The organism is Thaumasiovibrio clandestinus (assembly GCF_047250365.1).
GTDB lineage: Bacteria > Pseudomonadota > Gammaproteobacteria > Enterobacterales > Vibrionaceae > Thaumasiovibrio.
This window is the reverse complement of sequence record NZ_JBLBVL010000010.1, coordinates 57,672-115,342: the sequence shown is the minus strand read 5'-3', so window position 1 is coordinate 115,342 and position 57,671 is coordinate 57,672. Positions and strand designations below refer to the sequence as shown.

Sequence of the window (57,671 nt, the reverse complement as noted above, 5' to 3'; positions counted from 1 at the left end):
AGGGTCGTCATTTAGACACCAGTCTTGATTTGAGTCGAGCGGGAGGTGGATATTCGCCACACTATCTTGACTGACAGTAAATTCTTGTCTGCCTGATCTCCAATAACGTCCATTAAAACGATTATAAGCATAGATATAGTAATTAATGCTCTCAACGACGGACTCTAACGTTGAAAGCCCTGAATCATCTGCAGAACCATAATGGTATTGACTGTAACCTGTGTCATATAACCAAAACCAGCTGCTTGCGGCAGGGCGTGATTTTAATACTTGTTGCTGATCGTCTAAACATACGAGTGAGAATTCAGCGGTTTGACTTACTGTGGGGCAGTTAGCTAAATTATGCAGTTGTAATTCTGTTAATTCGTCAGTCGCGATAAATTCCTTTGACGCTCGAATTGAATTGCCATAATAAAATAACGTATAAGTTCCACCTTCTATTAGGTTACTAAAAGTTAGACTATTAGATGACAGCTCTCCTCTGGAAACCCATGAATACCCCTCTCGTAAATAGTACCGCCCTCCGCTTACGTCAGATGTTAGCGTATCATCAATAGGACATACAGCAGAAAGTGACAGATTGAGATCAATGCGCGGTGGGTTATTTATACTTAATGTCGCTTTAATTGACTTGGTTTGATTGCTTGTGACACCAAAACAAAAATCTTCGAGAGTGACCCCTCCGTCAGTATTGGCATTATAAACTTGTCCATCTGCCTCAATGGAAGCGAGTATGCTATTACCACTACTATCAAGGAAGTCTACTGTACCTCCAAACGCAGGAACACGAGCAATATTTAGGTTGTTTAATGGCTCCCCCCAACCAGATGCGGTATAAGCCCAACCGCCACCGGTTTTAGAGAAGGCTAATCGTAGGCTTTGATTATTAGCTGTTCCCTGCGCATCTACGACATCGACATCAAGCCAGCAACGATCTTGTCCATACCAGTCGAGGTTATAGCGTGATAAATGACTGAGTTCGGTAGTGACGGTTAGGGTATTATCACTGCTTCCCGAGATTAGTGCTTCTCCTTCATATCGCCATCCCTGTTCATACTCGCTGTAGCCCCATAAAGGAATACTGATATCAGATTCTGATAAGGGTAAGCCAGTATTAGGGTTAGTTGTACTCTTCGGTACATTCATTGTTAATTCAGCGACACCTCCTTTAAAACCAGTTGCTTGATTACCCGCAGTATCACGAATCTCAATTACGACAAGGCCAGCACTAATAAAATAAAAGCCGTTACTTAAATCGGCGCCGTCAGGACCATCGCCAAGCAAAGAATCAATGTTCATCCCTCCAGGAAAGTTTAATAAAGGGCTATTGGCAGGAGCCGTTTCTCCTTTTGGGTCAGCAGATAGCAACATGGCTGAGATAGTGACCTCACCATCTGCCTCAAAAGGAAGACCATCAGGCCCCAATAGTTCAGTGCCAGAAGGTATATTCAAGGAAAATGATGCGCCATCTAATATCAATGCGGCTGGTGAACCGTCCATAAGCGGTGGGCTTGTTAATATGACATCACTACTTAGGGTATTGTTGCTTAGACTGATGCTCTGCTCCACGTAAAGGTGGGGGGTGTCTTGAGCGTTAGTTCTGGCCAGTAGTTGAATGGAATGCTGTTGTGTCGTTTCACTAGAGAGTAAGTCAATGGTAAGAGTTTGAAAGAAGTATGCGTTTGATTCTAAAGCGATGTTGAGTTCAGCCTTATGCGTAATACTTCGAATCATTTCATCTGCTGTGACAATTAAATGTAAAACTCCGACCGCAGGGACTTTAATATCACCTATTTGAACACTTTCATTTTCAGACCATTTAGCAACGCTTAGTTGGTTGATATCTTTTACTAAAATCTGAGTGTCGTCGTCTTGGCCTACTAAATTGAGATCTGCTGCGATATCAATTTCACTGAGATCACTACCATTAATAATATCTTCAACATAAATAATTAGTTCGATGTCTCTTGCTGGAATGGTTGTCTGTGACTCTTCTGAGTTACTGTTGCCAAAGCATCCAGATAAAACTACAACGAGAAAAATAGATATAAACTTGCTTATTGTTCTTAGAAGTAGGTGTTTGCGAAGTAGCATAATTAGCCCCCTTAATCGTAATGCTGTAAGCATAGACTCGAGCATGCAACGGGTTGCTTATTTTTTTGATGTAAATGGCAAAAGGTGAGCTTGATAACAAAATTATCCAAAATGGTAATAAGAATGAAGAGAAAAGTAGTGATAATCATCTAGATGTAACATAGGGTAGCTATTGCTTTTCGCTACGAGTTGTTGCTCAACATTGGTCTAAACTACTTTTAGATGCCCGTTGCTTATTGTGCGGCTGGTCATTAAAAGGCTAGGGTAAGGCAGAGTTGGTTAAGAATAGGAGCATAGAGATGGGGCTGTTAGTGGATGGAGAGTGGCACACTGACTGGTATGACACCAAATCGAGTGAAGGGCGATTTGAGCGTAAAGCATCAAGCTTTCGTCACTGGGTTACAAAAGATGGCAGCGCAGGGGCGTCTGGGAATGGGGGCTTTAAAGCAGAGCCTAATCGCTATCACCTCTATGTTTCACTAGCTTGTCCTTGGGCGCACCGTACGATCATTTATCGCAAGCTCAAGGGGCTAGAGAGCATGATATCGATGTCTGTTGTCAATGCAATTATGGGCGCCCAAGGTTGGAGTTTTGAGCCTGACGATGATGTAGTAGAAGACCCTATCTATTACGCATCGTTTTTACATCAAATCTATACGCATGCCGATCCTGATTACACAGGAAGAGTGACAGTCCCAGTGCTTTGGGATAAAAAAACGCAAACGATTGTGAATAATGAATCTGCTGAGATTATTCGCATGTTTAACTCGGCATTTGATGATGTTGGTGCCACTGCTGTGGATTTTTATCCGCATCACTTACAGCAAAAGATTGATGAGTTGAATGAGGTGATTTATTCCTCTATTAATAATGGTGTGTATCGTGCGGGTTTTGCAACAACACAAGCCGCTTATGATGAAGCAGTTATCGACTTGTTTGAGGCACTCAATTCACTTGAAATGCATTTGTCGCAGCGGCGCTTTTTGACTGGGAAGCATATTACAGAAGCGGATTGGCGTCTGTTTACCACATTAGTCCGCTTTGATGCGGTATATGTTGGCCACTTCAAATGTAATTTGAAACGGATTGTCGATTATCCTCATTTGTGGGGTTATCTACGCGATCTCTATCAACAGCCGGGTGTCGCCTCCACAGTCAATATGGCTAACATCAAGGCGCACTATTACGGCAGCCATGAAATGATTAACCCCACACGGGTGATACCGAAGGGCCCTGAGATTGATTTTTTAACATCTCATCACCGCGATAGGATGTAAACAGGTATCGTAGGGCAAAGTCAGTGACCAAGTGAAATATTAACTATATGCACGTCGACTTATTGTCCTTTGTTTCTCGTTTACGGATGATTTGTGTTTCCAAATTAGAAGCATGCCAATCTTTTTATGTTTGCCACAGTTGTTGTAACTGCACTTGTTGCAGCGTTAATGTGCTCAGAAGTAAAAAAGCCGCTTTATGAAATGACCTCGTAAAATTGGACACTTCATTAAGCGGCTTTTCAAGTTTATGCGCAGCACTTCTTATATTTTTTACCACTGCCGCAAGAGCATGGGTCGTTGCGGTTTGGGGTTTTCTCGAAGGTTACGGTTGATGGCTTGTTAAGTAACGTATCAAGCTCGACGGTGTACTCTTCTTTGTCTGCATCGATCTCGATGTTTGCAACAATAGCGTGCTGTGCCACCAATGCCTCAATGTCTGCTTTACGCGTTTCGCTGTTAACGACAACAGAAATTGGCGCTTCTTCGGTCCCCGCTTTTACTTCGCGGTTGACGTTATAGCCAGCAACCGCGTGACTTTGCATGACTTCTTTACGACCTTTGAAAAAAAATTTAGACATTGGAAACTCATTTAAACTGGAATGACAATTAGGAGGGCGATTATACGCATATCTTGGGATTGATAAAGCCGTGATATAAAATCAGCGAAATGACGGCGGGCCTACCATGTGTGGATTCACCCGCATTATATTGAAATCTGCCGTGGCTACGGCGTATTAAGCTGTTTTAACTGTACACTATCGCCACTCTCGAGCCCTTGGCGTACACGATATTCATCGCCAAGTTGAACCAGTCGGCGTTGTAAGCGGTTATCTTCAATGACATCCACATAATGTAATTGACCGATCATATGCACCGCCTGCTCCGGTACTCTTAGAACATACTCCTCACCTGTTTTTACTGTTGCCACACCATAGCTTCCGGGGTACACCGTTGCTGAACCTATCGTCAGTTTGACCACAAAGCTGCGAGAGGTTTTATCTGCCGATGGTTGGATTTGCTCTACTGTTGCATTTTCGTGATATCCAAATGTCGGTATAGAAATCTCTAAGGTATCGTTGAGTGAAATGCTCGATATGACGGATTCTGGGATATCGACTTGTAGCTGTAATGAGTTAGGGTTATACATGCTCAATAGTTGCGTGCCAATTGATGCGGTATCACCAACATTGACAGTTTTTGCCGTAATGAGACCATCAAATGGTGCTGTTATCACGCTGTACCCAAAGGTTGTTTGCGCTTCAGTAACAGAAGCTTGAGCTTGGCGAAAGTTGGAGTTAGCGGTTTTGAGTTGGCTTTCTGCTTTATCTAATTGTGATTGAGACAATAGTTTTTTCTCAACCAAAGTTTGCACACGTACGTGCTCTTTACGTGCTGCGTTTAATTGTGCTTGTGCCGCAGATACCGCTTGTTCGTTTTGAATAACGCGAGCATCAAGATCGGCACTTTCCAAACGTATAAGTACATCGCCGCGTAGAACTTTATCGCCGGGTTCAACCAATATTTCGGCAACACGTGCGATTATACGGGAAGAGAGTACCGCGCTTTGTTCCGCAACAACCGTCCCAGTATAGGTCGAGAGCACAGCTTCAAGCTGGCTTTCTAGTTTCACTTGCTGGTTTGAAGGCGAGAGCGCTGTTTTATTGTCGTATTGTTCAGGTAATTTGTCTGTAAAAATACCGGCCATGAACAAGAATAAAATCCCTAAGATGATAAATAGAAGGGGGCCTAGTAGTTTGTTTGATATGTTCATTCCTCTTCCTCTTGGTTAGGTAAACCATGGCCTGTCGTATTGGCGTAGGCTAAGTGGTAGACCACGGGAACAACGAGCAACGTAAATACCGTGGATGCAGTTATTCCGAAGATAATCGACCATGCTAAGCCATTAAATATCGGGTCGAGTGTAATAACGATATTACCCAGTAGGGTTGTTCCTGCTGTGAGCAATATAGGTCGCATGCGAACGGCGCCAGATTCTATTAACGCATCTTGTAGTGGTTTGCCATCACGCAGTGATTGATGAATGAACTCAATAAGCACCAGTGAGTTTCGAACAACAATGCCTGCCAGAGCAATCATTCCAATCATGGCGGTGGCAGTAAATAGGGCTGGATTGGGGTAGCCGTTGATGGGACTCGAAAATACGTTAAGCAGCCAAAACCCGGGCATTATGCCAATGACGGTGAGTGGTATGGCTAGCATAATGATCCCAGAAACAGCAGGTAATCCGGTTTGTATTAGCATGACAATAAACACGCCAAGTAGGGCTGCAGCATAGGCCAAGCCAAGGTCTCTAAACACATCGACGGTAATTTTCCACTCGCCTTCACCACTCCAAACGACGGAAATATCGTCATCTAATGTCCAACCATTGCCAGCGCCGTTGTTGAAGTAGGTGCGGTTTTTAACGGCAACATAAGGGCCTGTCTCGGCGTTGAGATCGGCGACAACATCGGCAATGACTTCACCAGGTACGCGCCCAACCGGCTCGGCGAAGACATAAACAACGGGTTTTAGGTTTTTGTGGTAGATCGGTTGATTAATAGGCTCTTCAACAAAGTGGCCGAGCTCAGACAGTTGAACTAGGGGTTGAGGAGCATCTTCGACAGCAGTATTGGTAACATATTTACTGATACCAGCCTGACCTCGAACGTATAAATTTTCCAGTTGGCTTAAGCTATCTCGATCCTCTTTTCGTAATCGAAGTTGTACATTGAGTGGGTTAATTTCATTTTCCGCATGCAGAACTGCTAAGTGACCGCCCATATTGGCTGCACGGATGGTCTTATTTATGTCATAGACAGAAACGCCGGATGTTGCGGCTTTTTCTTGGTCGATAATAAACCGCCAACGCGTCAATGGCCCTTGAATAGTAGTATCAACTTCAGTAACGCCAATTTCTTGTGTTAGACGCTGGGCAACAAGTGCAGCTTGCTGCTGTAAGCGCGAATAATCTGTGGTGTCTTTACCATACACTTCAGCCGTAATGGTGGCGATAACAGGTGGTCCCGGCGGAGTTTCAACCAGTTGTATCTCAGCGGAGTGCCGGCGAGCAATGTTTTCTAGGTCATCGCGAAGGCGAATAACGAGTTCGTGAGATTGTTGTTGCCGTTGGTGTTTGTCAGCAAGAACAACCCGTAACTCTCCTTGATAAGGCTCATTTCGCATAAAGTAGTGGCGAACCATGCCATTAAAGTCCATCGGCGATGCCACCCCCGCAAAACCAGAAACAGAGACAACATCTGGAACGCGTACCAAATAGGTAGACAGTTCTCTTAATACATTGGATGTGTCTGTGAACCCTGACTGCTCTGGCATGTTTAAAACAAGCTGAAACTCATTTTTATTGTCGAATGGCAACAGCTTCAACGGCACTAAGCGCAAGGCTGGAAGCAGTGCTGCAGCAACAAAAAGCGCAGCAACAACCACAAGAAACAGCCGACTGTTTTTTCTGCTGGTTAATAACGGAAGCAGTAAGCGTCGATAGCCTCGGTATAGCAGGGTTGATTTAATATCATAAACAGACGCGCTGTGCGCTTGGACAAGAATTTTCTTTGCCAGCCAAGGCGTAATGAAAAAGGCCACGAAAGTACTAAAAATAACACTGATGGGCACGTTGAATGCCAGCGGCGCCATATAGGGGCCCATCATGCCAGTAATAAAAAACATGGGCGTAAAAACAATCACAATAGCAACAGTAGACATCAAAAGTGCACTACGTATCTCTGCCATTGCTAATACAATCGCCTTGCCTCGCGCTAGGCCCTTTTGTTTTAAATAGCGCTCAATATTATCGATACTGGCAATAGGGTCATCGACGATTAAGCCTAATGCGAGTATCAATGCAAATAGTGTAACGCGGTTAATGGAGTAACCAAATAGAAAGTCCATTCCTAATGCCGCACCGTAACTGATAGGTATGGCGATACCAACCACCAGTGCGCTACGCCAATTAAGAAACAGGCCAACAAAAACAACCACAGTGAGAATAGAGATACCAAGACTGGCAACAAGGTTAGTGACTTTGTCGTCTGCAGTATGACCATAATCACGAATAATAGAGAGTTCTACACTGCTTGGCATTTGCTCAGCTTTAATTCGCTCGAGTTCTTGGACAACAGCGCGTGACACAGTGACGGCGTTAGCGCCTTTTTGCTTAGCGACAGAGATAAAAACCGCTGGACGTACCTCGCTAGGCTCACCATCTTCTCCCCCGGCTTGGAACCAGGTATCGGTAGTCGCTTCTTGTGGGCCATCAAGTATGTCGGCAATATCCCCCAGAAAGACAGGCTTACCATTAATAACGTTGACCACTACGCGTTCTAGCTCCTCTGCAGAATGAAAGAAGTGCCCACTTTCTAATACGAAGCGTGTATTATTGATATGCGCTGTGCCAGCTGACACTTTGTTATGCGAGAGGTTGAACGCATTGCGCAAGTCTTCAAATGTTGTCTTACGGCTTGCCATTGCGGCACTGTCCAAGGCAACTTCAACTAATCGATTTTGTCCGCCAATAACCGAGACGGCATTCGTGTGGTGTAGCGCGTTTAGGTTTTGGGTTGCTTGTTCGGCAATGCGTCGCAGACCGAAGTGATCGATGCTGTCTGGATCGGTTGAATACAGCGCGGCAACAACAATGGGCACATCATCAATCTCAATCGGTTTAACGGCCCAAGTGGTCACTGAGCTTGGAATGCGATCTTGGTTAGAATAAAGCTTATTGTAGAGCTTTACCAACGCAGCTTCGCGTTCTTCTCCAACATAAAAGCGAACAATGACATGTGCTTGATTCTCCATTGAGGATGAATATACATACTCAACACCATCAATTTGGCTTAACAGTTTTTCTAAGGGTTCGGTGACTTGTTTTTCAATCTGTTTGGCGGATAGCCCCGGTGCGTCAACAAATACATCGGCCATAGGCACGACAATTTGCGGATCTTCCTCTTTGGGAGTAAGCCATAGTGCAGCGCCTCCAAGTATCAACGTGATAATGATAATGATTGGAGGAAAAAAGCTGTTCATCACTGTTTGGACGATGCCTCCGTGCTGATTGTGTTTCATGTTATCCTCCAATAAGTACTGTTTAGCCATATTATTGCGTGTTGTAAAAAGGTGTTAGTGATAACCCGCACAGTTTTTAATGCATTAAAGTGAAGAAGGTGGCATATCGCAAAATACACGATGTAATGTATTTAACAGCAGCTTAATTCGCTCATCTGACAGTGAGTAGAACACTTGCTGTGACTCCTTTCTCACTGACACTAGCTGATGTTGCCGCAGCACTTTGAGCTGTTGGGAAAAAGCTGACTGACTCAGTTGCGAAGCTTGCCATAGCTCGGTAAATCCCCGCTCATTTTCAATGAGTTGGCAAAGGACCATCAATCTTTCTGGATGAGCCATTGATTTTAAGAACTCAGCTGCTTGCGTTGAATTGCTTCTCATCGCATCGATGTTCATTGAATCTATGTCTATTGGATCTATGTTCATCACAACCTCACGTCTCTGACAATAAGATGACTTAAAGTATCATTAGTTTTTGCTAATTTAGCAAGTAAAAAATTAGTAATTGCTAAATTCTTTGCTATAGTAGATGTAACAAACAAAGAGGGAGATAAAAGATGACGATTGATAATGGTGTTCGAGCTTTAGCGGGAACAATGGTGCTGTTGTCACTACTATTGAGCCATTTCTTGCACCCGAATTTTGTATGGCTAACCGTATTCGTTGGCGCTAATTTACTTCAAAGTGCATTTACAGGGATCTGTCCTGCGGTATATTTTTTGAAAAAACTGGGTTTAAAATAACGCTATGCGTTGTATTAAGACGACATTAATATCAAAAAGTCGGTGTTATTGAAGTTAGGGCGCTTTAAACGGTTGTTCAGTTAGGCGACCCAGTAACGTAGCCTAACTGAGCGATGTTAAATTAGCTGTCCGGTGCGTATTGTGCTTTTAGTTCACGTCGCAACACTTTGCCGACATTACTCTTAGGCAAACTATCGCAAAATGTGACGGCTTTCGGTACTTTATACCCCGTCAGGTGTTGTCGACAATGTTGCCTAATTTCTTCTTGCGTTAAGTCTTCCAAGCCAACGACAAATAGTGCCACTCTTTCACCCGCGACCTCATCATGAATACCAATTGCAGCGGCTTCGAGAATGCTGGGATGTAATAGAGCAACCGCTTCGATTTCAGAGGGATAAACATTAAAACCCGAAACGAGAATCATGTCTTTCTTACGGTCGCGAATGGTGAAGTATCCCTTCTCATCCATGCTACCAATATCCCCCGAGCTTAACCAGCCATCAGGGCTAAGGCATTCACGTGTTTCAAGCTCATTTTTCCAATAACCTTGCATGACTTGCGGGCCGCGAATTTGTATTTCACCTGTTTCTCCCGTTGCGACGGGATTACCCTTCTCGTCGACGATGCGCATTTGTGTGCTCGGTAAAGGAACGCCGATATTATCAACAAATGCCTGTTGTGTATTTAATCCGCCAGCAACAACTGGCGAGCACTCGGTCAGGCCATACCCTTCTATTACCGGCATATTGGTTACAGCCTGCCATTCGTCAGCGACACTTTTTTGTGTGGCCATGCCACCAGCAATGGTAAAGCGGCAATGCGAAAAGTCGGCATGCCTAAACCCTTCGTGTTTAAGTAGCCCAACAAAGAGCGTGTTTAGGCCAAACATCATGGTAAATGGGTAGCCTTTTAGATCTTTAGCGAAAGCATCTAGGTCACGAGGGTTAGTGATAAGCATGTTACACCCGCCCATGTACATAAATAGCATCATGCTGACGGTATTAGCAAAGATGTGATAGAGCGGCAGGGGGGTAACGGCACGCTCTTTTTCTTTTAGTGTGCGAGGCCCAAAGTGTGCAAACACCTGCAATACATTGGCGACAATGTTTCGATGGGATAACACTGCCCCTTTCGCGGTGCCAGTTGTGCCGCCAGTGTACTGCAAGAAAGCACTATCTTCAGCGCGAAGCTGTGGTCGTTGATAGTTAAGCTGTTTTCCTTCTGTCAGCACACGACGCATGGATATTGCGTTGGGCAGATGATAATTAGGCACCATCTTTTTAATGTGCTTGACCACAAAATTGACCACGGTTCGTTTATGAGGAGCCAGCTGGTCGCCAATATTGGTAAGAATAACATGTTGGACTTTTGTGTCGTTGATCACTTTTTGCAGTGTATTGCCAAAGTTGGTCACTGCGACAATGGCAGTTGCGCCGCTATCATGTAATTGATGTTGTAGTTCTCGAGCTGTGTAGAGAGGGTTTACATTGACAACGACCAGCCCTGCTTTTAAAGCACCGAAGAGGGCGATGGGATATTGGAGCAGATTTGGCATCATTAATGCGATGCGATCGCCTTTTTTCATTTTAAGTGTCTGCTGTAAGTAAGCAGCAAAGGCCGTCGCGTGGGTGTCTAGCTCGTTATAACTGAGTTTTTTACCCATATTGATGAAAGCAGTATAATTTGCGTATTTGGCACAGCTTTGCTCTAACAGGGCTAAAATTGAATCAAATTCATCAGCATTAATTTCAGCTGAAACATTACTTGGATAACTTTGTAGCCAAGGCATTGTATTCGTCATGATGATACATATTCCATTATTTCGTAATCACTGAAAAGCGTTGCAAGTGAGAAGGTTACTTTGTTTTTAATCTGTATAGCAATCACCGTATTAAATTATTGAGAGATAACTACATGGTAGTTTAAAGCAACTAGCATCATGATATTTAGTCATGACATGACTGAAGCTGGTTATTTCACATGCAATATGAATAACGATGGTATTATCAATTATCAATGTTATGTTTTTGTTTTTAATTTTGATTATGCGCATGCTTGGGTTGTTTCTTATTTGCAGTTGTTATCAATGCGGGATCACCAGTAATTGACTGTAATCAAATTTGCTGAAGAAGGGATAAAAAGTACCATTTTAGGGACGTTTCATACCTTTTGACCATTTTAACATTAAGTACGATGGTATTAACTAGAAGAAGATAGGTAACACAATGATCGATGGAAAATGGCTTGAGCTATATCAATACCTTCAACAGCAGACTGGTGGTTTTGAATACGATGGTGATGTCGAAGATAGTCTAGGAAGCAAATATAACTTTATTAAAAGTCAATTTAGTACTATCAACGACGAAGGCGATAACAATAAGAATGATTGGCTAGAGCATGAAGCCTTTACTGCTTTTTTTGCAGACGTTATTCGTAATGGCAGTTTGACTCTGACACAGATGGAGACGGTATTTAATATTCTGATGTCAGCGAAGTTGTGTCAGCTGGCATTGGCATTGATTAATTATTTTAAACCTGAACTTGCAGAAGACGAATACTACCTAAAAACGGGGTTAATCTATCAGCAGATAGGCGAGCATGATTACGCTAAGTCTATGTTTGAACAAGGAGTAGAGTCGAACTCCAGCAACGCCTTGTGTTTGAGTCACCTAGGCTTTAGTTATATCTATACAGGTAATAATTCTGCTGCGATCGATAAATTTAAACAGTTAGTTGAGCTTACGCCCGATGCTGCAGGCGCATATCAGAATCTTGCTGGTTGTTATTATCAAGAAAGTGAATTTGAATTAGCGGCAGAGAACTGTGAACAGGCATTTGCATTAGACAATTCGATTGTATCGACATACATAACTGCGATCAGTTCGTATTTGGCGCTAAAGAACACAGAAAAAGCAGAAGAATGGATTCAGTTGTCAATTGATAATGAAATGGAGTCAATGGAGCTGGTCCGTTTATGCGGTATTTCAGCGTTGCAGTGCCAGCGTTATGAAGAAGCGATTGAAGCATTTACCCACTATACCAGTGTCATACAAGATGCCTACGATGTGATTAATTTAAAGGTTAAGGCATGCGTTGCTGCTGAGCAGTGGGACGGATTAGAAAGTGATATTAACAGTTTGCTCGCGTTAGACCCTCATGAAAGCGAACTTTTAGAGGCGCTATTCTTAACATACTTTAATACTAAAAAGTGGAAAGAAGCGGAAGGCGTTATAACGGCGCTAAATAAAGTTTCACCTAAATATGGAACGGTTTATCGTCAGCAGATCAATGAAATTAGGCAGCACCATAGTATTGCAGTAAATGTAATAGACTAGTAGTTGGAGTTAAATGTGAAAAAAGAAAGTATAAACGAGGACGCCGTAAATCCGTCTCGTCGTAATTTTTTAAAGATGGGAGGTGTCGCTGCTGCGGCAGCGACTGTTGGTGCATCGGCTGGTGCAGGATTTGTATTGGGTAGAGATCCAGATGCGAATGTCGGTTGGGGTCGTACGGAAGCAGGTAAAGATATGTTCTTTAACCGCGAACCATTCCGTGTTGAAACCGCGCCAACATTAGAAGTGGCAGGAAAGCTGGAACGCCCAGAGTGGAATGACTTCTTGTTCCACCGCACTCGGGCCTTATCTGCATTGATGAAAAAAGGCTGGGTACCAACAACAGACTGGAGAGATATCCCAGATGAGCGTATTCGTGAGTACTACTCTCGCTACCCAGAGCGTTGGGATGACATGTTGCAGTCGTTTAGTGAAAAAGCTAAGCACGAGCAAAATATTGAGCGTCATCGCGATCAATTTGCATTAGGTTGGGCGCATTCAGCTGCGTTTATGCGTGGGTCTTCAAGTAACTTTCCACCAAAACCAAAAGGTCACCCGGATGAGGTCGATTTTCAATGGGTAAAAAGGGATAGACAAGCGTTTAAATCGCCAGCGCACGCCTCAGATTTGATCAAAAAAATGGCGTTTAAGTTTGGGATGAGTATTGTAGGCATTACCAAACTCGATCCAAATTTTGTCTTCAAAAATACCATGCGCGGCATGCCAGAATGGGATGACTCAATCCCTAAACACTGGAAGAACGTTATTATCTTCGGTACGCCGATGAACTGGGACCCAATGTATGCTGCGATTGGTTATTCCACCTCGTATGATGGCTATTTTAGAGCTAAAAACGCATCGGGTCTGATGGCGGCATATTTGGGAGAGTTAGGTTATGCCGCTCGTCCACAGTGGCCAGGTTCGGATTACGAAATTATCGTCCCACCATTGGCAATTCAAGCTGGTATGGGTGAAGCATCTCGAAATGGTATTTTATTAACGCCGGAGCTAGGACCAAATATTCGCTTGGCGGCAGTGATCACGGATTTGGATCTAGAAGCGGATAAGCCAATCGATATTAAAGTTCAGCACTTCTGTGAAGAGTGTAAAATTTGTGCTGATTCTTGCCCGAGTGGATCAATTAGCTATGCAGATAAGCCAGACGACGTAGTGCGTGGTTACCGCAAGTTTGCCTTCAACCAAGACAGCTGTTGGACACTATGGCGTCAAGGGCCAACCGAAACAGCCATGGGTTGTCGTGTCTGTATAGCGGTGTGTCCTTATACGCGGAAAAATAACTGGATTCATGCTCTAGTGAAGGAAGCCGATCCACGCGACCCAACGGGTCTTACGCGTAAAACACTGCTCGCGATGCAGCATAACTTTTTCTATTACCCTGATGCAGACGCCTACCATGGTGACTGGAATGGTGGACGTTTTGCCGGTTATCACCAGCCACCAGAGTGGTTACGTAGTGAGAACTACTTGAAGGTGACACAGACTTGGGAATATGACGGAAACTGGGAGGGCTTTTAATGTTTCCACAATCAACAATACTTGATCCTCTTTTTTGGATGGCGCTAGGTGCGCTGCAGGTTCTGGTTTTCGCCGGTGCAAACCAATGGGCTAAAGAGTACCGTCTAGGTATGAATGCTTGGAAATGGTGCTTAGTTGGTGGCTGGTGGTTTTCTCTAATGTTAACCATTGCTGGTGCATTCACATTATTGGGTGAGAATGAAGGTATGGCAGGGTGGTATTTCCTTGGCTTTGTTGGCACTCTGTTGATTATCGCTGGTGCGATATTATTACGGGTACTGATTGCGATTAAACCCAAGGACTTAGGTGTACAGTAAATAAGGAAATCCCCCGTATAGTGAACGTGCGGGGGAGTGATACAACATGAAAAAATCAACTTCAAAGTCAAAACAACTAGAGAAAATACTCAGTATTTTCTCTATCTTGTTATTCGTTGTAGCATGGTATTTGGGTGGAGAGCGCAACCAGCATAATCAATTGGCACAACTCACCCATTTAATGCTTCAAGCCGAGCAATTAACACCAACTGGCTCGAATAGCTATCGTGGTGTATCTGTTGCTCAAGATGGGTCAGAGACGGTTGAGTGGATCAGTGTTGGGCACGGCATCGGTTATGGCGGTGAAATGACTGCTGGGATCAATGTTTCACCCAGTGGTAAGGTTCAATCGTTTGCTGTTATTGCATCAAAAGAGACATCAAGCTATCTACATAAAGTCATGCAGAGTGGCATTGCAGATCGTATTTTAGGCCAGTCGATTGAAAGTACTGTACTCGTTGATAGTGTAACGGGTGCGACATTGACAACCAATGCGCTGAATGATGCGATTGATCGTGCGGCCGAGCCAGTTCGAGAGCAACTATTTAATTTCCGTTTATCTGAGCCGAAAAGTGTATTCGCTACTTTGCAATGGCTAGATGCTGCTGCCTTGTTAGTATTTGCCATTGCGGTGTGGGCGAGCAGAACTCGACATAAAAATAAGGTGCAGATTAACTGGGTTGTGTTGACTATATCGATGGGCCTGTTTGGCTTCTACTCTGCCAGTTTGTATACGAGTGCCACTATGGGGATGCTGATGTCAGGCGTTTGGTGGCAAGGCTTAGCGAGTTTCACACCGTTAATTTTGTTGCTGTTAAGTGTCGGATACATTTTATATTACAACAGAAATATCTATTGCCAGAACTTGTGCCCATTTGGTGCAGTACAACAGTGTTTGGCAAAAGTTGGTAATGCAAAAGCGTCAACATTGAAACACAGTGCCTTTTTGTGGTTTCCACGATTTTTATTGTTAGCAACATTATGCTTGGGTGCATATTTCCGTAATCCAGTAGCGTTTTCCTATGAACCATTTGGCATTATGTTTGGCATGATAGGTACGATGTATCTTTTTGTCCTTACTATTTTGATCATACTCACGTCATTACTTGTTAGGCGTCCATGGTGTCAGACATTGTGCCCGATCAAAGCCATGACCGACTTTTTAACGTTTAATAAGACGTGGTACAAGCAAGCTCAGAAACAACGAGAAAAGCAACGTCGCCAGCTCAAAAAAGAAGCTCAAGGCGAAAAAGCCAAAGGAGTGCGTTAATCATGAGAAAGACGATGACGTATGTTTTTTACTGTTTCGCGACGGGATTGATCTTGGCACATCTTTGGGGGAATTTTGTCGCTCAAAGCACTTTGGCACAACAAGATGCACCGTTATACCTGTTTAGTGTTGGCGTTGAAAGGACTGTAGAGTTAGACGTTGAGATTGACTATAAAAAAATTGGTGAACAGTTATCTAGCCAAAAATACTGATTGGATAATGATATAAAGAAAGGAAGCAAAAAGGGCGTTTTCGCCTTTTTTGTCGTTTAGGGACAATGTGATAAATAAAGATATTCCAGCGGTAAGTTTAGACTTTTCAAGCCATAGTCTTGAATTAAAAGTGAATAAAATTTCCCGCTTTTACAAGCAACGTGAAGCGTTATATATTGGTAAAGCTCATCGCTTGCGATTTAATGCGCTGGTGTATATCACTGCGGGTGAGGGTTATCACTTTATTGATTACAAAAGGTATTCAATAAAAGCGGGCACTTTGTTGACCTTGGGTCGACATCAAGTACACCATTTTGCAGAGCATTCCTCAGTTGAAGGATATGTTATCTCGTTTAATAATGCGTTTTTACAGTCTAGAGGGGGAGATCCTTTTGAGGACTTAATTGCCTCTGCGCTGCAAGAAGTAAATTGTATCAGTGATACGGATGACATATTGCGATCGCTTTTTGAGCAAGTTAGCCAGGAATATAAAAACAAACAGAACCGTTACCGAGAAGAGATAATCCGTCACTTAATGCGTGTCATTATGTTAAAGCAAGTGGTGCCTTATTACGAAGCATTGCGGCATGATGATAGTAGCCAAAGTTATAATAGTGGTTATTATGCGCTTAAAAGCCAAATTGAGCAGGTATTTACTGAGCGACCACCTGTCAGTGCGGTTGCAAATATGATGGGAAAAAGCGCGAAACAGTTAGATAAAATTGCCAAGGATTATTCAGGCAAAAGTGTGAAAGAACTTTTAGATGATCGGGTACTGTTAGAGGCTAAGCGTTTGTTGGCGTTTAGTCAGCATTCAATCGCTGAGATTTCGTTACAACTTGGTTTTAAAGAGGCGACGAACATGACCAAGTTTTTCAAACGCCACACAGATTTAACCCCCAAAGATTTTCGTGAGCTTTGTCGCTCAAATGTTTCAAAGAGGGCAATATAGTTTAAGCAGAACGGCAATAATACAGTGACATTGGGCCGGTTTATCTCGTTGCTTGGGACGATGTTGTTTTTAAGTGGCGGGGAAGGTTTCTATGCCCTTGTCCTCCCATGAAGGAAATATGTGCCTCAATTAACGACGTAGGATCGCTGTTGGTTTGTGGGCATACTTCTAGTAAGGCAATAATTAAGCGATCTAAACGTAGTAAACACCATTTTCTCACCTCTGCATCGTAGTCGGTGTTAATGGCCATTTTCTGTAAGTAAGCGTAAGCCAATTGTAGCCACTGTTGCTTTTCTTGTGCGTTATTAGAAAAGGTAGCGCTGATTTCGACACAAACCAGATACCACTCACTGATAGCACGTTGTTTAATGTCGGTGAGCGGAGGTGTGAAAATCTCATTAGGGGCAGCAATAAGCCAGTGAGGAAATTGTGTCGAAAGTGTTGGTTTATTGCTTAGCCACGCCTCTATATTCGGGATAGATGCGTTGATAGGGTTGTACATACACGACTCCACACCAAAGAATATATCAATAAGTGTAGCCCATGTTTATAGAAGAAAAGACTTTTATAATAAATAGATAGATCAAAAAACAGGAGCCTTTAGCTCCTGTTTTTGTATCAAAGAAGTTGATGCTGACTGCTGCTTTAGCTCAGCAATCCTTTAATGAATCGAATAATTATGTCTTTAATGCGGGTGAAAAAGCCACCACGATTAACATCTTCTAATGCAATCAGCGGCACTTCTGCAACAACATCATCGCCAAGTTGATAAATCAGCTTACCTACCGCTTGGCCTTTCATGATAGGCGCTTCCAGTTCGCCGTCTAGCTCTGCATTCGCTGCAAGTGATGAGCGCTGGCTGCGCATGATGGTGACGAATGTATCTTCGCTTACACCCAACGCAACTTCTTTTTCTTCACCCATCCAGACACGCTCGGTAACAATGCTTTGCTCAGCTTTATGTGGTGAAACCGTTTCAAAGAAGCGGAAACCGTAGTTTAGTAGTTTCTTGGACTCGGCTTCACGGCTACGTGCACTGTTTGCACCCATAACCACGCTGATAAGGCGCATTTGCCCTTGTGTAGCAGAAGTCACTAAGTTATAGCCAGCGCCTTTGGTGTAACCCGTTTTCATGCCATCGACGTTAAGGCTTCTGTCCCATAGTAGCCCGTTACGGTTATTTTGTGTGATGCCGTTGTAAGTAAAAGATTTTTCGCTGTAGTATTTATGCTGATTAGGTACGTCGCGGATAATCGCACGCGCGAGCGTCGCTATATCTCTTGGGGTAGTGTACTGGTTATCAGCATCAAGACCATGCGCATTTTGAAATTGTGAACTTGCCAAGCCAAGAGATGATGCCCAAGAGTTCATTAGGCTAACAAACGCATCCTCTGAACCAGCGACGTGCTCTGCCATTGCAACACAGGCATCATTACCTGATTGAACAATAATGCCGCGGTTAAGGTCTTCTGCAAGCACGGATTTTCCGACTTCAATAAACATTTTTGACGAGTCTGGGAAGTTACGGGCCCATGCATTTTGACTAATTACGACATTGTCTTCGAGTGAAATATTGCCCCGTTTAACTTCTTGACCAATGACATAGCTGGTCATTAGTTTGGTTAAGCTTGCAGGGTTTAAAGAATCATCAGGGTTTTCCTGTGCAAGGATTCGACCTGAATGGTAGTCCATTAAGATGTAACCTTTCGCTGCCACTGCCGGAGCATCGGGAACCACGCTTGGTGCGGCAATCACAGAAGCGGACAGAAGTGTAGTAAAAGAAGCGAGTCGCATTATCGCGGCAGCGTTATTCATGAAAAAACCTTTGAAAAGCAAAAAATTTAACTGTCATTAACCGTAACTCAGATTTGAAATGTCACAAAAGAAAAATTGCAAGCATTCATTACAATGACGCAAAAAATGCGAGTCATTTTGTTTCTGAGTATAGGCAGTGAATTACAATAGCATAGTCAACCATATAACAGACCTAAAAGTGTCAGAAAAGTGCCAGAAAAATGCGATTTTTTAACTAATTCCATCTGATCTTGTGATGATAAACAAGAATAGACACTTAGCGCAGCGAATTATGGATGACGTTAGCAGCAGGATAAATGAAATGGGCTACAGTAAATGTTGACTGTTTCTACTCACCACAGTGGGTGAACAATCTAGAAGGAGATAAAAGATGACGGTCTATTTTGTTCACGCATTCATCTATTTGTGTGCAGCGGTGATTGCTGTACCACTCGCCAAGCGGTGTGGCCTTGGCTCGGTACTGGGCTACTTGTTGGCGGGGGTAGTAATAGGACCCGTTATTGGGTTAGTCGGGGAGGAGACACTGACAATTCAACACTTCGCTGAATTTGGTGTGGTGATGATGTTGTTTTTGGTTGGCTTAGAGTTAGAGCCTCGCATGTTATGGGAAATGCGTCATCGTTTGATGGGGTTAGGCGGTTTGCAAGTTGGCCTTACAACAGGGTTGATCTTCCTATTGGCAGCGTGGTTTGGTTTACCATGGCAATATGCGTTAGCGATCGGGCTTATATTTTCTCTCTCTTCTACAGCGATTGTATTGCAGACGTTCAGTGAAAAAGGCTTGGCTAAAACAGAGGGTGGCAGGGGGGCATTTTCGGTTTTGTTATTTCAAGACATTGCTGTGATCCCAATGTTAGCCTTGATCCCATTACTGGCAGTACCCGATCTTATCGTATTATCGCAAGCATTGGCTAATGCTGCTGCACATCACGAGTCTGTCAGTTTTGTGGCTGACTTACCGGGTTGGTTACATGCATTGATTATCGTTATCTCTATTGGCGCAGTCGTAATAGGAGGGCACTACTTAAGTCGGCCTCTATTCCGGTTTGTTGCCCAGTCAGGCTTAAGGGAAATATTCACCGCCGCTGCATTGATGTTAGTCATCGGTATTGCTGCGTTAATGAGCATTGTTGAATTATCGCCAGCACTAGGCACCTTTTTAGCGGGTGTAGTGTTAGCAAACAGTGAATTTAGACATGAATTAGAAAGTAATATAGAGCCATTTAAAGGGCTGTTGCTTGGTTTGTTCTTTATTACTGTTGGCGCAGGTATCGACTTTACGATGCTGGTCAACAATGTGGGCACTGTTCTTATGCTGACAGCTGGGGTTATTGCATTAAAAGCCCTTGTTTTACTGTGTTTAGCTTTCTTGTTTAAATTGAGCGGTAGCGCAAAGTGGTTGTTAGCGCTAAGCCTTGCTCAAGCCGGTGAGTTTGGCTTCGTACTTCTTAGTTTTTCGGCTCAAAACCATGTATTGCCGTTGGAGTTGACGCAGATCCTGTCGTTGGTTGTTGCCCTGTCGATGTTTTTAACGCCTGGGCTGTTTATTATCTATGAGAAAGTGATATTGCCTCGCTATGAGCAAACGACCAATGAACAAGAGGCTGATACGATTGACGACCACGGGACGGTATTGATTGCTGGAATGGGACGTTTTGGGCAGATAGTAAACCGCTTCTTGGTGGCTAATGGCGTAAAAACAGTCGTACTCGATCATGATGCCCCTTTGATTGAGCGGCTTAGGAAGATAAAAAATATAGGGTATTTTGGCGACGCAACTCGGCCTGATTTGTTGCATACAGCAGGTATTGCTGACGCAGAGCTACTTATTGTCGCACTAGATGATCAAGCGCGCACGACTGCGCTCGTGCAGTACACTAAACACACTTATCCAAACGTCAAAGTGATGGCGCGTGCTTACGATCGTGGCCACGGGTATGAACTGCACTTCGCTGGCGCGGATTTTGTGATATCAGAGACTTATTACTCGGCACTCAATATGGGCGGGCAGGCGTTGGCAGCTTTGGGTGAAAGGTCTGAGCACGTTGAGCAGTTGAAGTCCGCGTTTTTAGGGGTTGAGATGCAAAGCAAAGACAAGATGTATCAAGCATGGAAAGAGAGCACGGAAGACAATAAGTATAATGCTAACTTTTTGGAGTTATTTGTCAAATTAGAAGAAGCTCTGGGTGAAACTATGCGTAATAATCGTCATCCTGATAGCGGTGCAGTGGCTAAAAAAAGTGACAAACGTGCTGCTGCAGAGTAAACATGAGTAGTTAGTTCTGTCTTGTATGCTGATTGGGCTCGAGTTATATACAGGGAGATGTTATGACTTTGAATGAATTATTTACCTTGCGGGAAATGGTTGAAACCCGGGTTAATAGGTATTGGGCATTTTGGTCTGTATCAATTTTTGCTGTGTGTGGGTGGTTGTTTTCAAATTCCGCTACACGTTTGGATGTTTTTTCCTCAATTTTAATCGCGATAGGGTTGTTGGTATTTTTTATTGCTAATATGAGTGTCATATTTTTTTCAACTCGTCTCTCCTTGTCCATAGAAAAAGAAATCATTGTAAAAGCCAATGATAGTAATGCATTGTCACCTGAATTTAAGCAGGCGTTAACAGGTAACGCTATACGTACTCGATTATTACTGACGTTGGTGATGCATGCGATTATCGATGTTGCGCTATTGATCGCGCTAGTGGTAAAAGGCGTGTCTGCAATGAAAACACCACCAGTTAAAGATGTTGCAATGGCATGGTTAGAGGTGAAGGGATTTGCACTACTCAGTGAGTTAGCAGTGGCATTTACCTAACGAATACTTCCAACAATAAGATGCCTTTAGCAAGATTATTAAAATAAATTAGAAAATTGGAACATCAATAGTGAATTATTTACGTTATCGCGACTAATATGCACATTCTCCTTTTTAGCTCTGTACCAGATGGTTATCTGTTTGTTAAGCTCTGCTTTTATAAGCTAAACATAATTGATGAACTGCGAGGTCTTTACTCCTTCAGCGGTTCTATCAATTTATAATTATGATAATTTAAGGGTTTGTTATGCAATATACAGTCTATTTGTCGGGCGAAATCCATTCCAATTGGCGTGAACAAATTATAGAAGGATGTAAGAGTAAAGGACTGGCGATTGATTTTAGTTCTGCCATCACTGATCATGATTCAAGTGATGCGTCAGGGGATTGTTTGGGACAAGAAGAGGTGCCTTTTTGGCGCGACCATAAATCCGCTAAGGTGAATGCGATTCGGATTCAGAACGCCATTAAATCTTGTGATATTGCGGTGATTCGTTTTGGTGATAAATACAGACAGTGGAACGCAGCCTTTGACGCAGGTTATTGTGCCGCAATGAATAAACCTTACATTACCCTGCATGATGAAAGTCTTGTGCACGCCTTGAAAGAGGTGGATGCATCAGCCCATGCATGGGCGACCACGCCGGCACAAATTGTTGAGTTACTGACGTATTTAACGTCATCGTAAGTCATTGCGCTAACGTCACTGTTTTCGGACGTTAGCGCTACTTTAGTCAATGTTAATAGCTTGGGGATATTTTCCCATCGACGAGCATAACAGCTTGGATTTACTCATTGTTACTTAATCAATCACCTCAATCCAGCGTGCCATTTCTCTTTGTAGCTCCTTTTGCAGTGTGGTTTCGGTATCAGCACTGCGCCGTAGACATGTCCAAGACCAAGACACAGAATCTGCCACAAAGTTCACATCAAGCTTGTGTATACGGCCTTGGTTGACGTAAGGCTCGGCTGAGGAGAGGGGTAACACTATGTAACTATTGTTGTCCGATGTCTCTAATATGTCGATCGCAAAATCCACGGTGCTGATTGTCTGGGTTATGGGACTAATTATTGCCATGTCGCCAAGCCCGGCTTCAAGATAACTCTCTAGAATAATTTGCGGGTGAGCTTGAAGCAAAGTAAGAGAGCATGACCTATGCTTTAGGTAATCTGATTTAGGTGAGCAATAAACACCAAATTTAATTGCGCCAAGATAGTATCCGAATAAACCTTTTATAGGTCTTGAACGACCTGACACCAGTTGTATTGATAGATTAACCTCACCTCGACTGATTGTTTGAATTGCTGCATTTTTGCTTTGTGCCAACCAGTTTACAGCAACCATTGGATTGTTTTTATGCAGGAAATTTGCCAAGCCTTTCAATAGTTGTTTTGGTGTAATGGGGTCATAACCTATTGTAATCTCACGTTCGCATTGGTTATCTTTTAAGCTTCTAACTAAATGCACAACTTCCTGTTTTTGAATGATAAAAGATTTAGCATGGATGAAAAGTTGCTCAACATCTTTTCGCATAACGGGCAATTTTTTTGTGCGATCGAATAGTTCAATATCCCAGTCTATTTCAAGATAACTGACGAGGTTGTGTATTGTCGATCTATCCTTGCCCAGAGCTCGAGCTGCAGCACTAAACGAGCCTTGTTCAACGACAGTAATAAATGCTTCCAATTGATCGAAAGTAAATGAGTTCATGATTGTGGCCATGGCGTTTGTTGGTATTTCTGCAACATAACAGAGGTGATTGGCTTAGTCTAGTTGTGTAAATTGTCATAAACAATACAGATGGATTACCTCCGTCAGTTTGCTTAGATCAATAAAGGAAGAAGAATGCATTTTAAATTAGCCGGCTCCGCCGCGTTATGTCTCGCTTTGGTAGGTTGTGGTTCTGTAGATACAGTTGACGCAGTGAATTATGATTTGGTCATCAATCAAGGCCGCGTGATTGACCCAGAAACCAAGACTGATCAAATTTTAAATATTGGCATTAAAGATGGCACAATTCAAACGTTGACAACTCAGCCTTTGTCTGGGGAACGTGAAATTGATGCTACAGGCAAAATCGTTGGTCCTGGTTTCATTGACTTACATACCCATAGCGGGCTGCCTTTTGGTGCTAGATTGCAAACACGTGACGGGGTAACTACAGCCCTTGAGCTTGAAGCTGGTGCTTTCCCAGTAACAGAATATGGTAACTTTTTGCGTTTTGCTCCTCATATCAACTACGGAGCGTCAGTAGCACATTATGCCATTCGTACTCAAGTGATTGAAGGCCGTGAGATGCCTTGGCTTGTGGGTGAAGAAGGCGTAATGGTGCCGGGTCGAGCCTTTATACAACAAGCTACGTCTGAAGAAGTTGAGCAGATGCGTGCATTGTTAATTGAAGGTATAGAACAAGGTGGACTTGGAATTGGCCTACTATTGGACTATATGACACAGGCTGTTACAGATGAAGAGCTACGAATGATCTTTGAAGTGGCAGCAGAGTATGAAGCACCGATTTGGGCGCATATTCGCCGTGGCGTCAATGGTGATATTCAACCTCTATATGATGTGCTAGATCTAGCCGTAGAAACAGGCGCACCATTACATTTCTCGCACATAAATGCTAACGCGATGGGTGAAGTTGGTAATTGGCTAGCAGTCATAGATGAGGCAAACAAGAACGGCGCTGATGTTACCATGGAAGTGTTCCCTTACACGGCAGGTTCAACATCGATATCAGCTGATGTGTTTGACCGTGATTGGAAGACCGTCTTTAATATTAGCTACGAAGATGTGCAATGGGCAGAGACAGGCGAATTCTTCACTGAAGAAACTTGGTATCAGAAGCGTCAAGAGCGTCCAGATGGCATCATTATCCACCACTACATGAAAGAAGAGTGGTTACAAGAAGCAATGCAACATCCTAAAATGATGATCGCTACAGATGCGATGCCATCCTTTAGTGCAGAGCAAAGAGCAGCACCAAATGGCGCTGGTACCTATAGTCGACTACTGACTAATTATGTGCGTGATGAAAAGGTATTGACCTTAACGGAGGCTTTTGCCAAGGGTAGTTACTATCCTGCCCAGCGTCTTGAAGGTGTTGCACCAGTGTTTAGCAAAAAAGGTCGTGTACAAGAAGGTGCGCATGCTGACTTATTGATTTTTGATCTAGACAAACTGAGCAGCAATGCCACTTATACTGACCCATATCAGCCAGCTACCGGTTATGATTACATCATGATTGAAGGACAGATTGTAGTTGAGCATGATGAAATGACGGATGCTACGCCAGGTCGTCCTCTTTTAGGTAATACGCCGCTAAACTAAAGTATTTTCTATACAGGCATACGACTAAGCATTAAATGACTAAAGGCTCTACGTTTAAGTAGAGCCTTTTTAATATAACAATGCAAACAATAAGCTACGTGAACTTTGGATTAGTCACAGAACATTTGTTATGCGGTTTCGGAACCATAGCCTTAAGCTCAGCACGCAGTTTAATAAATAACGATGGGTATAAAACTACCCATTGTGCTTTTATCATGTGTCATTTCCCACCCATAGTCGCTTGCCAAAACGGACAAAATGGCTAGCACGGTAAAGGGTTCTAGTTTTAATTGTTTGAATTTAAATGACTAAAACTCCATTGTTAATATTTGGTATCTAACTTGCTCTTTGTTTGTTACTGCGCCATGAGCGGTGCTGTTACTCACTAAGGAGAATGATAATGTTTAAACCTCTTACCCTACTGACGGTCTCTGCCCTGGCACTTTCTAGCTTTAATGCGGCTGCTAACTGCGATCCCGGAGAGCTGGTGATTAAATTTAGTCACGTCACCAATGCAGACAAGCACCCAAAAGGAATCGCAGCATCATTATTAGAAGAGCGCGTAAACACGGAGATGAATGGCAAGGCGTGTATGCAGGTTTTCCCAAATTCTACGTTGTATGATGATGATAAGGTACTTGAAGCGTTACTAAATGGGGATGTGCAACTGGCGGCACCGTCATTATCAAAATTTGAAAAGTTCACCAAAAAATATCGCATATTTGACCTACCGTTTTTATTTGAAGATGTTGATGCCGTTGATCGTTTTCAAAACTCTGAGTCTGGTGAAAAGCTGAAGAACGCGATGAAACGCCGCGGCCTACAAGGGTTGGCATTCTGGCATAATGGAATGAAACAGATGTCGGCAAACAAGCCTTTATTGGATCCGACGGATGCAGAAGGGTTGAAGTTCCGTGTTCAAGCGTCAGATGTTTTGGTGGCACAGTTTGAGCAGTTAGGTGCAAACCCACAAAAAATGTCGTTTAAAGAGGTATACGGCGGGTTACAAACCAAGGTTATCGATGGTCAAGAGAATACCTGGTCTAACATTTACGGTAAAAAATTCTTTGAAGTCCAAGATGGTGTAACTGAAACTAATCACGGCATACTCGACTATTTGGTGGTGACCTCCAATGATTTTTGGGTCGAACTGCCAAGTGATGTACGCGAACAGTTAAACACCATTATTCAAGAGGTAACAGCAACGCGAAATGCGGAATCTTCAAAGGTTAATCTTGCGAATAAAAACAATATCATTGAAGCGGGTGGCACGGTTAGAACACTAACCGCCGAGCAACGTCAGCAGTGGGTAATAGCACTACAGCCGGTTTGGAAAAAGTTTGAGAAAGACATCGGTGCTGACTTGATCGATGCTGCTGTGGCATCAAATCAGTAAATAAGCGAAAACGCGCTTTGCCTTGGTACAAAGCGCGTTGTTCGTCTCTCGGTTCAAGTCAGATAATAACCAATAAAAGCGATGTTACTTATGGAACAGTCTACTTTTGAGAAAATCGGGAAGGTAACCGATGTTATAGAAGAAACCCTAATTGCGTTTTTTCTTGGTGCCATGACCTTGCTAACGTTTGCCAACGTGATATCACGGTACGTATTTAATGACAACATTCTCTGGGCATTGGAACTCACCGTGTTCATGTTTGCATGGATGGTGCTAGTTGGCGCGTCATATGGGGTAAAGAAACATTTTCATATTGGCGTCGATGTCGTCATTAATATGATGCCAGCGTCCATGCAGAAGACATTTGCTCTTATTGCTTCAGCATGCTGTCTGCTATTTTCAGTGTTACTTCTCATTGGGTCTTGGAATTATTGGTATCCGTTCATTTCGGAGCGCGCATGGTATGAAACCGATGATATTCCGATGCCTGAAATGCTTCAGTTTCTTGCAGAATGGTTAAATGAAGGTGAGCGTTACGAGAAGTTACCGCGCTTTATCCCTTATATGGCATTGCCAATAGGCATGGCGATGCTCACCTTTCGATTTATACAAGTCACTTATAAAATTGCCACAGGCCAATTGGATAGACTCATCGCAGGCCATGAAGGGGAAGAAGAGTTAGAGGCATTAAAGGCTGACATGGCAGACGCAAGTAGTGTAATGGATAGCCACGCTGACAATAAAAACGGAAAGGATCAATAATTTATGGATATTCTATTTTTGTTCCTCATGGTCATCGGTTTTATGCTTATCGGTGTACCAATCGCGGTCTCCTTAGGTCTATCGAGTATTTTATTTTTATTGATGCACTCTGATGCGTCGTTAGCATCGGTAGCACAAACATTATTTAATGCGTTCGCTGGCCACTACACCTTATTAGCTATTCCATTTTTTATACTGGCTTCGAGTTTTATGTCAACCGGAGGCGTTGCGAAACGGATTATTCGATTTGCTATCGCAATGGTAGGTTGGTTTCGTGGTGGTTTAGCCATGTCATCGGTTGTCGCCTGTATGATGTTTGCCGCCTTATCGGGTTCTTCACCAGCGACGGTGGTTGCAATAGGGAGTATCGTTATTGCCGGGATGGTGAAAAATGGTTACTCCAAAGAGTTTGCCGCTGGGGTGATTTGTAATGCAGGTACACTTGGGATTTTGATCCCGCCTTCCATCGTTATGGTGGTGTATGCAGCCGCGACGGATGTATCTGTAGGACGAATGTTCTTAGGTGGCGTTATTCCAGGCTTGCTGGCTGGCTTTATGTTAATGGTGGCCATCTATATTGCTGCCCGAGTGAAAAAACTACCAGCGCAGCCTTTTGTTGGCTGGGGCGAGGCGATTGCCGCGGCAAAAGATGCGAGTTGGGGCTTGCTCCTTATCGTGATCATTCTTGGCGGGATCTATGGTGGGGTCTTCACACCGACCGAAGCGGCGGCCGTGGCAGCAGTGTATGCGTTCTTCATTGCCAACTTTATTTACAAAGACATGGGACCATTTGCGGATAAGACAAACACGAAACCTGCCTTGGTAAAGGTGTTTCAGACCTTTGTGCATAAAGACACCAAAGATACGCTGTATGATGCGGGAAAGCTGACCATCATGCTGCTATTTATCATCGCGAATGCCTTAATTCTAAAGCACGTTCTGACAGAGGAACGTATCCCGCAAATGATCACGGAATCGATGCTGTCTGCAGGGCTTGGCCCGATAACGTTTTTGATTGTGGTGAACGTACTGTTATTGCTTGGCGGGCAATTTATGGAGCCTTCTGGTCTGTTGATCATCGTGGCGCCATTGGTTTTCCCAATTGCGATTGCGCTTGGCATTGATCCTATTCACCTCGGTATCATGATGGTGGTGAATATGGAGATAGGTATGATCACACCGCCCGTTGGGCTCAATCTATTTGTGACTGCGGGGGTGGCTAGAATGTCGATGATGAGCGTGGTGAAGGCCGCGCTACCTTGGGTCGGCGTCATGTTCCTGTTCTTAATTATTGTGACGTATGTGCCTTGGGTTTCGACGTGGTTACCAACCTTGTTGATGGGACCAGAAATTATCACCAAGTAATGTTTACGGAAAATTAATGTAACCCTCCAAGTTTAACAATAAAGCTGTTAAATCTGGGGGGTTAAATTTCATAATTAGCAGTGCTATTTTCTTTAATGATGTTATCACTACTGGCGAAAAACAGGCATTACGCAGTATTCAACTGTAAGGTTTGAAGCGCCTTAAACGCATTAATCGTCATTTTAATTGGAATAACGACGAAGTAGAGTGAAGCAATGAGCACCATCATTGGATCGGCATAGGCAGCATAAACGCTAAAAGGCGTTAGACTTATTAACTTTGCAGCGAAAAAGCCAACTAAAACCGCAGCACTGATTGTGGCATCCATCATCCATTGCTTCGCTTCTGCATCAACCAGTGATGAGTCTATTTTAGCGGCACCTCGTTTCATTATGTAGTATGACACAGTACAACCAGTGACATTTACAACAGCGAAAGCTAACGCGATATTGGCATTAATTTCTCGGCCACCAGACAGCAGCGCAGCCAGTGCGGAATACAATGAATAGAAACACATTAGGGCGATGACGGCACCTTTAAAAGCAATGACGGCATTTTCAATAAAAGCCGGGTTACGCGTGTTCTCTGGACGATTAATATACGCCGTCGCCAGAAGTGAAACCAAAGTAAGCGCTAAACTAAAGAATGAATAAGCACCGTCAAATAGGATCACAAGAGAGCCCATCCACCAACCTAAACTTATGCCTAATAAAGCAAAAAGCAATGAGACTAATGTTGAGAATAAAAGCAAATGACGCTCTTTTTGAATCCGTATTGATTGAGTGAATTTAGGTTGAATGGTCACGGGGTTAAGTTCTTTTAGTGGAAATGATGGTGGCAGGATAACGACGGGCTCTATATTTCGCCAGTCGCTCAGCGTCGGTTAATTCGTCGCTCAAATAGCATTACTCGGTTATGATAAGTAGATATTAATTGATGATGTGGTATGAGATGAATATCAATCAAATTGAGATGCTGTTATGCACTTTGCATACTGGTTCAATCGCTGAAGCTGCGCGTCAGCTGGGCAAAAGCCGCACAACATTAAGTTCGGCGTTATCTGCACTCGAAGATGAACTGGGTGTTAAGCTATTTCACCGTAGTGGTAATCGTATTCTGGCCACAACAATTGGTGAGGCTATTGCTGATGATTGTCAGCGATTAGTCGCCACAAAGAATGATATACATACGAAATGCGCACAACACTTAGACGACGTTGATATGGCGTTGCGTATTGTGCGTGATGATGCATTGCCAGAGCGATTTTGGCGGACTTTGCTAAATAAGCTTAATCAGCGTTTTCCAAGCACGAGCTTATCGATTTATATTGCGCCACCGCCTGAGCTTGAAAAGATGGTAGAACAAAATACGGTTGATGTTGCCTACGGATTACTACCCGCATACGCAGATGCTGCAAGAACACAGCAACAAGAGTTGGGTAAGATTCGAATGATGTGTGTGGCACACATTGACCACCCATTAAATAAACTTAAAAAAGTGCACAATACCGATCTTGAACAATATACTGAAATCACCTTGGCATTTATTGATAAAACCAGTCTAACTTCCAGTCCTTCACGCTCAAGTAACTATATTGCTTTAACTTTTTATGAGCACATTCGTGATGCTGTGATTGACAATACAGGTTGGTCTTATGTGCCTTGGTTGTTAATTCAGGATCCGTTACGACAAGGGCTGTTAGGTGTAGTGAAACATAACCGTGCGATGCATTGGCAGCCTTATGGTGAGCTGGTTAAAGCTGATAATGCGCAAAGCATGATTATTCGATGGATTTCGGCGGAAATTGAGCAGTATTTACTGTCGGTCAGCATGTGATTAATTCGCTGATAACTAATCCTAAGCGCTTAATGATATTGGTATGCTAGGCGAGTTGGCTCAACGTTTCTTTAAGGCGCTTTGCGCAACAGAACAGTTAATAGATTATCTAGAATAAGCCGTATGAATTATTCGAATAAATGATGGTGTAAAGTCGACTAAGCTTATCGATATTGAGTGATAGCGACAAAGGACAGGTTATGAGCAAGCCGATTATTTCCAATAATTTACCGGTCAAAACTGCGTTAATCAAAGATCAAGAGTATTATTACTGCACCTGTGGACGTTCATCGAATCAGCCATTTTGCGATGGCTCCCATTCTGGTACAGATTTTAAACCGAAGAGCTTTGTTGCTACAGAAAGCGAAGAGGCTTACTTGTGCCGCTGCAAGCATACCAATACCCCCCCTTATTGTGATGGCTCCCATAAGCAATTTACCCACGTTCAGGTGGGGCACGAGGGGCCAGGTGTTCAAATTCAGTCCGTTGATAGCATGCCGGTTGCCACGGTTACTCAAGAAGAACCTACCGTTGAGTTTATCCACCAATTGGCACGTGATGGTTTAAAAAAAGTTGGCCATCATGGCCCTATGACATCGATGGGTGTTCCAAGGCATTTACTACCACATTGGGATGAGCTGCAAGTGATGGTTGCGCAGATGGCCAAGAAGCCATTGCTAGAAGACGTTGCTGTTTCAACGCAGTTGGTTATTGGCCCTAAGGCTAAAAAGCCACTTAAACTCGATATTCCGTTGTTTGTTTCTGACATGAGTTTCGGCGCGTTATCAGAAGAAGCGAAAGTGTCTCTGGCAAGGGGGGCCGAGCTTGCTGGTACCGGCATTTGCTCTGGCGAAGGTGGTATGCTGCCTGAAGAGCAAGCTGCCAATTCACGCTACTTTTATGAATTGGCCAGCGCTGGTTTTGGCTACGATGAATCCAAACTTAAAAATGTCCAAGCGTTTCATTTTAAAGGTGGGCAAGGTGCAAAAACCGGGACAGGTGGACATCTCCCGGGCAGTAAGAATATAGGAAAAATTGCTGAGGTCCGTGGCATAGAAGCCGGTACCGCTGCGATTTCTCCCCCCACCTTTAAAGACCTTTGTACCGCAGAAGATTTCAAACAGTTTGCAGACCGAGTACGTGAGTTGACTGGTGGGATCCCGATTGGCTTCAAACTTAGCGCAAATCATATAGAGGAAGACATTCAATTTGCCCTTGATGCTAGTGCCGACTACATCATTCTTGATGGTCGAGGGGGAGGAACGGGGGCAGCTCCCGCAATGTTTAGAGATCATATTAGCGTACCAACTATCCCTGCATTGGCACGTGCTCGAGCCTATTTAGATAAGCAAGGTGCAAGCGGTAAGGTGACGCTCATTATCACGGGTGGGTTACGCGTTCCTATGGATTTCGTTAAAGCCATGGCATTAGGGGCTGACGGTGTTGCTATCGCGAATAGTGCGATGCAATCCATAGGTTGTGTGGCAGCAAGGATGTGTAATACCAACAATTGTCCTGCCGGGATAGCGACACAAAAGGCGGACTTAAGGCAGCGGCTCAATGTCGAAAAAGCATCAACGCAACTGTATAACTTCTTTTCAGCATCGACAGAGTTGATGCAAGTTATGGCAAGAGCATGTGGACATGACGATTTGGGGAAATTTAATATCAATGACCTTGCCACTTGGAATCGAGACATGGCGCTACTATCCGGTGTGCGTTATTCGGGTTTGAAGCCCGTTGAGTGACAAAATTAAATTGCCAGAATTAGATATGTTGCTCAATCTCAACGAGCTGTTTGATACTCAATATCTAAATGTTAGGTATTGAGTTCAGAGGGTGTGACCTGAAAGGTGCCAACTTTCCCGAACACTGACACACGCAGCATGCTAACTTTTGTATTTAATTCGATCCAGCCCATACTTTTGCATTTTATCGTAGAGCGTTTTGCGCGCTAATTGCAGTTGCTGCATGGTCTCTTTAATGCTGCCTTTGTTGTTGTTGAGCGCTTGTTCGATCAAGCTTTTTTCAAATTCGGCAACTTGGTCTGACAAGGCGAGGGCGTTGCTATCTAACTCGGTTTGACGCTCAAACGGCAGGAGCTTTCCTAATAACACAAAGCGTTCAGCTGCATTGCGCAGTTCACGTACGTTACCTGGCCAGTTGTGACTCATTAGTTGATGGAGTTGTTGCGCTTGCAGTGCTGGGGCAGATTTGCCGTAACGCGCGGCGGCAACAAGCAAGAAGTGATGGAAAAGCGTTGGAATATCCTCTTTACGCTGCCGTAGCGGGGGCAACTCCAAGGTGACAATGTTCAAGCGGTAGTAGAGATCTTGGCGAAATGTGCCTTGCTCGGCTGCGTGTTTTAAATCGACTTTGGTTGCTGCAATTACACGTATGTTCAATGGATTGAGTTTATTTGAGCCGACGCGCTCGAACTGCCTCTCTTGTAGCACTCGCAAGAGTTTGATTTGTGCCTGCATCGGCATGGATTCGATCTCGTCGAGAAATAGTGTGCCTTGGTGCGCAAACTCAAGTTTACCAATACGCCGGTTATCGGCACCGGTAAACGCGCCCTTCTCATGCCCATACAGCTCACTTTCAATGAGATTTTCAGGCACAGCGCCGCAGTTGATCGCCACAAAGTTATGCTCGCGCCGAAGGCTTTGTTCATGCAGCGAGCGCGCCACTAATTCTTTACCGGTGCCGGTTTCGCCAAACAGGAGTGTGTCGGCGTCGGTATCTGCAATATGGCTGATAGTATCACGCAACTCTTGTATGCTTGGTGTATCGCCAATGATACGTGGTCCGAGGGCTTGGCTTGCTTTTAGGCTACGTTTCAGCGTTTGGTTTTCTAACACTAAGCGGCGTTTATCGAGTGCACGTCTAACGGTGTCGATGAGGCGCTCTGGTGGAAAGGGCTTTTCGATAAAGTCGTAAGCACCATTGTGCATCGCAGTGACTGCCATGCGGATATCGCCGTGCCCCGTGATGAGAATAATCGGTACATCAGGATCTTGGCGCACTATCGTTGTGAGTAAGTTTTCACCGGACAAACCCGGAAGGCAGATATCGGTAACAAAAACACAGGGTAAGCCATCTTGCTTAACGGCAAGTAAAGCCTCTTCTGCGCAAGAAAAAAAACGTGCGCTTATCTCTTCGAGCTCAAAGCTCTGCTCTATGGCTAAACGAATATCCGGTTCGTCATCAATAAAAAAAACATCGCACATGACTTATTCCTGCGTGGTAATTGGTAGAGAGAGGGAAAAACAGGCGCCCCCGAGTTTAGAGCGCGAAACCGTAAGGTTGCCAGACATGGCCAATACTATCTGTTGAGAGATAGATAACCCAAGACCCAAGCCATTTTTTTTTGTGGTGAAGAAGGGCTCAAATAGCCGTGACATTTTGTCTGCAGGGATACCGGGACCGCTGTCGTTAACCGTTATGATGAGACTGTCTTTAACAACTTGAGTCGAAATAACGATGCGTTTATTTGTCTGTCCGTCCATGGCTTGTATTGCATTGCTAAGCAGATTGATCAGCACCTGCTCAAGTTGAATGGTGTTAACTTCAACCATCGGCGCTGGTTGCACTAGCGCGGCATGATACTCGACCCTGTTGGATTTAAGTTGGGCAGCCATTAAATCGACAGATGATTGAATAACTAAATCGATGTTGGTAACGGTAACGTCGTGTTGATCGGACTTACGTGCAAACGATTTAAGCTGCTGGCTAATTTTTGCCATTCTTTCGGTAAGGGAAGAGATACGTTCAAAATTCTCATAAACCCGTTGGTAGTTTTGTTTCTCGAGAAAACGGCGGCCATTATCTGCAAAACTTCTAATTGCGGCTAAAGGATTGTTCAGTTCATGACTAATGCTTGCAGACATTTGCCCTAAAACGGCGAGCTTAGCGGCTTGAATCAGTTCATCTTGGGTTTGGCGTAGCCGCATTTCGGTCAGTTTTCTCTCGCGCACTTCAGCGTGCAAGTTTGCTGTTCGCTCTAAGACTAAATACTCGAGTTTTTGCTTAGCTTTAGATTGAATGATTTCTAGCTGACGATGTTTCTGTTTACGGCTATACACCAGTAAGGCAATAAGATAAAAAATGGTAAAAATAAGGCAGAGAATGGCAAAGAAACCAAAGGCGCTCCAAAAAATTTCTACCTTAGGAGACATGATGCGAATCGTCAGCGGCAGCAGTTCAAGTTGACGGGAAGAGACAACAAAATCGCCTTTTAACCAGCCTTGATAAGGGTCTCGTAGTTCGCTCTGTGTCGAGGTGAGGTCGCCAATAAGTCCAAGGGAGTAGATGGTATTGTCGAGATATTGGCGGCTGTTTCTTATTTCATTTTTTTGCTCTGTGGTTAATGTCGATAAGCTCTTAAACAACCATTGAGGATTGTTGGACATGAAAATGATGTTATTGATGTCGGTGGCAACAAAATAACTTTGCTGACTATTCCAGTTTTCTTCAATGGCAGTGAGATCCATTTTAACCACGATAACGCCAATAACTTCTGCTGCATAAATAACGGGATAGGAGTAATAATAGCCACGCTCACCAGAGGTTGAACCCAATGCAAAGTATTGACTTCCTTCGCCTTGTATTGCTTGTTGGTAATAGGGCCGCCACGAGAAATTGTTGCCAATAAATGTGAGCTCCGAGTTCCAGTTGCTTGCGGAGATGGTCGTACCTTCTTTGTCCAGTAAATAGCTATCGGCGGCCTCTATAGCGTTATTGACCTGCTCTAAATATCGGTTGGTAATCTCTATTTGAGCTGCATTGTTGGGACGATGGAGTGCATCGATTAACTCGCTGTCTTTTGAGAGCAGTTTGGGAATGTGGGCATATTTATCAAGTTTGGATGTAATGTGGCCTGCAAAACGGTCGAGTTGCGATTGGTGTTCGATAAGAAGCTGGTGGTAGTGCTGATTCCAAACAAACTTGGTGCCTGTGAAAGCAGTCACTGAAAAAACAATCAAAAAAATGAGATTAATACGTTGAATTGATAACATTAATCGCCCTCTTACCCCTTGAACTTATCCTAGTTCGTTGCTGCGTTTCTTTGACGACGAAAATGGTGATAATGAGGCCTAGAACAGGTGCAAGATCGCTTTTTTAACATTTTGATACAGAATGGCGTTTGTGTAAAAGGGACTGTGCAGAAGGAACGGTGTGACGGCAAGGATATAGCTATTTATGCTACGTATCGGAAAGCGTTAGCGAAACTCTTGGAAACGAAAAGAAAAAAAGAGCAACTCAGGGCATACCTGAATTGCTCTATCTGTTTTAAGCTGCTGAGGTTAACTCAGAGTCTCGCACTAATTATAGTGTTTCGTTTAAGAAGTTGATCATACGTTGCACAACGGCTTCACGTTTTAGGCCTTCACCCAAAGTGGTTGCGCCTGCTGGGTAGAAGTGACCGTAATTAGGTACCCAAGCTACGTTGGTGTCGATTCCCATTTCATTGAATTGCTCAATTTCAATCGATGCACCCCATAATAGAGGAGCCTCGTCGAATTGGCCGAAGTTAAATAATACAGGTGGAAGATCAGAGCGCCCTTCGATCTCTTTCGCAATATCGAAACCAAGTGGAACACCAGAATTTGAGATAACGGCTTGTACAGGCAGTCCTAGACCAAAAGCGACATTTAAGCTACTGAAACCACCAGCAGAGAAGCCTCCGAGAGCGACACGGTCTGGGTCGATACCATACTCTTCTGCATTATCACGCAGGTGAACAACGGCAGTATAAAGGTCTTCTGCTGCTGCTTTAATAGCATTTGGCATCACTTTATCTTCTAGAGGACGAGGTTCTAGCCCCATCATGCCGCGGATCCAGTTGTTACGATCATTTACTGGTTCAAAGTTAGGCAGGTCATCAATAAACTTGCTGTTGATATCACCCACATTGCTTGATACAGGCTCTTCTAAAGATAAGCGATAGTCAATCGCTGCACATGTATAACCTTCTTGTGCAAAGCGCTCACAATACTCTCGCATTGTTGTTGTTTGCGCACCATTGACATCATATACAAAGTCACGAGCACCACGAATAAAGTTGCCACCAAACATCATTACAACAACTGGATTTTGTTCAGCGATAGGTTCCTTTGGTTGAACAAGGTCCATTAGTAGTTCGCGAGGAACAACCTCACCATCAACAGTGACTAAACCCGTACCGTATGGTACATCAACACTTGCTGTGAAAGCGCTACCAACATGGTGCTGGTTTGCATGGACGCCAGCACTAACCGCAGCCGCTAATAATAGTGGTGTAACTAACATTTTATTCATTTAAATATCTCTATGGGGTTTGTTTCAGACCAATGTCATTATGAGAAACTAAAAAGATAAGAACAATACAGAGCCATCGATAGCTAATATCGAACACACCAATAATGGTAAAAATAGCCGAGTACTGTTACGATTAAGGCGTTTGGAAGAAGGGTGAGTTGCGACTATACGATTAGATGAAGCGGTTATAATCTAATGGTTTCTTAACGTTGTCAGCTATCCATTATTTAGGATCCTTAAGTAGGATTATTCATTCAATTAAATTATTGGTCGTGTTTGTGTTGTTGAATAAGTTATCCCAAATTGACATGAAAATGCTGCGAACGCTGGTTGTATTGTTCGAAACGAAAAATCAGTCTCTAACCGCAGACAGACTTGATATGCAGCAGAGTACGATTAGTTATCACTTATCTAAGTTGCGAGAATCACTTAACGATCCACTACTGATTAAAGTAGGCAGAGGGGTAGAGTTAAGCCCTTATGCAAAGAAAATAGAGCCAGTGCTGGCGAAATTGTTGTGTAGTTTGGAGCGAACCTTATTTGATACCACGTTTAACCCATTGACAGCGAAGGGGCATGTTCGCTTTGCTATAAGTCGTATGGGTGGTCAGCTTATTATCGATGATCTTATTCAGGCTTTTAACCAACGTCTTCCGCAAGTTTCGTTGGAGGTAATGGATTGGAGTGATAACCCCCAAAAATTAATACAACAAGATAAGCTTGATTTTGCGATAGGTTTTATTCCTGAACTATTACCGAACATTTGTCATAAAGAATTGATTAACATGAAATACTGTGCAGTATTTTGTCCTGATCACCCGCTAGTTGATCAAGAAATAACAGAGTCTCGTCTGTTTGATTATCCACATGTTAAGCTTAACACCAAGCAGTCTGCTGAGCGTTGGGTCGAGCATTTATCTGATCGGGTGAATAAAACAAGGGATGTGCGTTTTGTTTCATCATCGCTTGCCTTTGTTCTTGCGGCCTTGAAAAATACGGAGCGTATCGCCTGTGTTGCTTATGTTAATAACGATATGTTTAAACAGTATGGTATGGTCGCAAGGCCATTAGACTTTATTCCACCACAAACGTTGAATCTACTTTGGCATGAACGAAGTGAAGTGAGCGCGATAAACCAGTTAGCGAAAGAAATTATTGAGTCTATCTGTATGGATAAGCTATTAGAAAACACGGATGACTTCTCAATGCGTTAAATTTGTGCCCACCATAACTAAATGCAGATAATATCGTTGATAACCAAATAAGAAGTAAGGTGATAAGCAGTTATATAATAAGTAAAATTAATTTCAGTGCTATTGCTACACGTAAAAATATCACTGTTCTTGTATTGTCTTTGGTGGTAATTATGCTCATCCAGTATTTTGGCTCAGGCGCGTTAATGGGACTATTTGCATTGTTGGGCATCCCTGTCATGATGTTCGAAGCATACCTGTCAAAAAAGGAAAATCGAAAGCTAGCAGTATGTATTGGTGATTGTTGCCGTACTAGGGCTAGCTTTAGAGTGTCTTAATTGGTTTTTGATCTACGAGAGTATGTCGTTTATCGCAGCGTTAGTGGTCAATTTTATTGCTCTTCATATTTTGATTTTGCTTTTGGATTAAGTTTGCTGAGTCGGGAATATGATAGTCGCCACACCCCCCCCCGAGCTTGTTCTTAGACTCATTGAATCTTATGGATACATGATATTGCCATTCAAGCTTTTGTTAGTTCCTCGTCATTATGTGTTGCGTTTGATGATGGTTAGAAAAATAACAATACACTACAGCAATAACTACAATTAGTTGACTAAGATAGAGTTTCGTTAATGGGGCTCAGTGGGTAATGGTAAAGTTAAGTGGCGGATTGTTTAATGAAAAAAGCAGGCTTGATATGTGGATTGCTCGCCGCACTTATCGTCAGTGGTTTAGCCTATGGCTGGCAAGCAGAGAAGGTGGCGAGTGGGCTGACGATTCCATGGGGAATTGCTTATATTAATGAAACGACACTGCTGGTGACTGAGCGAGTCGGGACGATAAGGCAAGTTGATGTAACCACCGGTGAGCATCAGTGGGTCGGTGAGATACCAAATGTATGGGCTGAGGGGCAAGGTGGCCTGTTAGACATTGCCGTATCACCCTTTCATCGCGATCAAATCTACGTCACCTACAGCAAAAATGTTGCGAACCAAGGGGCGACAACCCTTGCTCGTGCAGCGTTTCGTGACGGTAAGATTTCAGATTGGCAAGATCTGTTTGTTTCTATTTCTGAAACTAGCACGAGCAGACACTTTGGTAGTCGAATCACGTTCGACAGCGAGAGTATCTATCTCTCGATAGGTGATCGTGGTGTGCGAGACAATGGCCAAAATACACAAACGCATGCTGGGTCGATAGTGCGCCTTACGCCAGATGGTGGCTTACCACGAGACAATCCTTATATTGACAACCCCGCTATTTTGGATGAGATCTGGAGCTATGGTCATCGTAACCCACAAGGATTGTTCTATGATGCTGTAAGCCAAACATTGTGGTCAAATGAACATGGTCCGCGAGGAGGCGATGAGATTAACTTGATTAGGCGCGGTGCCAATTATGGTTGGCCGATAACGTCTCATGGCAAAGAATATTGGGGGCCGATAAAGGTTGGAGAAGCAACGGAAAAAGCGGGAATAGTGTCGCCCGTTAAAGTTTATATTCCTTCTATTGCCCCGGGGGATCTCATACTCTATCGGGGCGCAAAGCACCCTGAATTAGAGGGGAAACTTCTCTCTAGTGCGTTGAAACTTATGCATATTAATGTTGTAACGATAAAAAAAGCCGGTGATGAAACCAGCGATGCTAATGCAGAAACGCGAATATTGACTGAGCTTGGTGAACGTATTCGCGCATTAGAGCTTACCCCAGACGGTGATCTCTATTTCAGTACCGATAGTGGCAATTTGTATCGGTTAGAGCGGTAGTACTCACTGGACCTCAATTGTGCGAGCGGCTTCGAAACCAACTCGTTGGTGATTCTCTTAGAGAGGGCACGGCTTGTTGTGGTGTATTTCTTTTGGTATCACAGAAGTCGATCAAGTATTGGAAGATAGGCGGTAAACGAGTAGGCACCGATGAGATAGAAGTGATAGTCATTGATATGAATAAAAGAGCTTTAGTCTCTGATTCATGATGAATAGCCACCATCATGGCAAACCAGAGAACGCATAATATAGAGTAAGGTCTTTCATTTTGTTAGTTAGGTTAGCCAAGATTCAGCTAGTCTGTACTTTTAAAAGTCAGTAAAGCTAGTGGCATGTATTCGGTACCTTTAACTTGAAAGTGCCCCAAAGTTGCGTAGCTCAACAATCTTGACTTACTTCTTTCGACATTAGTTGACCTACTTTTGCTAATGATTAACTATGTACCCAGTTTACTATGGTGCGTTGGGCAGATAAGGTCTGATTTTGAACCAAAGTGAGGCTTTACTGTTTTACCAAAGCCTTCAATAGTCATTGAAAATGATATCGTTCAATATCAGTTAATACTTAAAAAGGGTAGAAGTAAAATTGATTAAGACAGATTGGAAAATATTTAAAGCAAAGTTTTCAACAAATCCACAAGACGCTTTTGAATGGATGTGTTATCTCCTTTTTTGCAATGAATTTCGAGTAAAAACTGGTATTTTTCGATATAAAAACCAATCGGCAATAGAAACCAATCCAATTTCATCAAATGGAGTCAATATTGGCTGGCAATCTAAATTTTATGAAACTGCATTATCTAGTCACAAAAGTGACATACTAGAAACAATTACAAAAGCAAAACGTGATTACCCTGATTTAAATAAAATAATTTTTTACACAAACTCAGAATGGGGTCAAAACAAAGGAAATGAACCACAAGGAAAGATAGAAGCAGAAACAAAGGCAAAGGAAAATAACTTAGAAATTGAGTGGAGATGCTGTAGTTTTTTCGAATCGCCATTTGTTGTCGATGATTGTAGTCGGTTCATTTCGTACTTTTTCACTCAATCTGACAATTTGTTTGGGCTTTTGGAGTCGTTTGAGTCTCATACAGGCGCAATTTTGGACGATGTTGAAACTTCTATAACCTTTGGCGACCAAGATGTTTCAATCAATCGTTCTAGTATTATATCTGAAATTGAAAAGTCAGACACTAGCGCGTTAATTATCAGTGGTGAAGGCGGCACAGGGAAAACATCTCTAATAAAAGAGCTTTATGGTAATAAGGGGACGAATGATGCCTTTTATGTCCATAAAGCGACAGAGTTTTCTGTTAGCAACTTGAATGAATTCCTATCGGGTGTTTTTTTAAAGGATTTTATTGAAGCACATGAAGGAGCTGACAATAAAACAGTTGTTATTGATTCAGCGGAACACTTAATTTCTCTAGAAAACACAGCTCCTATTAAAGAGTACCTTTCTAGCTTAATCAAAGCTAAATGGAGGGTGTGGTTCACTACGAGAAATGCCTACCTAGATGATTTGGTTTTTCAATTATATGAAGTGTACAAAATTAGTTTTAAGCCGATACATTTAGATAATCTGAACGAAGATACATTATTCGAGCTTGCCAAAAAACATGATTTTGTCATCCCTGGTGATAAAAGGTTCAAAGTGCTCATATTGACTCCATTTTATCTCAGAGAGTATTTGAGGCATTATCAGGAGAACAAAGGCGCAAGCTACTTTGAATTCAAAGAGTCTTTATGGCCAAGAGTCATTGCGAAACGATCCCCACAACGAGAGCAGTTTTTTATACATCTTGCCGAAGAAAGAGCTAATTCAGGAAGATTTTTCGTCATTCCAGACTCTAGCTACTCAAATGAAGCGGTAGAAAAAGCATTGGTTTCCGATGGAATAATTAGCTATGAGCCCACTCGTGGGTATTTTATTACTCATGATATATATGAAGAATGGGCGCTCGATAAATTCGTAGAGAGCATTTTTTTATCTTCAGAAAATTCAGAGATATTTTTTGAAAAAATACAAGAGTCTTTGCCCATAAGAAGAGTTTTCAGACGGTGGTTATCAGAGAAACTTAGCGCGTCAAATGAAGATGTTAGCCATCTTATTATGGAAACCTTGTCATCTTGCAAAATATCTAATTTGTGGAAAGATGAAGTTCTCGTCTCTATGCTTTTATCCGACTATTCCGATTATTTTTTTAAGGTGAATAAAGATTCACTATTGGAAGACGATTTCCAGCTTCTCAAGCGGATATGCTTGCTGATAAGAATAGGATGCAAGGAGGTAGATAATAGCTTTTTTGATAGACTTGGTGTCAGGGCACCAGATATTTTATCAATGGAATATGTAATTACTAAGCCGAAAGGAAACGGGTGGGAATCGCTTATCAAGTTCATCCATAACAATATCGAAAACATAGGTATTAATAATCTTAATTTTGTATTGCCTGCCCTCCACGACTGGAATAGTCACAATAATTCTGGTGATGCAACTAAATATGCTAGCCTAATTGCTCTAACGTTTTACAAGTCGGTAATCGAAAATAACATCTATATTAGAGATGATAGTTTTTCCAAAAATTTGATCCTAACTATTCTGTATGGAGTCAGTGAAATTAAAAGCGAACTTAAAGCGATTATTGATGAAGTAACTCTAAACAACTGGAAGCGACATAACGATCCATATCACCTAATGAGTGAATTCATTTTAACAAGAATGGAATGCTTTAATGTTGCTATGGAAATCCCAGAAAAAGTGATAGCTCTAGCCAAATGCTTTTGGATATATGAACCACCAGAGAATGATTATTTTTATGGTTCAAGACTAGAGGTAGAGTATGAATTTGGTGTTGAGTCTAGGCATCAAGACTATTATCCTGCCAGTGCTTATCAAACACCTATATACGCCTTACTAAATGCCGATTTAAAATTAGCACTAAATTTCATTACCGACCTAATAAATGGTTCATCAAAAACATATGCTGAATCTAGCCTTGATAAAGGTCAAGTTGAGACTGCAACATTGTTTCTAGATAATGGTAAAAATGTCAATTTACCTATTTCAAATCGTCTTTGGTGCATGTACCGAGGAACACAGGTAACCCCTGATCTACTTGAATCAATATTAATGTCGCTCGAACGTTTCTTTCTTGAGAGAGGAAAAAGTACTAAATCTGAAATACTTGAATATTATCTAAATTATATCCTAGAAAGAGCTGAATCTTCTGCGCTTGTGGCTGTTGTTGCAAGCATAGTATGTGCGTTTCATGAGAAAACATTTAATGTTGCCAAAACTCTATTTAGAACGAGAGAGTTTTTCTTTTATGACTCTTCTCGAATGATACTGGATCAAACACATAAGACTCAACTTAGCTCGCTGAAAAACTTTAGTGTCAATCAAATTAATGAACTTCATGAGAATGAAAGGATAAGTGCCTGTGACCAAAAACATAGGCAACATTCATTAGAAGACATAGCACTTCAATATCAGTTTTTTAGAACTGAGGACGTAAGTGAAGAGGAATCAGAAAAATGGCTTCAGGAAATTTGGAAAATTCTGGACTATCACTACAAAAATTTACCAGATAAGGAACACGAAAATCATCAACATAAAACATGGCGTTTATATTTAGCTCGCATGGACAAAAGGAAAATGGCTCCTGAAGCGAAAGAAGTAGAAAACGGTATAACAATAGAATTCAATCCGGAAATTGATCCAGCTCTTAAAGAATATAGTGAAACGTCTCAGCGAGAAGCGAATAAGCCTTTTACACATTTAGCTTTAAATACTTGGGCTAATAGCAGGCTCTACAATAGAGACAATTACAATAAGTATGAATCTTATGAAAATGATCCATTGACTGCTTTGGGTGAGGCAAAAGAAATATGGAATAAGCTTTCAGAGGGCTGCATGACGGAGGGATTGCTGTTCGATCGAGCCACACCGTCGTATGTATGCACTGTGCTGTTGAGGGACTTCAAAGAAAAATTAGGAAAAGCCGAGCTAGAATTTTGCAAGGAAGTCATATTTGAATATGCAAACATCGTTAACAATGACGATTACATACATAAGATTGGTGACGGCCTTGTTCCTGCGTTATCTGTTCTTCCAAGATTGATAAAAGATTATCCAGATGAAAGACTTACTATCAAGCTTATCTTAATTAGAGCTTTAATGAGACATGACTCGATATCGATGATGGGAATGGAGAGGATTAATTCAGTAGCTATTCAAGCTATTCAGCACTTATGGAAAGATGAACCTGAGTTCATGAAGTCGCTGTACATTGGGTATTTGGTAATTGCTCAAAAATATAGAGTTGTTCAGGATCGTTTAAGACAAGAGGCGTATGAACAGAAAAAATATGATATTGATAAAAATAACTTTGAACAGGAGTTGTTTAAAGAACTAGAGAGTGTAACAAAGAGTATCGAAGATGAAACCATCAAGGAATCCGCAATAAACAATATAGAAAGCGTAGATAGCGACATATTGATAACTGCTTTTCAGCTTGTGCCATTAGATAATGTACTCAAGGAACCTGTGCCATTTATCGAGGAAATTATTAGGGTAATTTCACAACAACTACTCTCACGTGATAGAGAAGACCGTCTTGATTATGCTTTCAGACATGAGTTTTTGAAGCACTATGCTCGTTTTGTCCTTCATCTAGATAATGGCAAAAAAGATAGATACCTGAAATATTTTACCGATGATTTCACCTTGAGCGAAGGTACGGCAGATTTATTAAATGAATTTGTTAGCGCTGAAGACTCGTTGAATATGCCGGACTCATTTTGGTATGTATGGAACCGATTTAAGGGCTGCATCGTTGATTCAATTAGTAGTCAAGGTTGGCGGCATGATAAAGAGTGCACAATCGAATCCTTTTTATTTGCAAGAATCCCTTGGAAGGACGATGCAGTGACTTGGCATACATTTTCGGCTGAGAATAAAGTATTTTTTAATGACTTGAGCGGTAAAATAGGTGGTGAATCTTCTTTTATCTATAGTATCAGTAAACTCCTTTGTGGCATTGGAAGTGAATTTTTAGATGACGGTATTTACTGGATCAGTAATGCAATAAAAACCTTTGACATCGACTTGTCGCAAGACAAATCAGGAAATACACTATTTTACTTGGAAAGATATATGAGAAGATATCTATTCAAAAATCATGATAGAGTGAGACAAACACCTAAATTAAAGGTACAAGCATTGGTAGTGTTGGATTTCCTAGTCGAGCAATACTCCATTACAGGTTACCTCCTTAGAGAGGACATAGCCTAGCTAATAATCATTGTAGCCGAGGTATGGATTCTGATGGGCTAAGTTAAGTTCACCATAAGACTGTAGCCAAGGTTCCTGTGCCGTATAACAAATGCTTAAGGTTTTAATATACTTTTTCTAATCTGACAGAAATGGATTAGATCTATGCATCTAAATCATTTCTGTCCAAAAATGAGTTTCAATTACGACACATGAGATTTGCTCTGTTTCATCGAGACCCTTCATTTTCAATTTGAGCAAAAGAAAAAGCGAACCTTATAGCGGTTCGCTTTTGACTTATTGGACGTTAACCAACTTCATTAAGATAACCATCTTCATTAAATCGTTAACCAACTTAATTAATGATCCCCAACAAACCTGCCCACGTTACATATAGCTATCCATTGATGGACATGAACAGACCAAGTTACGATCGCCAAACACGTTATCAACACGGTTAACCGTTGGCCAATATTTGTTGGCTTTGCTTTGCTCGCTCGGGAAACAGGCAATCTCACGGCTATAGGGGTGCGGCCAGTTTTCGATTCTCATATCCAATTGTGTATGCGGGGCATTCACTAATGGGTTATTGTCTGACGGCCACACTTTATTTTGGACTTTGTCGATCTCTTCACGTATTGCAATCATCGCATTACAGAAGCGATCCAGCTCGGCTAAGTCTTCCGACTCTGTTGGCTCTACCATTAATGTGCCAGCGACAGGGAAAGACATCGTTGGAGCATGGAAGCCGTAGTCCATTAGGCGCTTGGCGATATCTTCTTCACTGATACCAGATTCATCTTTAATGCCTCGAATATCGATAATGCACTCATGGGCGATGCGGCCTTCAGCACCGCGATAGAGTATCGGATAGTGAGGACGCAAACGCTCCATGATGTAGTTCGCATTCAATATTGCCAGTTCCGTTGCTTTCGTTAACCCAGCGTCCCCCATCATTGCAATATAGGCATAAGAGATAGGTAAGATAGAGGCACTGCCTAACTGTGCAGCCGACACTGCATATTGTGATGCATCGTTGTTTTCGCTGGTTGAGATTATATGGCCCGGTATAAATGGCGCGAGATGCGATTTTACACCGATAGGTCCCATGCCAGGACCGCCGCCACCATGTGGAATGCAAAATGTCTTGTGAAGGTTTAGGTGTGAAACATCAGAACCAATGAACCCCGGGCTTGTTAAGCCAACTTGCGCATTCATGTTGGCGCCATCTAAATAAACTTGCCCGCCACCTTGGTGAACAATATCACAGACCGCTTGAACCCCTTCTTCATAGACACCGTGGGTTGAAGGGTAGGTGATCATAATGCATGAGAGGTTGGCGCGGTGTATATCAACTTTCTGTTTTAAGTCATCAATATCAATATTGCCGTTATCATCACAGGCGACCACCACAACCTTCATAGAGACCATTGCGGCAGAGGCGGGGTTGGTACCATGCGCCGAACTAGGAATTAAGCAAACGTTACGATGGCCCTCTCCGTTATGCTGATGATAACGTTGAATAGCAATGAGGCCCGCATATTCGCCTTGCGCCCCAGAGTTGGGTTGCAGTGAAAATGCATCATAACCCGTGACGCGACATAACATCTCGGTAAGACGGGTGGCTAACTCGTCATATCCTTTGGTTTGTTCAGCAGGCGCAAAAGGATGGAGTGCGCCAAACTCTGGCCAAGTGACAGGGATCATCTCTGCGGCAGCGTTAAGTTTCATGGTGCAGCTACCAAGGGGGATCATGCCGTGTGTTAATGAAAAATCGCGGTTCTCCAGTGTTTTTAGGTAACGCATCATTTGTGTTTCACTATGATGATTATTAAAAACAGGGTGTGTAAGGTAGCTCGATTGACGACGGCAAGCTGGAGGAATTGCGCCGAACTCGTCACTGGCAATGGATGCAGACAGCGCGTTTGTATCGAGTTGGTTGTCGGTAAAGAGGCCAAGTAGCTGATTGACATCGTCGAGTGTGGTTGTCTCATCTAAGCTAATGCCAATTTGATTAGGTAGCTTGCGCAGGTTGATTTGACTGGCAAGGCCCTTAGCGTAGATAGCTTCGGTATTTTCGTCACTATTAATGGTAATGGTGTCGAAGAAGCTATCGGTTTCAAGTGTCACGCCCGATTCAGTCAGGCCTTTAGCGAGAATCGACGTAAGGTGATGCACTCGACGGCCAATGCTTCTTATGCCTTCTGGGCCGTGATATACCGCGTAAAACGCCGCCATATTAGCGAGCAGTGCTTGTGCGGTGCAGATATTAGAGGTCGCCTTTTCACGCCGGATGTGCTGCTCTCGTGTTTGCATTGCCATGCGCAATGCTGGTTCGCCATGCCGATCTTTCGACACACCGATGACTCGGCCTGGCATGGTTCGCTTATATTTATCACGCGTAGCCATAAAGGCGGCGTGTGGTCCGCCAAAGCCCATTGGTACGCCAAAACGTTGTGCGCTGCCAATAACCACATCAGCGCCCATTTCGCCAGGCGGGGTTAAGATGCTAAGTGCGAGCAAGTCAGAGGCGACGGCCACCAACGTTTTGTTATTGTGCGCGGCATCAATGATTGCCGTAAGGTCGCGAACCTGTCCTGTTGTGCCGGGGTATTGCAGTAATGCACCAAAAACGTCATGTTGAGGCAAGGTTTCTGCGGCGTCGATAATCAGGCTGTAGCCTAAAAATTCTGCTCGTGTTTTAACGACGTCTAGCGTTTGAGGGTGCACGTCGTTGGCGACAAAGAAAGCCACGCTTTTGCTTTTGCTGGCACGTTGACACAGTGCCATTGCTTCAGCTGCGGCACTGGCTTCATCCAAGAGTGATGCGTTGGCGAGATCCATGCCAGTGAAATCCATCACCATTTGTTGATAATTTAACAGGCTTTCTAAGCGACCTTGAGATATTTCAGGCTGGTATGGCGTATACGCGGTATACCAGCCGGGGTTTTCTAACACGTTACGCAGGATCACGTTGGGTGTGTAAGTGTTGTAGTAGCCTTGGCCGATATAGCTTTTATTAATGACATTTTTCTTGGCAATGGACTGCAGAGCTTGCAACATTTCAGCTTCTGTTTGCGGGGAAGGTAGCCCCATCGCCTGTGGTAATCTGATTTTCTCAGGCACGGTCTGATGGATAAGAGATGTTAGGCTGTCCGCACCTACGGTATCTAACATGATCCGTTGTTGATGCGTATCTGGTCCATTGTGGCGCTGGGCAAAACTATCGCAAGACTGTAAAGAAGAAAGAAACGTTGCATTGGTCATCTTGGTATCCCTGTACAAGGCTAAGTAACGGTGAGGCTACTCACTTACGTTAAGCGGTTTTTACAATTAAGTATTAATCTTCTTGGCTAGCTAGATAGGCCTCTTCATCAAGCAAATTAGCGATATCTAGATTGGCACGTAGCTTTATTTTCGCTATCCACCCGCCAGCGTAGGGTTCTTCATTAACGAGTTCAGGGCTATCTTCTAGTTCGTCATTTACTTCGAGTACTTCACCATTAACTGGTGCATAAACATCAGAAGCAGCCTTTACCGACTCAACCAGTGAAAATGCATCACCTAGTGTGGTTTCCATCCCAATTTCAGGTAATTCAACGAAAACAACATCGCCAAGCAGAGCTTGCGCTGGCTCTGAGATCCCAACAGTGACAGTGCCGTCGCCGTTATCTCTAACCCATTCATGAGATGCTGTAAATCTTAGCCCATTTTCCATGTCATTCTCCTTCGCGTAAATTTCGTATAATGGAAATATTCTTGTATTTGTTGGTGCAATGTTAGGTAAACGTTTGCTTGTTGTCACTCTGTTTCTTAAGATAGTGGTCGACTTGATGGGTAATTTGAAGCAGTTGTATGCGGTAACTTGACTTAGTTCATTGTTACATATAAAAAAACACTAAATTGGTTAACTGATTCACAATCTGATAACTTGCAGCTTGAGAAAGATGTTTCTTATGTGAAACTTTGGTGAATAAGAATAAACCGCAGTGGAGCAAGGTGTATGCGAAGCAAACAGGCAGGAGAGGCCTCTGCTGGGGGAAATGGTATCGCGCCATTGGAGTTAGGCAAGCGGATAAAAGATATTCGTACCCAAAAAGGCCTGACGTTAGAAGAGGCCAGTCGGTTAACGGGATTGGCTCGTTCAACCTTGTCTAAAATTGAAAATGATCAGATATCACCGACATTTCAAGCGATGCAAAAGCTGGCGGCGGGATTAAGCATTGATATGCCCCAGCTTTTTTCACCGCCACAATCCCATGTTGCTAGTGGTCGTTTTGATATTACCTTGAATGGAGAAGGTAAGCCGCATCCAACCACGACTTATGAACATGAACTGCTGGCCGTGCAGTTGCGTAATAAAAAAATGATGCCATTTAAAACAACGGTCAGAGCGCGGCAATTTGAAGACTATCCCGATTGGATCCGCCATGAAGGGGAGGAATTTTTGCTGGTGCTAAAAGGCAGTCTTGTTTTTTATAGTGAATTTTATGAACCAAGAACGCTGAGTGAAGGGGATTCAACGTACTACGATGCTGCAATGGGCCATATGTTGGTATCTATCAGTGATCAAGATGCGCAAATTTTATGGGTGACGACCTCTTGATGTAGGGTCGGTACAAACTGTGTTATTGCTAAACCCTTTAAAGGAGACAATATGTCAGACGCTTTGTTGAAAACACCGCTCTACCCGTTACACCTAGACGCTGGTGCGAAGATGGTTCCGTTTGCTAATTATAGTATGCCTGTTCAGTATGCCTTGGGCGTAAAGAAGGAACATCTTCATTGTCGCTCGCAAGCGGGGTTGTTTGATGTCTCGCATATGGGTCAGTTACGCTTGCATGGTGTCAACGCAGCTGCAGAGTTAGAGAAGTTAGTCCCTGTTGATATTGTGGATTTGCCCGTTGGTAAACAACGTTATGCGCTGTTTACTAACCCTAATGGCGGATTAATGGATGACCTGATGGTGACCAATTATGGTGATCATTTATACGTGGTAGTGAATGCGGCGTGCAAAGCGCAAGATATTGAGCATCTGCAACAAAATTTAAGTGACGGTGTCACGGTTGAGCTGTTGGATGATCGCGCACTGCTTGCATTACAGGGACCATTGGCAGCAGAGGTGCTGGCGCAACTTAACCCGAAGGTAAATGAGATGGTGTTCATGGACTCGGCATACCTGACTTTAGCAGGGGTAGAGTGTATGGTGAGCCGCTCCGGGTATACGGGAGAAGATGGGTTTGAAATTTCTGTGCCAGCAGTGAGTGCGCAAGCACTGGCGGCCAAATTGGTCGCAGATTCACGTGTCGAGTGGATTGGTTTAGGGGCTCGAGACTCGTTACGTTTAGAGTGTGGCCTGTGTTTATATGGGCATGATATTGATGCAACAACAACCCCTATTGAGGCAAGCCTGATCTGGGCAATTAGTCCAGCTCGTCGTCGCGGTGGGGCGCGTGCTGGTGGGTTTCCGGGCGATGCTGTTATTTTAGAGCAAGTAGAAACGAAACAAGTATCACGCAAGCGAGTAGGGTTATTGGGGCAGAGTAAAGCACCAGTGCGTGAAGGAACGAAGCTATTTGATCAGCAAGATAACGAAGTAGGGATTGTCACCAGTGGAACATACGGTCCAACAAAAGAAGCGCCCGTTGCGATGGCCTATTTAACGCAAGAAATGGCAAAGTTAGGGAATGAAGTTTTTGCTGAAGTGCGCGGGAAAAAGTTGCCGATGACCGTAGAGAAAATGCCGTTTGTGCCTCAGCGTTACTATCGTGGTTAAAGACAACGCGATTAGCGCCAACGCAGTGAGACCCTCGGGGTTATAACCTAGTCAAAACAACGTCCATGACGACGAATCAAACCGCACCATGATTGGTGCGGTTTGTTTTTATATGTCAGTTATGTGGTGGAATACTGTTAGTGATCTTTTTGTTTTATTTAGGAATATGCCGATTCTATCGGGAGTTGGTAATGGAAATTGCATCCCTTTCATTTGAATTGCGAGTGAGTTTGAGTTACTTGAATTTGAGGTTAGCGATAAAGCGACAAGCAAGGTAATTTAGCGCAGACATATAGATTTTGGTTGGGAGAGAGTCATGTTTAAGTGGTTGCGTTTGGTGTTCATCATAGGGATGGGGTTTTCCTCAACGGCTATGGCCTTTGAGTTTTCGCTTGGTACAAGGGTTGGCGGTGTTCAACAAAAAGCAAACTCTTCGGTACGTTCGATGAAAGATAACGCGTTGGCATATGGCGTCGAGTCCACCTTTATTGCTCCTGTGGGCACAAAAATCGCTTTAGGGGTGAATGTTACGGCAGATAAGTTCGATGTCGAGTTTGAAGATTACGCTGTTCGATACAACAACAGCTTGTATACGGGCAGTGTTGTTGTTGGCTATCGTTTTGATAATATCGGTGAATTTGGCAGTGATAATTCGTTGCTTTATGCCAAGTTGGGTGCGGCAAAATGGCGCCGTCAATACAAAGATGGACGCACTCCAAACCTGACCGAAAGTGGAACAGAGTTACTTTATGGCCTTGGGTTTAAATATACGAATGATAAAAACTTGTATACCGGTATCGAGTTTAACTACTTCAGTATGGACACCAGCCCATTAGGTCGTTTAGAAAAAGACGACATGGGCAAAGTGGACAATTTACTGCTAATGCTTACAGCAGGGTATCGTTTTTAAGTCAACACTATGCATCAGTGTTGATACAGGTTGATTGAAAAGTCAATATAGGGGTCGACACCTAATAAAAACATGACCATACTATGCGAAAACATAGGGAGTGGTTATGTTTTTTCGCATTGTATTCATAGCGCTACAGTGTTTAGCTTGTCTAACAGTACAAGCTAAACCGTATGTCTTATTTATTAACCCTGGAGCGCCATCCGAGAGTTTTTGGCGCAATGTTGATCTGTACGTCGAAGAGACAGCCCTTCAGCTCGAGATTGAGTTGGAAATCTACCATGCCCACCGAAACCCCCTCAACGCATTAGAGTTTTTGCAAGCGCGTATGCGGGTAACGCCGCTCCCAAATTATGTGATATTAGTAAATGAAAAAGATTCAGGTAAAAGCCTTCTTTCGATCTTAAAAAACTATCCGGTTAACGTTACGTTTGTGCTGAGTGATTTATTGGACGTTGATAAACGACGTTTGCAAGCAGATCCGCATTGGCAACGCTATTTGAAACCCGGAGTGCTACCTAATAATTACGCGATAGGGCACTTAACCGCAGAAGACCTGTTTCGTCAAGGTGACGGCCAAAGTGGTGATATAGCGATGATTGTGAATGAATCGTCTACACCAGCGGCAGCGCAACAAGAGCAAGGGGTAAAAGCGTTCATAAACGAAACCCCTGAACTTACGTTGGCACAGCGAGTGTACGGAAATCGGAACGAAGAGACGGCATACCGACAAGCAAAGGTATTATTATCACGTCATCATAATTTGAGGTACTTATGGACCGCAGATGAGTATATGGCGCTTGGCGTACTGCGTGCCATCGAGGAGATCGGGCGAGTCGCTGGCAAGGATATATTCATCAGTACGATTCATACATCAGAGAAGATGCTATCGGCATTGGCGCAAGGAACCATTTCAACATTGGGTGGTGGGCATTACGTGGCCGCGGGTTTGGCCTTGATAAAGGTAGAACAACATAGTCGCACTGGTCAGTGGTATTCAGTCACGGACTACCATCTGTTTGAGTTAATTTCATTTGAAAGCCCGCTGTATTCAACATTAATTGAGCAACAATGGCGATATGCTGACTTTAATCGTTTAAATCTTTCGAAAGGTGCTAGCTATTATATTGAGCCCGCTAGGAAAGAGCGATGATGTGGTTTCCCCGTTCAATAAAGCATCGATTAACAGTCAGTGTATTGTTGGTGACGACGCTATTTTTAACCACAGCTCTTTCTATACAGTATTGGAGCGAATATAACGATGAATATAAGGAGATAGAAACCCAAATTGATGCTCAATTAAGTACCATTTTATTGCCTCTGTCTGAGGCGCTGTGGGATTTGGATTTTGCACAGCTTGAGTCGTTATTACAAGGGTTTTATGCCGCTCCATTTGTTTGTCATGTCGAGTTAGTGGGGCGAGACGGCACCAGAGTAGCGATGCAGACATGCCAAAACATGCGTGATTCTTTGGTTTCATACCCACTCTATTTTGGGTCACGCGAGCTTGGCGTTGTAAAGTTTGCCATTGATGACATTGCCATTAAAGCGTCAATCCGAAGTAAGTTGATGATGGCGACGTTTATCCATGCTGGTACAATCGCCATTATAATCACCATGGTATTATTGTTAACGAAAACTATTGTGACGACCCCCTTAACGAGGCTACATCAAAGCGTTAGTCGATTTGATCGCGGCGGAGTCAATAAAATCGCTATTCCTGCTTCGTTATTGGATAAACAAGACGAGATTACGCATTTAGCTAAAGCTATCATTCAATTGCAACAACAAGCTCGCAACGCGATAGCTAAACAGTTGTATGTGGAGCGAGCATTGCGCCAGCATCAAAATCAGCTTCAACGTACTATTGATGAAAGAACCGATGTCATTTGGCGTCAGTCAAAGGTCAATAAACTGTTAGCAGACATGTCTCTCGATATGCTGTCGCAACAAGGTAAAGGGGCAAACTCCATTATTAGTCGTGCGATGGCACCACTTAGCAACTATTTGGCATTGGATCGAATTAGCATGCTAGATATTAATAATGGCCACGCTGTTTTCCGCCATTCATGGTGGTCAGAGCAAACGCATGTTCCTAGCTTAGATGGCTTCTTTTTGGGTGATATGACCTATTTGCGACGCCGATTGCGCTCATTAGAACCGATTGTCATCGACGATGTTGAAACATTAAAAGTGAGTGCAAAGCCCGAGTATCAACTCGTTACCAGTATTGGCATTCATTCGGTTGCGGCGTTTCCATTAATCGATGGTGATGATGTGGTTGGATTGCTGGCTATTGCTAAAATGGAACCAAATGCTGGTTGGGATGAAGATGTTATTTCTGCTATCACGCGATTTGCATCAGCAATCAGTGAACTACAAATTCAAAATAAAAATCGTCAAGCAATGACAACACTACAGGAGAAATTGATTTCTGCTAATGAGCGGTTGCAGGTTATTGCTGAAACAGACGAATTGACGGGGTTAGTTAACCGACGGCCATTCAAGCGTGAATTAGAGCAGACGCTGGAGCCGCAACGATTTGAACACACGACAATGGTGATGCTGATGATAGATATCGATCACTTCAAAAAATATAACGATATTTATGGTCATGTACAGGGCGATATTGCATTGCGTTACGTGGCCAGGGCGCTGTCTCAAACCATGTCACCGAATGGATACTCAGTAGCACGAATTGGCGGGGAGGAGTTCGCCGTTTTGATGGTCGATGTGGTGGCGCGTGAAGCGGAAGTGTTGGGCGAAAGACTCTGTGAAAGCATACGAGCCTTACGTATACCACATGAAGGAAATAGCGATCATCAGTTTCTTACCATCAGTGTCGGAGGTGCAGTCGTTGAGTTAACCAAAACATCGACATTACAAGCTGGAGATGTCATGGAGGTAGCGGATGCGGCATTGTATGAAGCGAAACGAAATGGACGTAATCAATTCGTAATGCATGAGTTAGATTATAATTGAGAACGCGCTAACGCAATCACCCGTTTGAGAGTCCAGCGTAGTAGAACAGGAATAAAATCCAAATTATTTTGCTGTTCGGTATATTTTATCATCGCGAGCGCGACATCTGGCTTTGCGTGCCGCTTAAGGGCGCGAAGAATAATTTTGTGAGGCGTTAATGGGATGTCGGGGTTAATATTGGCCAATTCACGAAATAGTGGTTCATAGCCATTTTTAAATAAAAAGTGCTCAATATCTCTTTCAGGTAAGAGGGTAATTCTGGTGTTAGATTTTGTATCGCCAATTAACTTTTCTGCGGTATGAACATATTTTTTTCCTGCAGGATCCCCGTCGGTTATGAGATGCCATTCAATACCGAAGTGATTAGCAGTGCGAATAATCGGTTTGAGTCCACTTTGGGCAAAGTCGATCAATTGAATCCCTTCTCCGGGAAGGTGGTAGCCAAGTATTCGCGCGAGTTCACCAAATAACCAAATTTCGGTTTCACCTTCAACCAGCAGCCAGCAGCGAGCAAATAGTGCATTCGGTCGATGGTAGCGAACGTGAAACTCAACGCGACGTTTTTGGTCATCACTAAGCAGTGTTTTTGGTAGGGAGAATACCTCGGTGCCATTTTGTTGTCGCAATAAGCGCCGGATACAGTGTAGTGGCATGGCACCTAGCAGCTCGGCACTGTTGGTGGTCACCAGTTTTTGGATCGGCAGCGGAGAAAAAAACTGCCACGCTTGCTGTAACACAGTTGGATGCAAGCGCCCTTCGGGGTCTTCTAAGACCAATATTGGGCGTGATAATCGCCGTAGGGTAACAGGGCCGCGCGCGCGAATATACGCGTTAAGAAGGCCAATCATTAACAGCTTTTGTGATTTAGTTAATCGACTCTGCTGTAGCCAAGTTAGCGGGGAAAGCGTGTCACTTTGGAATACATCACGATAGGTCGACTCAGAGCGATTATGGGGCGTGAAAGCGAAATAGTGCTCTACTAAGGAGTGCAGCGCGTTTATGCTACTTTTTAACTCACCACTGTTGATATGTCCCGGGTTGTTTAACAGACGGCGACATGTGTTGTTTAGTCGCTTTTCTAATCGCAATTGTTGCGATTCACTGTTTGTGTTGTTCAGCGCACCAACCCGCCTTAACCGTCGCGCATCCCTTATTCTTACCAGTGGGTGCAAAGTTCGCAGCTTATAGAGTAGTGAATTTATCTCATCACAGGGAATAACGCCCCCTTCTGCATCTAGAAACAGATACTGGGTGCTGATGTGATGATTAGCGTCTTGATGCGCGCTCATAGATATCAACAGTTGGTCGCCATGGGCGTTCCCACTTTGCCAGAACGGTGAAAAAGCACGATAACGGCGCGCTGTTTTATCTCCTGGATAGTCTTCTTGCCAAACTAAGACGATGTAAAGATTCTGGCTCTCTTGGCGTTTTAGTCCATGGTCGACATGAAAATCGCTGGCTTTTACCTGATAGGATTCGAAGTGAGGGGATAAAAAGATGTCTAGCGCATCGAGTAATGATGACTTCCCCCACGCATTTTCGCCGATGAGAACGGTTAACTCTTCGATACTGAGAGAGAGTCGTTGTATTCCTCTGAAATTGGCAATTTCTACTCGAACTAATTGCATATCCACCTCGGCACTGCAAAACAGCGTTACTGGCAGTGTATAAATATATACGCCAATTTTCGATGTTTAGCTCATTGATTAGTGATATGAGAACGCACAAATAGTCCCATCGAATTAGCTCCCCAAATGAATGGCTTTAAGCACAACTTGAGTATTGTTCTAGTTTATGAATAATGCTGTTTCATACATTAAATGTGTGATCTGAAATGTATTTTGCTATCATTCCTTGAAAAGAGGAAAGATGTATGTCCCAAGATAATTTGTTATTGAGGCTGGCACATATTAATGATAGCCACTCTCATTTTGAGACCAGTACTGTCGCAGTGAATACCCCACAGGGCGCGGCGTCGATACAGTGCGGTGGTTTGGGGCTTGTTTCATCATTTCTTCAGGCGCAACGCCAACAGGCGCAACGTGATGATATTGCCCACTTATTTGTCGATTGTGGCGATGCTTTTCAGGGTAGTCTGTATTTCTCTCTCTATCGGGGAAAGGTGAATGCGTGTGTTCAAAATCATTTGCAGCCAGATGCAATGCTGCTTGGCAATCACGAGTTTGATTTAGGCAATGAGACGGTTTACCCCTATTTACAGCAGTTGACTTGCCCGGTGGTAGTCTCCAATTGGGATACATCTCGCGTCAAGTTGGATAAATGCGAGAATTTAACCAGTTATAACCCGAAAACGAGGTGCGGAGACTACCTAATAAAGCAGTTTGGTTCGCACCAAATTGCGATTATGGGATTAACGCTAGATAACATGAATGAGCTGGCTCACCCAGATCCGAATACCCCCTTTTTACATGTAGAATCGACGTTAACAGCAATGATTGAAGATGCTCATGCTAAGGGAATTTTTAATATTATTTTGCTAAGTCACTTAGGTTATGCGAAAGATCAGCGCTTGGCTAAGAATATTGCTGGCATTTCAGTGATTGTGGGTGGACATACTCATACTTGGCAAGGGGATTTTTCATCGTTAGGGCTCGTGAATGATGAACCCTATGGTAAACGCGTAGGTGAGACACTGATATTTCAAGCAGGTTGCCATGCGCTGTGTGTAGGAAGTGCAGACTTGCAATTTAACGCTGCTGGCTATGCGCAGTTGATGCAGGGTAAAAGCCGTTTGTTAGTTGAGCAATCACAGCCATTATCTTGCGAATTACGCCATTATTTATCATCGCTGTCCTGTGTTGAAATGGTCAGCGTGGATCCCGAAATCACGCATCTACTGGCACCTTACCGAGGACAAGTCGAGGAGATGGCGAGCCATAATGTAGCGTCAGCAGAACAGATGCTCCGTCATATTCGAGTTCCGGCTGGTGAAGAGTTTAGCCATATTGCGCCCTTGGTTTGCGATGCATTCGTTTGGCAAGCAGAAGAGTCCGGCTTACCGGTCGATTGTGCGATTCATAACGCGGGTGGAGTGAGGGTGCATGTGGACTCTGGTACGTTAACTGCGGCTGAAATTGCCGGTCGCTTATTGCCATTTGCAATAGATTTAGTCCGTTATCGTATTACTGGTAAGGTGTTAAAAGAGACAATAGACAGTGCGATCAGTAATGCTGTTCGTCAGGACGGTAAAGGTAGCGGGGATGGCAGCTTTCCTTACACTTCCCATTTGCGTTATTGCTATGACAGAAGCCTGCCGAGCGGCGAACGCTTACAAGCGTTGTTACTGTATCGCTACTCAGAATGGCAGCC

At 43.3% G+C, this 57,671-nt stretch carries 42 protein-coding genes (2 of these 42 cut by a window edge); 26 read left to right on the top strand and 16 right to left on the bottom strand.

Features of this window, described 5'->3' with window-relative positions; all coding sequences use genetic code 11:
• Nucleotides 1-2,094: part of an Ig-like domain-containing protein coding region (locus ACKLNH_RS14145; RefSeq protein WP_413112913.1), annotated on the bottom strand (this coding region is incomplete at its 3' end). The annotated region extends 972 nt beyond the left edge of the window; the window shows 2,094 of its 3,066 annotated nt.
• Nucleotides 2,095-2,393: 299 nt separating this feature from the next.
• On the opposite strand from ACKLNH_RS14145, the gene ACKLNH_RS14140 reads away from it, so the two are divergent.
• Nucleotides 2,394-3,371: a glutathione S-transferase family protein gene (locus ACKLNH_RS14140; RefSeq protein ID WP_413112912.1), complete on the top strand. Its 978-nt coding sequence runs from the start codon at nucleotides 2,394-2,396 to the stop codon at nucleotides 3,369-3,371.
• A 245-nt stretch (nucleotides 3,372-3,616) separates the two neighbouring features.
• Here the strand turns inward: ACKLNH_RS14140 and ACKLNH_RS14135 are convergent, their stop codons facing one another.
• From ACKLNH_RS14135 to ACKLNH_RS14120, 4 genes are all read right to left on the bottom strand, one after another.
• Complete coding sequence (locus tag ACKLNH_RS14135) at nucleotides 3,617-3,949, bottom strand: PBPRA1643 family SWIM/SEC-C metal-binding motif protein (RefSeq protein ID WP_413112911.1); 333 nt, start codon at nucleotides 3,947-3,949, stop codon at nucleotides 3,617-3,619.
• Nucleotides 3,950-4,095: 146 nt separating this feature from the next.
• The gene (locus ACKLNH_RS14130) at nucleotides 4,096-5,142 is read right to left on the bottom strand and encodes an efflux RND transporter periplasmic adaptor subunit (protein WP_413112910.1); all 1,047 of its coding nucleotides are present in this window, start codon (nucleotides 5,140-5,142) and stop codon (nucleotides 4,096-4,098) included.
• Nucleotides 5,139-8,453: an efflux RND transporter permease subunit gene (locus tag ACKLNH_RS14125; protein ID WP_413112909.1), complete on the bottom strand. Its 3,315-nt coding sequence runs from the start codon at nucleotides 8,451-8,453 to the stop codon at nucleotides 5,139-5,141. Before ACKLNH_RS14125 ends, ACKLNH_RS14130 begins: the two co-directional genes overlap by 4 nt.
• A gap of 84 nt (nucleotides 8,454-8,537) precedes the next feature.
• The gene (locus ACKLNH_RS14120; RefSeq protein ID WP_413112908.1) at nucleotides 8,538-8,879 is read right to left on the bottom strand and encodes an ArsR/SmtB family transcription factor; all 342 of its coding nucleotides are present in this window, start codon (nucleotides 8,877-8,879) and stop codon (nucleotides 8,538-8,540) included.
• Between the two features lie 131 nt (nucleotides 8,880-9,010).
• Here ACKLNH_RS14120 and ACKLNH_RS14115 point away from each other — a divergent pair, with 131 nt between their 5' ends.
• Nucleotides 9,011-9,196 carry a YgaP family membrane protein gene (locus ACKLNH_RS14115; RefSeq protein WP_413112907.1) on the top strand — a complete coding sequence of 62 codons (186 nt, stop codon included), beginning with the start codon at nucleotides 9,011-9,013 and terminating at the stop codon, nucleotides 9,194-9,196.
• Between the two features lie 121 nt (nucleotides 9,197-9,317).
• Here ACKLNH_RS14115 and ACKLNH_RS14110 read toward each other — a convergent pair whose 3' ends face one another.
• On the bottom strand, nucleotides 9,318-10,997 hold the full coding sequence (locus ACKLNH_RS14110; protein WP_413112906.1) for an AMP-binding protein: 1,680 nt from the start codon (nucleotides 10,995-10,997) through the stop codon (nucleotides 9,318-9,320).
• A 424-nt stretch (nucleotides 10,998-11,421) separates the two neighbouring features.
• Here ACKLNH_RS14110 and ACKLNH_RS14105 point away from each other — a divergent pair, with 424 nt between their 5' ends.
• The 6 genes from ACKLNH_RS14105 to ACKLNH_RS14080 all read left to right on the top strand — a co-directional run bounded on the left by ACKLNH_RS14105 (nucleotide 11,422) and on the right by ACKLNH_RS14080 (nucleotide 16,815).
• The gene (locus ACKLNH_RS14105; RefSeq protein WP_413112905.1) at nucleotides 11,422-12,531 is read left to right on the top strand and encodes a tetratricopeptide repeat protein; all 1,110 of its coding nucleotides are present in this window, start codon (nucleotides 11,422-11,424) and stop codon (nucleotides 12,529-12,531) included.
• Nucleotides 12,532-12,546: 15 nt separating this feature from the next.
• Nucleotides 12,547-14,064: a 4Fe-4S dicluster domain-containing protein gene (locus ACKLNH_RS14100; RefSeq protein WP_413112904.1), complete on the top strand. Its 1,518-nt coding sequence runs from the start codon at nucleotides 12,547-12,549 to the stop codon at nucleotides 14,062-14,064.
• Entirely contained in the window at nucleotides 14,064-14,381 is a 318-nt protein-coding gene (locus ACKLNH_RS14095; protein WP_413112903.1) for a hypothetical protein, read from the top strand. The genes ACKLNH_RS14100 and ACKLNH_RS14095 overlap by 1 nt, the downstream gene beginning before the upstream one ends.
• A 46-nt stretch (nucleotides 14,382-14,427) precedes the next feature.
• On the top strand, nucleotides 14,428-15,651 hold the full coding sequence (locus ACKLNH_RS14090) for an FMN-binding protein (protein ID WP_413112902.1): 1,224 nt from the start codon (nucleotides 14,428-14,430) through the stop codon (nucleotides 15,649-15,651).
• Nucleotides 15,652-15,653: 2 nt separating this feature from the next.
• Complete coding sequence (locus ACKLNH_RS14085) at nucleotides 15,654-15,863, top strand: hypothetical protein (RefSeq protein ID WP_413112901.1); 210 nt, start codon at nucleotides 15,654-15,656, stop codon at nucleotides 15,861-15,863.
• Between the two features lie 67 nt (nucleotides 15,864-15,930).
• On the top strand, nucleotides 15,931-16,815 hold the full coding sequence (locus ACKLNH_RS14080) for an AraC family transcriptional regulator (RefSeq protein ID WP_413112900.1): 885 nt from the start codon (nucleotides 15,931-15,933) through the stop codon (nucleotides 16,813-16,815).
• A gap of 40 nt (nucleotides 16,816-16,855) precedes the next feature.
• Here the strand turns inward: ACKLNH_RS14080 and ACKLNH_RS14075 are convergent, their stop codons facing one another.
• Nucleotides 16,856-17,317, bottom strand: coding sequence for a hypothetical protein (locus ACKLNH_RS14075; protein WP_413112899.1), 462 nt, complete (start codon nucleotides 17,315-17,317; stop codon nucleotides 16,856-16,858).
• Between the two features lie 143 nt (nucleotides 17,318-17,460).
• On the bottom strand, nucleotides 17,461-18,630 hold the full coding sequence (locus ACKLNH_RS14070) for a serine hydrolase (RefSeq protein WP_413112898.1): 1,170 nt from the start codon (nucleotides 18,628-18,630) through the stop codon (nucleotides 17,461-17,463).
• A 370-nt stretch (nucleotides 18,631-19,000) separates the two neighbouring features.
• Here ACKLNH_RS14070 and ACKLNH_RS14065 point away from each other — a divergent pair, with 370 nt between their 5' ends.
• The 3 genes from ACKLNH_RS14065 (at nucleotide 19,001) to ACKLNH_RS14055 (ending at nucleotide 22,135) form a co-directional block, all read left to right on the top strand.
• Nucleotides 19,001-20,896 (top strand): monovalent cation:proton antiporter-2 (CPA2) family protein, encoded by a 1,896-nt coding sequence (locus tag ACKLNH_RS14065; RefSeq protein ID WP_413112897.1) that lies wholly within the window; start codon nucleotides 19,001-19,003, stop codon nucleotides 20,894-20,896.
• A 62-nt stretch (nucleotides 20,897-20,958) separates the two neighbouring features.
• Nucleotides 20,959-21,447, top strand: coding sequence for a hypothetical protein (locus tag ACKLNH_RS14060; RefSeq protein ID WP_413112896.1), 489 nt, complete (start codon nucleotides 20,959-20,961; stop codon nucleotides 21,445-21,447).
• A gap of 247 nt (nucleotides 21,448-21,694) precedes the next feature.
• Complete coding sequence (locus tag ACKLNH_RS14055; RefSeq protein ID WP_413112895.1) at nucleotides 21,695-22,135, top strand: YtoQ family protein; 441 nt, start codon at nucleotides 21,695-21,697, stop codon at nucleotides 22,133-22,135.
• Nucleotides 22,136-22,249: 114 nt separating this feature from the next.
• On the opposite strand, the gene ACKLNH_RS14050 is transcribed toward ACKLNH_RS14055, so the two are convergent.
• On the bottom strand, nucleotides 22,250-23,158 hold the full coding sequence (locus tag ACKLNH_RS14050; RefSeq protein ID WP_413112894.1) for a LysR family transcriptional regulator: 909 nt from the start codon (nucleotides 23,156-23,158) through the stop codon (nucleotides 22,250-22,252).
• A 135-nt stretch (nucleotides 23,159-23,293) separates the two neighbouring features.
• On the opposite strand from ACKLNH_RS14050, the gene ACKLNH_RS14045 reads away from it, so the two are divergent.
• From ACKLNH_RS14045 to ACKLNH_RS14030, 4 genes are all read left to right on the top strand, one after another.
• Nucleotides 23,294-24,778, top strand: a complete 1,485-nt coding sequence (locus tag ACKLNH_RS14045) for an amidohydrolase family protein (protein ID WP_413112893.1) — start codon at nucleotides 23,294-23,296, stop codon at nucleotides 24,776-24,778.
• A 400-nt stretch (nucleotides 24,779-25,178) separates the two neighbouring features.
• Nucleotides 25,179-26,174 (top strand): DctP family TRAP transporter solute-binding subunit, encoded by a 996-nt coding sequence (locus ACKLNH_RS14040; RefSeq protein ID WP_413112892.1) that lies wholly within the window; start codon nucleotides 25,179-25,181, stop codon nucleotides 26,172-26,174.
• 90 nt (nucleotides 26,175-26,264) lie between these two features.
• Nucleotides 26,265-26,936, top strand: a complete 672-nt coding sequence (locus ACKLNH_RS14035; RefSeq protein ID WP_413112891.1) for a TRAP transporter small permease — start codon at nucleotides 26,265-26,267, stop codon at nucleotides 26,934-26,936.
• Nucleotides 26,937-26,939: 3 nt separating this feature from the next.
• Nucleotides 26,940-28,301, top strand: a complete 1,362-nt coding sequence (locus ACKLNH_RS14030; protein ID WP_413112890.1) for a TRAP transporter large permease — start codon at nucleotides 26,940-26,942, stop codon at nucleotides 28,299-28,301.
• Nucleotides 28,302-28,428: 127 nt separating this feature from the next.
• On the opposite strand, the gene ACKLNH_RS14025 is transcribed toward ACKLNH_RS14030, so the two are convergent.
• Nucleotides 28,429-29,106, bottom strand: coding sequence for a cation efflux transmembrane domain-containing protein (locus ACKLNH_RS14025; protein WP_413112889.1), 678 nt, complete (start codon nucleotides 29,104-29,106; stop codon nucleotides 28,429-28,431).
• Nucleotides 29,107-29,252: 146 nt separating this feature from the next.
• Here ACKLNH_RS14025 and ACKLNH_RS14020 point away from each other — a divergent pair, with 146 nt between their 5' ends.
• Together ACKLNH_RS14020 and ACKLNH_RS14015 are read left to right on the top strand one after the other, a co-directional pair.
• Entirely contained in the window at nucleotides 29,253-30,137 is an 885-nt protein-coding gene (locus ACKLNH_RS14020; protein ID WP_413112888.1) for a LysR family transcriptional regulator, read from the top strand.
• Between the two features lie 200 nt (nucleotides 30,138-30,337).
• Nucleotides 30,338-31,885: a glutamate synthase-related protein gene (locus ACKLNH_RS14015; protein WP_413112887.1), complete on the top strand. Its 1,548-nt coding sequence runs from the start codon at nucleotides 30,338-30,340 to the stop codon at nucleotides 31,883-31,885.
• 141 nt (nucleotides 31,886-32,026) lie between these two features.
• On the opposite strand, the gene ACKLNH_RS14010 is transcribed toward ACKLNH_RS14015, so the two are convergent.
• The 3 genes from ACKLNH_RS14010 to ACKLNH_RS14000 all read right to left on the bottom strand — a co-directional run bounded on the left by ACKLNH_RS14010 (nucleotide 32,027) and on the right by ACKLNH_RS14000 (nucleotide 36,437).
• The gene (locus ACKLNH_RS14010; RefSeq protein ID WP_413112886.1) at nucleotides 32,027-33,367 is read right to left on the bottom strand and encodes a sigma-54-dependent transcriptional regulator; all 1,341 of its coding nucleotides are present in this window, start codon (nucleotides 33,365-33,367) and stop codon (nucleotides 32,027-32,029) included.
• Between the two features lie 3 nt (nucleotides 33,368-33,370).
• Nucleotides 33,371-35,155, bottom strand: a complete 1,785-nt coding sequence (locus ACKLNH_RS14005; RefSeq protein ID WP_413112885.1) for a sensor histidine kinase — start codon at nucleotides 35,153-35,155, stop codon at nucleotides 33,371-33,373.
• A gap of 310 nt (nucleotides 35,156-35,465) precedes the next feature.
• Entirely contained in the window at nucleotides 35,466-36,437 is a 972-nt protein-coding gene (locus tag ACKLNH_RS14000) for an alpha/beta hydrolase (RefSeq protein WP_413112884.1), read from the bottom strand.
• A 314-nt stretch (nucleotides 36,438-36,751) separates the two neighbouring features.
• Between ACKLNH_RS14000 and ACKLNH_RS13995 the strand changes: the two genes are divergently transcribed.
• From ACKLNH_RS13995 to avs4, 3 genes are all read left to right on the top strand, one after another.
• Complete coding sequence (locus ACKLNH_RS13995) at nucleotides 36,752-37,651, top strand: LysR family transcriptional regulator (RefSeq protein WP_413112883.1); 900 nt, start codon at nucleotides 36,752-36,754, stop codon at nucleotides 37,649-37,651.
• 656 nt (nucleotides 37,652-38,307) lie between these two features.
• Complete coding sequence (locus tag ACKLNH_RS13990; protein WP_413112882.1) at nucleotides 38,308-39,396, top strand: PQQ-dependent sugar dehydrogenase; 1,089 nt, start codon at nucleotides 38,308-38,310, stop codon at nucleotides 39,394-39,396.
• Nucleotides 39,397-39,981: 585 nt separating this feature from the next.
• Nucleotides 39,982-44,694, top strand: coding sequence for an AVAST type 4 anti-phage nuclease Avs4 (avs4, locus tag ACKLNH_RS13985; protein WP_413112881.1), 4,713 nt, complete (start codon nucleotides 39,982-39,984; stop codon nucleotides 44,692-44,694).
• Between the two features lie 366 nt (nucleotides 44,695-45,060).
• Here avs4 and gcvP read toward each other — a convergent pair whose 3' ends face one another.
• Together gcvP and gcvH are read right to left on the bottom strand one after the other, a co-directional pair.
• Entirely contained in the window at nucleotides 45,061-47,940 is a 2,880-nt protein-coding gene (gene gcvP, locus ACKLNH_RS13980; RefSeq protein ID WP_413112880.1) for an aminomethyl-transferring glycine dehydrogenase, read from the bottom strand.
• Between the two features lie 73 nt (nucleotides 47,941-48,013).
• A complete protein-coding gene (gene gcvH / locus ACKLNH_RS13975) occupies nucleotides 48,014-48,391 on the bottom strand; it encodes a glycine cleavage system protein GcvH (protein WP_413112879.1) in 378 nt (125 codons plus the stop codon).
• 285 nt (nucleotides 48,392-48,676) lie between these two features.
• Here gcvH and ACKLNH_RS13970 point away from each other — a divergent pair, with 285 nt between their 5' ends.
• From ACKLNH_RS13970 to ACKLNH_RS13950, 5 genes are all read left to right on the top strand, one after another.
• On the top strand, nucleotides 48,677-49,279 hold the full coding sequence (locus ACKLNH_RS13970) for a helix-turn-helix domain-containing protein (protein WP_413112878.1): 603 nt from the start codon (nucleotides 48,677-48,679) through the stop codon (nucleotides 49,277-49,279).
• Between the two features lie 51 nt (nucleotides 49,280-49,330).
• Nucleotides 49,331-50,449, top strand: coding sequence for a glycine cleavage system aminomethyltransferase GcvT (gene gcvT / locus ACKLNH_RS13965; protein WP_413112877.1), 1,119 nt, complete (start codon nucleotides 49,331-49,333; stop codon nucleotides 50,447-50,449).
• Nucleotides 50,450-50,765: 316 nt separating this feature from the next.
• On the top strand, nucleotides 50,766-51,359 hold the full coding sequence (locus ACKLNH_RS13960) for an outer membrane beta-barrel protein (RefSeq protein ID WP_413112876.1): 594 nt from the start codon (nucleotides 50,766-50,768) through the stop codon (nucleotides 51,357-51,359).
• A gap of 106 nt (nucleotides 51,360-51,465) precedes the next feature.
• Nucleotides 51,466-52,512: an ABC transporter substrate-binding protein gene (locus ACKLNH_RS13955; RefSeq protein WP_413112875.1), complete on the top strand. Its 1,047-nt coding sequence runs from the start codon at nucleotides 51,466-51,468 to the stop codon at nucleotides 52,510-52,512.
• Nucleotides 52,509-54,341: a sensor domain-containing diguanylate cyclase gene (locus tag ACKLNH_RS13950; RefSeq protein ID WP_413112874.1), complete on the top strand. Its 1,833-nt coding sequence runs from the start codon at nucleotides 52,509-52,511 to the stop codon at nucleotides 54,339-54,341. Before ACKLNH_RS13955 ends, ACKLNH_RS13950 begins: the two co-directional genes overlap by 4 nt.
• Here the strand turns inward: ACKLNH_RS13950 and ACKLNH_RS13945 are convergent.
• Entirely contained in the window at nucleotides 54,332-55,969 is a 1,638-nt protein-coding gene (locus ACKLNH_RS13945; protein ID WP_413112873.1) for a DUF2813 domain-containing protein, read from the bottom strand. The two genes, ACKLNH_RS13950 and ACKLNH_RS13945, sit on opposite strands and share 10 nt — an antisense overlap.
• A gap of 245 nt (nucleotides 55,970-56,214) precedes the next feature.
• On the opposite strand from ACKLNH_RS13945, the gene ACKLNH_RS13940 reads away from it, so the two are divergent.
• Nucleotides 56,215-57,671, top strand: the 5' portion of a protein-coding gene (locus ACKLNH_RS13940; protein WP_413112872.1) for a bifunctional metallophosphatase/5'-nucleotidase. Its footprint extends 199 nt past the window's final position; 1,457 of the gene's 1,656 nt are visible here — the first part of the coding sequence; its start codon is at nucleotides 56,215-56,217; its stop codon lies off the right edge, out of view.

What these genes read in the sequence shown, in the direction of transcription:
- ACKLNH_RS14140 (WP_413112912.1), top strand. Translation starts at nt 2,394, where the DNA reads ATGGGGCTGTTAGTGGATGGAGAGTGGCACACTGACTGGTATGACACC.
- ACKLNH_RS14135 (WP_413112911.1), bottom strand. Translation starts at nt 3,949, where the DNA reads ATGTCTAAATTTTTTTTCAAAGGTCGTAAAGAAGTCATGCAAAGTCAC.
- ACKLNH_RS14130 (WP_413112910.1), bottom strand. Translation starts at nt 5,142, where the DNA reads ATGAACATATCAAACAAACTACTAGGCCCCCTTCTATTTATCATCTTA.
- ACKLNH_RS14125 (WP_413112909.1), bottom strand. Translation starts at nt 8,453, where the DNA reads ATGAAACACAATCAGCACGGAGGCATCGTCCAAACAGTGATGAACAGC.
- ACKLNH_RS14120 (WP_413112908.1), bottom strand. Translation starts at nt 8,879, where the DNA reads ATGAACATAGATCCAATAGACATAGATTCAATGAACATCGATGCGATG.
- ACKLNH_RS14115 (WP_413112907.1), top strand. Translation starts at nt 9,011, where the DNA reads ATGACGATTGATAATGGTGTTCGAGCTTTAGCGGGAACAATGGTGCTG.
- ACKLNH_RS14110 (WP_413112906.1), bottom strand. Translation starts at nt 10,997, where the DNA reads ATGACGAATACAATGCCTTGGCTACAAAGTTATCCAAGTAATGTTTCA.
- ACKLNH_RS14105 (WP_413112905.1), top strand. Translation starts at nt 11,422, where the DNA reads ATGATCGATGGAAAATGGCTTGAGCTATATCAATACCTTCAACAGCAG.
- ACKLNH_RS14095 (WP_413112903.1), top strand. Translation starts at nt 14,064, where the DNA reads ATGTTTCCACAATCAACAATACTTGATCCTCTTTTTTGGATGGCGCTA.
- ACKLNH_RS14090 (WP_413112902.1), top strand. Translation starts at nt 14,428, where the DNA reads ATGAAAAAATCAACTTCAAAGTCAAAACAACTAGAGAAAATACTCAGT.
- ACKLNH_RS14085 (WP_413112901.1), top strand. Translation starts at nt 15,654, where the DNA reads ATGAGAAAGACGATGACGTATGTTTTTTACTGTTTCGCGACGGGATTG.
- ACKLNH_RS14075 (WP_413112899.1), bottom strand. Translation starts at nt 17,317, where the DNA reads ATGTACAACCCTATCAACGCATCTATCCCGAATATAGAGGCGTGGCTA.
- ACKLNH_RS14070 (WP_413112898.1), bottom strand. Translation starts at nt 18,630, where the DNA reads ATGAATAACGCTGCCGCGATAATGCGACTCGCTTCTTTTACTACACTT.
- ACKLNH_RS14065 (WP_413112897.1), top strand. Translation starts at nt 19,001, where the DNA reads ATGACGGTCTATTTTGTTCACGCATTCATCTATTTGTGTGCAGCGGTG.
- ACKLNH_RS14060 (WP_413112896.1), top strand. Translation starts at nt 20,959, where the DNA reads ATGACTTTGAATGAATTATTTACCTTGCGGGAAATGGTTGAAACCCGG.
- ACKLNH_RS14055 (WP_413112895.1), top strand. Translation starts at nt 21,695, where the DNA reads ATGCAATATACAGTCTATTTGTCGGGCGAAATCCATTCCAATTGGCGT.
- ACKLNH_RS14050 (WP_413112894.1), bottom strand. Translation starts at nt 23,158, where the DNA reads ATGAACTCATTTACTTTCGATCAATTGGAAGCATTTATTACTGTCGTT.
- ACKLNH_RS14045 (WP_413112893.1), top strand. Translation starts at nt 23,294, where the DNA reads ATGCATTTTAAATTAGCCGGCTCCGCCGCGTTATGTCTCGCTTTGGTA.
- ACKLNH_RS14040 (WP_413112892.1), top strand. Translation starts at nt 25,179, where the DNA reads ATGTTTAAACCTCTTACCCTACTGACGGTCTCTGCCCTGGCACTTTCT.
- ACKLNH_RS14035 (WP_413112891.1), top strand. Translation starts at nt 26,265, where the DNA reads ATGGAACAGTCTACTTTTGAGAAAATCGGGAAGGTAACCGATGTTATA.
- ACKLNH_RS14030 (WP_413112890.1), top strand. Translation starts at nt 26,940, where the DNA reads ATGGATATTCTATTTTTGTTCCTCATGGTCATCGGTTTTATGCTTATC.
- ACKLNH_RS14020 (WP_413112888.1), top strand. Translation starts at nt 29,253, where the DNA reads ATGAATATCAATCAAATTGAGATGCTGTTATGCACTTTGCATACTGGT.
- ACKLNH_RS14015 (WP_413112887.1), top strand. Translation starts at nt 30,338, where the DNA reads ATGAGCAAGCCGATTATTTCCAATAATTTACCGGTCAAAACTGCGTTA.
- ACKLNH_RS14010 (WP_413112886.1), bottom strand. Translation starts at nt 33,367, where the DNA reads ATGTGCGATGTTTTTTTTATTGATGACGAACCGGATATTCGTTTAGCC.
- ACKLNH_RS14005 (WP_413112885.1), bottom strand. Translation starts at nt 35,155, where the DNA reads ATGTTATCAATTCAACGTATTAATCTCATTTTTTTGATTGTTTTTTCA.
- ACKLNH_RS14000 (WP_413112884.1), bottom strand. Translation starts at nt 36,437, where the DNA reads ATGAATAAAATGTTAGTTACACCACTATTATTAGCGGCTGCGGTTAGT.
- ACKLNH_RS13995 (WP_413112883.1), top strand. Translation starts at nt 36,752, where the DNA reads ATGCTGCGAACGCTGGTTGTATTGTTCGAAACGAAAAATCAGTCTCTA.
- ACKLNH_RS13990 (WP_413112882.1), top strand. Translation starts at nt 38,308, where the DNA reads ATGAAAAAAGCAGGCTTGATATGTGGATTGCTCGCCGCACTTATCGTC.
- gcvP (WP_413112880.1), bottom strand. Translation starts at nt 47,940, where the DNA reads ATGACCAATGCAACGTTTCTTTCTTCTTTACAGTCTTGCGATAGTTTT.
- gcvH (WP_413112879.1), bottom strand. Translation starts at nt 48,391, where the DNA reads ATGGAAAATGGGCTAAGATTTACAGCATCTCATGAATGGGTTAGAGAT.
- ACKLNH_RS13970 (WP_413112878.1), top strand. Translation starts at nt 48,677, where the DNA reads ATGCGAAGCAAACAGGCAGGAGAGGCCTCTGCTGGGGGAAATGGTATC.
- gcvT (WP_413112877.1), top strand. Translation starts at nt 49,331, where the DNA reads ATGTCAGACGCTTTGTTGAAAACACCGCTCTACCCGTTACACCTAGAC.
- ACKLNH_RS13960 (WP_413112876.1), top strand. Translation starts at nt 50,766, where the DNA reads ATGTTTAAGTGGTTGCGTTTGGTGTTCATCATAGGGATGGGGTTTTCC.
- ACKLNH_RS13955 (WP_413112875.1), top strand. Translation starts at nt 51,466, where the DNA reads ATGTTTTTTCGCATTGTATTCATAGCGCTACAGTGTTTAGCTTGTCTA.
- ACKLNH_RS13950 (WP_413112874.1), top strand. Translation starts at nt 52,509, where the DNA reads ATGATGTGGTTTCCCCGTTCAATAAAGCATCGATTAACAGTCAGTGTA.
- ACKLNH_RS13945 (WP_413112873.1), bottom strand. Translation starts at nt 55,969, where the DNA reads ATGCAATTAGTTCGAGTAGAAATTGCCAATTTCAGAGGAATACAACGA.